The following is a 57,212-nucleotide window of genomic DNA, read 5'->3' on the forward strand; positions in this document are numbered from 1 at the left end:
CGACTGGCTGCACTGGTACAACTACCACCGACCCCACACCGGCATCCAAGGCCAAACACCCGCCAGCCGCGTCACCAACCTGCCCGGACAACACAGCTAGGCCCTGTCCGGGCGATCTTCGCGGGCCCGCGCCGCCCGGCACGGCACCTCGCCGCGTTGTCGGACCGCGCGAGTACGGCCGAGTACGAGCTGCGATCCTCCGCCTTGCGATGCACCGCACCAGACGACGCGGACTGATCCACGAAGATCCCCCGGACAGGACCTAGTTCTGTGACCGGAAAGGTTCACCGGGTCGCGTCCGCAACGCATCGCCCGCTGCCAGGGGAAGAACCTTCCGCTTGGCGGGAACCCAGGGCGTGCGGCGTCCGACTACTGGCGCGTGGGAGGCGGACGTACGCCGTTCCCCGCGCGGCAGCGAGCGACTGAGGGGTGTGTGATGGGCGGGCTGGATGTGCGCATGCGGGGGGTCGCCTGCCGGCACGGCCGGGTGGAGGCCGTCGCCGACGTGGATCTGGAGATCGCCGCCGGTGAACGCGTGGCGCTGACCGGGACCAACGGCTCGGGCAAGACCACCCTGCTGCGGGCCGTGCTCGGCCTGCACCGCCAGGTCTCGGGCTCGATCCTCGTCGGCGGGCGGAGCACCCGCTCCCCCGCCGAGTGGGCCTGGCGGCGCCGGGCCTGCGCCTGGATCCCCCAGAAACCGGCGGCCGGCCGTTTCCCCCTGCTCGGCGCCGAGCTGCTGGCGAGCAGCGCGGCCCCGGCGGACGCGGCCGAAGCCGCCGGCCGGCTCGGGGTCGGGGCGCTGACCCAGCGGCCCCTGCACACCCTCTCCGGAGGGCAGTTGCAGCGGATGTACCTGGCCCGCGCGATCGGCTGCGTCGCCGCCGGGGCCGAGGTGCTGCTGGCCGACGAGCCCACGGCGGCCCTCGACTTCGACGGGCAGGCGGAGGCCGCGGACGTCCTCACCTCCCTGCCGGTCACGCTGGTCGTGGTGACCCACGACCGCGCGCTGGCCGAACGGTGCGACCGGGTGCTGGAGATGGCCGCCGGGCGGCTGCGGGAGGTCCGGTGACCCTCGCCACCGCCGATCTCGGCACGCTCCTCCAACTGCTGCCCGTGCAGCGGGCCGGCCTGGCCCTGCTGCTCGCGGCCGTCGGCCTGCCCGTCATCGGGGTGGTCATCGTCGGGCTCGACATCATGCCGGTGCGGTTCGCGATGATGCACGTGGCGCTGCTGGGCATCGCGGTCGGGCTGCTCACCGGCCTCGACCCCATGCTGTGCGCGCTCGTCGCCTGCGCCCTCGCCGGTGCGGGCGTCGCCCCGCTCGCCCGCACCCCGGACGGACTGTCGGGGGCGATGGGCCTGCTGATGAGCCTCGCCATCGCCGCCGCGCTCCTGCTGCTCGCCGTGTCTGGGGTCAACGCCTCCGGGGCCTTCGCCCTGTTGTGGGGTTCGATCCTGTCCGTGGGCACCCCCGATCTGGCCGTCCTCGGCGTGCTCGCCGTTCTCGTACCGGGTCTGTTCTGGTGGCGGCGGCGCGAGATCGGCCTGCTGCTGTACGACCGTGAACTCGCCCAGTGCTCGGGCGTCCCCGTGCGGGTCCTGACCACGGCGCTGCTCGTCCTGGTCGCCATCGCCGTCGCCGGGGCGATCAAACTCACCGGGGCCCTGCTCGTCGACGCCCTGACCCTGCTGCCCGCACTCGCCGCGCGCCGGCTCGGCAGCTCGCTGAAGTCCATCACCCTGTGGGCGGTCGGCATCGGAGTGGCCGTGAACCTGACGGGGTTCCTCCTGGCCCTGTGGCTGGACTGGCCGCCCGGGCCGGTCCTCGTCCTGACGGCGGGGGCGGTCGTCCTCGCCGTCCATTTCATACCCGAACGGAGAATCAACTCATGGCGCGCAACCGCGTCCGTACCTCTTCCCTCGTCGCACTGAGCGCGGCGCTCCTGATGACCGCCGGCTGCGGCGGCGACGCGGACTCCGACTCCCCTGCCGGGAAGGGCGGTTCGAACCCGAAGGCCAAGCCCGTGGTGGTCGTGACCACCACCTGGGAGGGCGCGTTCGCGAAGGCCGCCGGCGCCGAGGACGTCAAGGTCATCGTGCCCCAGTCCGTCCACCACGCGCCTGACTACGATCCCAAGCCCTCGGACCTCGCCGCCGTCGCCCAGGCCGACTTCGTGCTCTACGCGCCGTTCGAGCCGTACGCCGCGAAGATCAAGGAAGCCGCCGGCTCGAAGGCGAAGCTGGTCGAGGTGAACCTCGACAACGACCCCGACAAGGTGAAGGCCGAGGTCGACCGGCTGGGCGGACTCTTCGGCACGGCGGACGCCGCCGCGCAGTGGAAGGCCGGTTTCGACACCGAGTACGCGCGGCTGAACAAGGACGTCCAGGCCGCCTGGCCCGGCGGGAAGAGCCCTTCGGCCGTCACCCAGGTCTTCACCGCCTGGTCGGCGAAGCTCGCGGGCGTCACCACGGTGGGCACGTACGGGCCCGAGGCCGTGACCCCGGCGCAGCTGGCCGAGCTCTCCGCCAAGAAGCCGGCCTTGGTGCTGGACAACGCGCACATGTCGACGGGGACCGTCCTGCCCGACGCGGGCGCCAAGCAGGTCAAGATCGTCAACTATCCGGGTGAGGACCTCGACCTGCTGGCGGTCTACCGCAACGCCGCGGCCGAGCTCAAGAAGGCCATGGGGACCTCCTGACCGACACCTCCTGAGCGACGGCGGGAAAGGGCCCGGCAGCCGGTGCTGCCGGGCCCTTCCGTCATCCGGCCTGGGCGAGGGGCGCGGGGCCCCTCGTACCGTCGCCGGTCTGCGGCGCGCTCCTAGCCAGGCGTTCCCGCAGGGCCGCCCGGTCGGGCTTGCCGGCGGCCGTCAGCGGCAGCTCGCCCACCACCAGGAGGCGCTCCGGGTGCTTGCGCCGCTCCAGGCCGCGCGCGGTCAGGTGTTCGCCGAGGGAGGCGAGCGTGGGCGCGACGGAACCCCGGGGCACGACGCAGGCGGCCAGCCGCTCGCCCATGAGCGGGTCGGGGACGCCGACGCAGACCACGTCCCGGACCCGCGGGTGCGAGCTGAGTTCGCGTTCGACTTCGGCGGGGCTGATGTTGGCGCCGCCGCGGATGACGATGTCCTTGAGCCGTCCTACGACGTGCAGGACGCTGTCGGCGTCGAGGTAGCCGAGGTCGCCGGTACGGACCCAGCCGTCGGGCGTGCGGTAGCGGGCGTCGAGGTCGGGGGCGCCCACGTAGCACAGCGGCGTCATGGGGCCCCGGGAGATGATCTCGCCGATGGCGCCGTCGGGCAGCGGTTCGTGCGTGTCGGGGTCGGCGATGCGGATCTCGGCGACCCGGGGGTCGGGGTGGCCCGCGACGACACCTGAGGCGTCGGTCGGGGGAACCGTGTTGCCCAGTCCCGTATGGCAGTTGACCCCGTCCGCCGAGCCGTAGAGGTTGACCACCGGGCAGCCGAACGCCTTCGCGGCGGCGGCCGCGGTGGTCTCGTCGAGCGGGGCGCCGCCGAGGACCAGGGCCGTGGGGGCGGGCAGCTGCTCGCCGGTCGCGTCGAGGCGTTCGAGCATCATCCGGACCATGGTCGGCACGCCCAGGACGTGGGTCGGCCGGTGCTCACGGACCGCCGCGACCGCGGCCTCGGGGGTGAAGTGGTCGAGCAGGACCAGGGTGCCGCCGTGCCGGGCGAGGGTGACGGCGGTCCCGTTGGATCCGAAGGCGGAGGCCAGCGGGACGAGGAACAGGCAGCGCGGCGGGGTGCCGTCGGGGATCAGGGAGGCGAGGAAGTTCCCGCGGCCGCCCGCGAGAGCGTTGTGCGAGTACGCGATCATCTTCGGCTCGGCCTCGGACCCGGACGAGACGAGGATGCGGGCGGCGCTGTCGGGGTCCGGCCGGGCCGGGACGAACCCGCTGGGGTCGGACCGCATCAGCCCGGCCCACGCGGTCGTTCCCTCCGGCGCGGTACCGGGGCCCACGGCGATGACGTGGCGCAGGGCGGGCAGGGCGCGGGAGAGCGCGTGCAGATCGGCCGCGTGGCGGAACTCGCGGTGTTCGACCGCGGCGATGACGGCGACGGCCTCGGCACGCCGCAGCAGGCACTCGGCCTCCAGCGTGCCCCGGCCGACGGGGAACGGGAGCGCGACGGCGCCGAGTGCGGCCAGCGCCAGGTCGGCGATGACGGCGTTGCGGTGGTTGGGCAGCTGTACGCCGACCACGTCGCCCGGGCGTATCCCGAGGTTTCTGAGGCCGGTGGCCAGACATCGCACCTTGCGGTCCAGGGCGGTGTAACAGAGTGCGCCCTTGGCGTCCAGGACGGCCGTGCGGTGCAGGTCCGCGATCTGGCGGGCCCGGAAGAGGCTGTAGAGGTCGAGGTCGGGACAGGTGCCGTCGACCACCCAGGAGCGGCGGAGTTCGGCGGGCAGCAGATCGTGCAGTTCGACGGTCACGCGAGGCTCCAGGGGTTCGGGACTGCGGGGGCGCCGTAGGCGTCGCGGCTGATCGAGCCGGCGAAACGCGGGTCGTCGTGCAGGTCGCAGAGGTCGGTGGTGACGGCGGTCGCGCCGAGGCCCTGGTCGCGCAGCCGGGTCAGGGCCTCGCGCGTGGAGAGCTCGCGCAGGTCGTACGCCGCCGCGGCCGCGGCGCTCCCGTCGGCGGGTGCGATCCAGCCGTCGGCCGTCGCCAGCGGATGCCGGAATCCGGCGGGCCGTCTGGGGTCCTCCCCGCGCGCCGCGCGCCGCAGGGCGGGTGCGGTCAGGGTGTCGGCGGCGCCGAGGAGCGAGGAGTCCACCCGTACGCCGTGCCCCGTACGCTCGCGCAGCAGCAGGCCGGCCAGCACCGCCTCGGCGCCGTGCAGTCCGCCGAGTACGTCGAGCAGGGTCATCAACGAGGGGGCCGGGGGCTCGTCTCCGGGCCGGACGGCCTCGCCCACGCCGGTCCGCGCCTGGACCATGAAGTCGGTGCCCATGGGGGCGTCCGAGAGCCGGTCGGCCCAGCCGCTGGTGTACGCGTAGACGAGCGCGGGATTGACGCGCCCGAGGTCGTCGGCGTCGAGGCCGAGCTCTTCGGCCTTGCCCGGCGCCCAGTTGTGCAGGAAGACGTCGGCCTGCGCGGCCATGTCGCGCAGCCGGCGGCGGTCGGCCTCGGCCTTGATGTCGATCTCGACGGCCCGCTTGCCCCGGTTGAGGGCGAGCCAGCGTGCGGAGACGCCGGAGCAGGCGGGGGGCATGCCGCGCAGGGGATCCCCGCCCGGCGGCTCGATCCGGATGACCTCGGCGCCCAGCAGGCCGAGCAGGTGCGCGGCCAGCGGGGCCTGGATGCGGCGGCCGGCCTCCAGCACGGTCAGCCCGGCCAGCGGCCGGGCCGGCGAGGGGGTTGGGGTGCCTGTGGGACGCGTGGCAGGCCGGCCGGCACCGGCTCCCCGTGGCTCCAGCGACCAGGGGGCGGCGCCGTCGGACTCCCCGGCGCGTTCGGCGAGGCTGCGCAGGACGCACACCTCGGCGCCGGAGAGCGCCGCCGCCTGCCGGATCCGCACGAGGGGATGGGCCAGGGTCACCGTGTGGAGGACGGCCGGAAGGGGGGCGCAGGCGGTGGCGTAGCGGAACTGGAAGGGCCGCCAGCCCGCCCGTATCGCGTCTGTGGGTGCCTCCAGCGCCCGCCAGAACGCCGCCCAGGCGCCCGGATCGAGGGTCTCCAGCTCGAAGAGCACACCTTCGGCCGAGGTGAAGGGTGGTCCGCCGGGGGCGAGTTCGGCGGCCTCGCCCTCGTCGGCCCCGGCCGCGGCGAGGTACTGGGACACGGCGAGCAGCCCGGCCCGGTCCGCGCCGGTGGTGACATGGGAGGCCCCGGCTCCGCGGGCCTGGCCGACCAGGCCCGCGAGCAGCCCCTGGACGGTGAGGACGGCGGTGGCCGTCGCCGCGTAGTCGGCGGCCAGGCCGCGCGGGCCGCCGTCGCGTCGGCCGTGGACGGCCATCATGCCGGTGGCGGCCTGCACGGTCGCCTCGTCGACGAGCCCGCTCCCGGGGTTCCCCCAGGTGGTGGTCGCGTGCGCGGGCGCGAACCCGCCTCCGGCGAGCGTGATCCGGTCCGGCATGTCCAGGTCGCCGGGGGTCTCGCTCCGCGCGCCGAGCAGCCGCAGGTGTTCGGCGACGACGTCCGTGATCTGCGGGGGCCCCGAGGTGTCGAAGCGCAGTGTGTCGAGCGGCCGGACCGTCTGCGTGGTTGCGGGGGACGCCATGCCTCTCCTCTCCCGGCGCGGCGGTGGCCGTCGCCCAGGTCGTACGGGATGCGGGAACCCGGGAGCGTGCGCACCCGACCAGTTCCACGGACAGACAGTCGGACAGCCGTTCCCATGGGTTCCCGGGAATGAGGAGGAATGCAGTGACGGATTCAGGCGCCGCGTACGACCGGCCCGCACGACCGGACGTCGATCGCGCGGAGTTGAGGGGACGGGTCGAACGGTTCGTCCGCGCGCGGGTGGTCCCGTACGAGGCGGTGCTCGACGCGGGCGGGCCGGCCGCCGCTTCGGCCCTGGCGGAACTGCGCGGCCGGGCCCGGGACGAGGGGCTGTGGGCGTTGCCCCTGCCGGCCGAACTGGGCGGCGGCGGACTGTCCTTCGCCGCGTACGCGGAGCTGGCGGAGGCCGAGGGGGCCAGCGACCACGGCCCGGCCGCGCTGGGTTCCGCTCCGCTGCTCGACGTCACCATGCTGGGCCGCCACGGCGGTGCCCGGGTCCGCGAGGAGTACCTCGAGCCGCTGGTCGCCGGGGAGTTGCGGAGCTGTTACGCCATGACCGAACCGGACGTCCCCGGCACCGACCCCTTCGGCACCACGACCCGCGCCGAGCGGCAGCCCGACGGAAGCTGGCTGGTCACCGGCCGCAAATGGTTCACCTCCGGCGCGGCGGGCGCCGATCTCGTGACCGTCATGGGCCGCACCGGCGGTCTGCCCGGCGACCGCGAGGGGCTCTCGCTGCTCCTCGTCCCCACCGGTTCCCCCGGCTTCCGTGTCGTCCGGGAACTCCCGGTGCTCGGCGCGACGGGCCAGTACGAGATCGAGCTCGACCGCGTCCGCGTACCCGCCGACCACCTCCTCGGCGCACCGGGCGGCGCACTGGCGATCGCGGGCGAACGACTCGCGCTCGGCCGCACCCTGCGCTGCCTGCGCTGGCTCGGCCAGGCCCAGCGCGCCTTCGACCTCATGTGCGAGCGGGCCGCCACCCGCCGCGGGTCCCGGGGGCCGCTCGCCGACCACGAACTGGTCCAGCAGCACGTCTTCGACGCCCTGCTCGCGCTGCGCACCACCCGGCCCCTGGTCCACGAGGCGGTGGCCAGGATCGCCGCCGGGCAGGACGCCCGCACCGAGGTGGGGCTCGCCAAGGTCGCCGCCGCCCGGATGCTCCAGCGGGTCGTGGACTCGGCCATCCAGGTCCACGGCGCCGCCGGACTCGGTCCGGACACCGCACTGCCCGCGCTGTTCCGCTCCGGACGCGCCGCCCGCATCCTCGACGGCCCGGACGAGCTCCACATCACCTCCGTGGCCCGCCGCGTCCTGCGCGACTACGGCGGCCGCGAACCCGCTACACGCGGGTGATGTCGACGAGCCCCTCCAGCGATGCCAGCCCGAGGGCCAGGAAGTGGTCGCCCCAGATGAGTTCGTGCCGGACCGCCAGCCCCTTGCCGCAGTCGTAGCAGCCGTCCAGCAGCATCCCCGCCGGACGGCCGGCAGCGGCGCCGTCGGTGACATGGGCTTCGGCGAGCCGCTTCAGGACGGCCCCGGCCCGGTACGCGCACTCCGTCGCCCAGGGGCCGGGCACGCGGGCGAGTTTCAGCAGGGCCACCGCGGTGATCGCCGCGGCCGAGGTGTCCGGCGGCCCGTCCGGCCGGGCGGCCTCGGCCGGCGGGACGAGCCGGCCGGTGAGCACGTCACCCTGCGCCAGCAGGTGCCGCGCCGCGCGCGCGAGCCGGTCGTCCGGCAGGTGCGCGGCGACCTCGGGGAGGAGCAGCGCGTCGGCGACCGCGAGGAGGAGCCAGGCCCGGCCGCGGCTCCAGCCCGGCCGGGGTTCCGCGCAGGGCCGCCAGCCCGTCCCGCCGGCGAACTCCCAGGCGGGGGCCCGTTCTTCCCCGGCGGGTCCGAGGCAGAGGCCGAGGTGGCGCCGGAGGTGACCGGCCGCGGCGGCGGCGCCTTGCGGTCCGGCGCCGGCCAGCAGGGGAACCATTCCGGGCACGGCGTCCGCCCGGGCCAGCAGGCGGGGCCCGCCCAGCGCACCGCCCCAGGGCACGATCCCGAGCGCGGGGTCGTACGCCGCCAGGCAGGCCCGGGCCGCGTGCGCCCGCAGGGCCGCCGCTTCGCCGTCGTCGGCTGCCGGAGCGGTCCCGTACCAGAGGATCAGGCCGCGGGTGGCGGTGTCCGCCTCGGCCCAGGGCCCGAGCCGCGCCGTGCACGCGGCGGCGGCCCGCCGGTCGGTTTCGGCGCCCGTGGAACGGGCCAGCAGCCACAGCAGCCCGGCCCAGAAGCCGCCGGTCCACGAGCCGCGGCCGGTGGTCGTCCACCGCCCGTCGCCGGGCTCGGCGTACAGCGGGAAGCGCGGGCCCACCTGCGCCGCGGTGACCGCGACCCGTTCGAGCACGGCCGCGAGTGCCCGGCCGGCCCAGGCCCCGGAGGTCACGCGGTCCGCTCCTGCCGGTCAGCCGTACGATCGCTGCCGTCCCGGGGGTCCCGGCGGTCCCGTACGCACCAGAGGAAGGCCACGGCGGCCGCCACCGCGAACTCCGCCGCGACCAGCACCCAGCCGGACCCGTACCGGCCGCTCTGCGCGAACAGGCCGAACAGCGGCGGCCCCACCGCGAACCCGGCGAAGAACCCGGCCGCCACCAGCGCCGAGTCCTGCCCCGCCCGCCCCGGTGCGGCACGCTGCATGACCAGCACCATGGACACGGCGTTGCCGGACACGGCGAACACCCCCACCGCCACGGCACCGGCCCACACCAGGGGGCTCGCCAGCAGCGCGGCCGCCAGCAGGGCGGCGGCGCAGAGCGCCCCCACGGCGAGCCAGCCGGGCAGCAGTTCGGCGCGCCCGGGGCGGGCCGCCTTCGACCACGCCACCCGGCCGCCGATCCCCGCCACGCCCAGCACGGCGACCAGGGCGGCGGCCTGGGTCGGACCCATCCCCAAGCGCTGGACCCCGTACAGGGCGAGGTAGGTGTTGACCGAGGCTATCCCGGCCCCCAGGAAGAGCGAGAAGACCGCGAGCCAGGCCACCATCCCGCGCGGAACGAACGGCGTACGGGCGGGGGTCGCGGGCGGCGGCGGGTCGGCGGGCAGGCCGCGCAGGGCCCACCCACCGGCCAGCAGCGCCGCGCCCGAGGCGGTCCACACCGCGCCCCGCCAGCCGATTCCGGCGGCAAGCGCCGCGAGCGGCAGCCCGGCAACGAACGCACCCAGCTGCACCCCGGACTGCTTCAGCCCGGTGACCGCGCCGCGCCGGGCGGGCGGTACGGCGGCCAACACGGCTTTGTTGGTGGCGGGGTTGGCCAGCGCCTGTGGAATCCCGCCCAGGGCGACCGCGCCCAGCAGCAGACCGGCGCCGGGCGCGGCACCGATCAGGGCGAGTGCGGCGGCCGAGACCAGCAGCAGGGCGACGAGTGAGCGCCGCGGACCGATCCGGTCGACGATCCGGCCGCCCGCCGGGGACAGTACGGCGGCCGTGCCGAACCCGATCGTGGTCGTCAGGCCCAGCACCGCCGGCGATATGCCGATGCCGTCCACGAGACGCGGGCCCAACGCCCCCAGCAGGAAGAGCTGGAGCATCGAGAACGCCATGGCGCAGGTGAGCAGTGCGGTCAGCCGGCGCTCGGCCCGGCTCCGCGGACCCGATGACGTGGCCGTCGCCGCCGCCGTCCCCTGTGACGCCACAGAAATCTCCCTTCCCCGGGTGCCGGAACACCTCGGCCGGCGGGAAGGCAGTCGGACGCGGCCGCGGGCCGGTTCCCGCTCTCCGGTGTGCCCTGCGCCACACCGGACGCACGGGCCAGGCGTGCCAAGGACCGGCTCGAGAACTTGTCAGGAACCGCGCACCCACGGGCGCGTTCCGCACGGCTGGTGCAAGGATGAACCCGCCATGACGTCACCAGGCCACTGTTCCCGAGCCGTTCGGGCTGCGATGTTCGCAGCCGTCTGCGTGCTGCTCGCGGCCATCGGCCACATCCTCATGTCCGGCTCGGCCGTGCCCTGGTGGGCGATGGCGGGCGGGTGCGTGGGGACCGGGGCCGTGGCGTGGGTCCTCGCGGGCCGCGAACGCGGGCTGCTCGCCGTGACCGCGGCGACCGTGGCCGTCCAGGGCGTGCTGCACTGCGGGTTCTCCCTGGCCCAGTCGTTGATCCGGCCCTCCTTGCCGACCGGGACCTCGTTCGCCCGCCAGTGGGCCGAGTACCTGACGTGCGGGGACGGCGCGGGAGCCGGGCTGTCCGCCCGCGAGGCCCTGAGGGTGGTCGACGCGGCCGGGATCGGCGCGCGCGTGTCCCAGCCACCGCCCGGTACCGCGCTGCCGGGCACCCACTCCCACCACGCCACGCACGACATGGCGGACCTGTCCTCCGGCGCGAGCGGCGCCCTACTGCCGGGCGGCGGCCACGACATGGGAGGCATGTCACCGGGCGGAATGCTCGCCGCCCACCTGCTCGCCGCCGTGCTGTGCGGGCTCTGGCTCGCCTACGGGGAGCAGGCCGCGTTCCGTGTCCTGCGCGCCCTGGCCGGATGGTTCCGGACACCCCTGCGCCTGCTCCTCGGCCTGCGCGCCACGACTCCGCACCGCCCGCGGATCCGCGTACGCCGTGAGCGGGGCGACCGGGCGCTGCGCCGGCTCCTGCTCGTCCACACCATCACCTCACGGGGTCCGCCCGCGGGAACCGCTGTCCTGTGACAGCTGGTTCCCCGAGCGCACGCTGACGGCTGCTGTTCCCCGTCGCGCCTCGGGCATCGGCCGTGCCCTCCGGCAGGCCGTATCCCTTCACCGGCCCCGCCGCGCGCGGCGCCGGACACCCCTTGCCCGTAAGGATCTTGTGGCGATGACTCCTGCCCTGCCCGCCCCGTACCGTCCCGCCGCCCGGCAGCCTGCCCGGCACACCCCCGGCTCCGACGCGGCCGTCACCCTGCTGGCGCTCGACGCCCGCGACGGCGACCCCGCGAAGGCCGACCGTTTCATCCGCGCCCTGCAGCGCGACGTGTGGCGCTACGTGGCCTACCTCAGCGCCGACCCCCAGTCCGCCGACGACCTCACCCAGGACGTGTTCGTCCGCGCGCTCGCCGCGCTCCCCCGTTTCGAAGGCCGCTCCTCCGCCCGCACCTGGCTGCTGTCCATCGCCCGCCGCACCGTCGTGGACAGCTTCCGGCACGCCGCCGCGCGCCCCCGGCTGTCGGACCGCGACGACTGGCAGACGGCCGCCGAGCAGGCGCAGACGTACGACGTCCCCGGCTTCGAGGACGGCGTCGCCCTGGCGGAACTCCTGGCGGCCATCCCGGCCGAGCGCCGGGAGGCCTTCGTGCTCACCCAGCTCCTCGGCCTGCCCTACGCCGAGGTGGCGCAGGCCGTCGGCTGTCCCGTCGGCACCGTCCGCTCCCGCGTGGCCCGCGCCCGTACCTCGCTCATCGCCCTCCTGACGGACACCGGGCCGCAGGCCGCCGAACCGGTCGGCCCGGCCCCGCTCCACGCCGGACGCGACGCCCGGCGGTCCCGGGCAGCGGGCCTCGTACCGTCAGCGGCCTGATCCCGGGCCGTGCACCGGGAGGGTGTGTGCACCGGGAGGGTGTGCCGCCCTCCCACCCGCTCCGCCGTCCGGGCCCGGGCGCGTCACCGGGCCCGGACGGCACGGGTGATGCCCCGTCAGCCGGCTCAAGCGGGCCGCGTACGCTGGGGGTTCCGCGGCACAAGGAAGGCTGATCGTGCAAACTCCCCTCTCATGGCTGGCCGGCAGGTACTCGCTCGACACGAGAGCCGTCAGGCTGGCCGCACTGGTGTCGGTGGTGGCGAGCATCGCCATCATCGTCACCGGTGGAATCGTGCGCGTGACCGGCTCCGGGCTCGGCTGTACCGACTGGCCCATGTGCACGGGAGAGACCCTGGCCCCGACGGCGGAGATGGGCCTGCACGGAGCGATCGAGTTCGGCAACAGGCTGCTCACCGGGGCACTGAGCGCGGTGGTGGGGTGGGTCATCATCACCGCCCGGCTCCAGAAGGAGCCGGTGCCCTCGGTGCTGCGCGGCGCCTGGGCGCAGTTCTGGATCGTCGTGCTGAACGCGATCGTCGGCGGGGTCACGGTGTGGATGCGCCTGAGCCCGTACGTCGTGGCCGCGCACTTCCTCGCGGCCACGCTGCTGCTCACCGCCGCCGTGTACACCTGGCACGCGGCGTGCGCCGACGCGGGCGCGGAGGGGGACGCGCCGGCCACGGGCGCCCCGCTGCCGCCCGCGCGCTGCAGGTCCCTTTCGGCGGCCCTCGTCGCGGTGACGGCCGTACTGGTCGTGGTGGGCACGATCGCCACGGGGTCCGGCCCGCACGCCGGCGACTCCTCGGACGTGCAGCGCATGCCCTTCGACTGGACGGTCGTGACCGTCGTCCACGGCGTGCTGGCCGCGGCGGTCCTGGCCTTGACCTGCTGTCTGCTGGCCGCCCTGCCCCGGGAGGGGTTCGGCGCCGCGCGCGGCAAGACGGTGCTCTTCCTCGTCGTGGTCCTGGCGCAGGGGGCGGTGGGCCTGGTGCAGTCGCTGACGGGTCTGCCCTCGCTCGCCGTCGTCCTCCACCTGCTGGGGTCGGCCCTCGTGTGGGTCGGCGTACTCCAGGTGCACCTCACGCTCAAGAGGCCGGATCCCGGCGCTGCGCTTCCGCTCGCGGGAGCGGCGCCGTACAGCGCGCCCGACGAGGCCGCGCGCACCTGATCGCGCGGACCGTGCGGCCCCGGCCGGGATCGGCCGGGGCCGCACGGGCTCAGTCGGACGTGGCGGGCGTGGCGGGCGTACGGGCGAAGTTGCGGGCCGTGGGAACCAGCGCCGCGGCGGCCGGTACGAGGAAACAGGCGGCGGCGCAGACGGCGAGGACCGGTGTGACGCCGAAGACGGTGACGGCCGGGGCGATCAGGGCCAGGCCGACCGGGGCCAGCCCGTAGGAGACCAGGAAGTCCAGCGAGGAGACCCGCGCCAGCTTGTCCGGGGCGACCTCGCGCTGCGTGGCCGTGAACCAGGGCACGTTGAACAGTTCGATCCCGATCCCGGCGACGGCGTACGCGACGACCACCGCGGCGGGGTGCACCGGCAGCATGAGGCTCAGCGGCGCGAAGCCGTATGCGGCGAGCCCGGCGAACGCGGCCCAGCCCTGGGCGCGGGGCCGCCAGCGGGCGATGACCAGGGCCCCGCCGAGCGCGCCGACCGTGTACGCGGTCATGGCCGCGGCCAGCACCCACTCCGTGCCGTAGCGGTCACGGCTGATCAGCGGCAGGGCGACGCTGGTCGCGGAGTAGCCGAGCGAGATGACCGCCGTCAGCGCGGCGAGGCCCGCGAGGAACCACGGGTGGCGGCGGGCTTCGCGTATGCCGTCCACGAACTCCGCCCGGAAGGAGGCCCGCGGGGCCGGACCGCCGGCGGCCGCGGAGGCCGGAGCCGGGGCCTTCCCGGTGCCCCGGCCCGGCACGAGCGCGGCGACGAGCCACAGCAGGCCGATGCCCATCAGCAGGGTCCAGATGTCGAGGAAGGCGGCGAGCAGCGCGGTCAGGGCGGGGCCGGCCAGCGTGGAGCTGCGGACGGCCAGGGTCATGGCGGCGTTGGCCTGCTGTCGGCGGTCGGGGGCGACGGTCTCGGCGGTGAGGGCCTGGAAGGCGGGGCGGCAGGCGCCCTGACCGGCCCCCGCCAGGGCGGCGGAGCAGGTCATGAGCAGGACGGACCGGCCCAGTCCGGCGGCGAGCAGCGGCGCGGCGGCCGCGGCGGCGAGCGCCGACCAGAGGACGACGGCCCGCCGGGAGTGGCGGTCGGCGAGGACCCCGCCCACGGCTACGGCGGCCAGGAACCCGATGGTCCGCGCGGCCAGGACCAGGCCGAGACCGGCCGGGCTGAGTTCCCGGTGGAGCACGGCGAGGCCAAGGACGAAGGGCAGCGCCCACGTGGCGAGGCCGGAAGCGGTGGTGCCCGACCACAGGCGCAGGAACGCCATGTCACGCAGGACGGAACGCGACGGGGGCGGATCGGTCTCGGTCGCGGTGGGCGCGGGTGCAGTCGCCACGGTGTGATGCTCCTCTTTGTCACGGATCAGCGCGGTCCGGCCCCGGAGGCGGGTCTCAACGACCTTCGCCAGCAGGACTGTTGGGCCCGGGCTTGTCGGCAGGTACCCCGGGGCGCGGCGTCGGCGAGCCGCCCCCCGGAATGGATTAATGAAAACGATAACCATTACAGTACCCTTCGAACGCGGCACTCCTGCCCGGTGCACGACAACGCCCACGCTCCTCCCAGACCGGAGAACCCATGCGCCACCCCGCCCGCTTCGGCATCGCCCTCACCGTCGTCCTCGCGACAGCGGGCTGCTCGGCAGCCAACGAGGGCTCCTCCTCGGCCGGCGAGCCCGCTGCCTCGAAGGCCGCCACGACGACGCTCACCAGCTGCGGACTGCAGCAGTCCTTCGACGGCCCGCCGCAGCGCGCCGTGGCCCTGGACCAGGCCTCGACCGAGATCCTGCTGGAGCTCGGCCTCCAGGACCGGATGGCCGGAACGGCCAACCTGAAGACGAAGATCCCGCCGCAGTACCAGGACTCCTACGCCAAGGTCCCGGTCCTCGCCCCGAAGATCGCCACCAGCGAGCAGCTGCGCGCCGCCACACCCGACTTCGTCGTCGCGGGATCCACCGACCTCTTCACCAAGGACCGCGCCGGCACCCGCGAGGAGCTGGGCGCGCTCAAGGTCCCCACCTTCGTCAGCGCCGTCGACTGCCCGACGCAGAACGAGCCCGGCAGGACCGCCTTCGACCTGCTCTTCGCCGACTACGAGAACCTCGGCAAGGTCTTCGGCGCCGAGGAGCGGGCCGGCAAGCTCGCCGCCGAGCAGCGCGCCGCCGTCGCGAAGGCCGGGGAGAACGCCGGGGAGAAGGCGGCGGAGGGAGCCGGGGAGAAGGCCGGCGGGAACGGCGCGCAGGCCAAGGACCAGCCGACCGTCGTCTACCTCTACTCCGTCTTCAACGGCATGCCGTACGTGGCGGGCGGTTCCGGCCTGCCCAGCGAGATGAGCCGGATCGTCGGCGCGAAGAACGCCTTCGACGACGTGAACGAGGACTGGCCGGAGGTCTCCTGGGAGGAAGTCGCCAAGCGCGACCCGGACTTCATCGTCATCGGGGACCTCTCCGAGCGCGGCCGCCCGGGCGACAGCGCCGCCGAGAAGCGCGCCGCGATGGCCGGGCACCCGGTCGTCTCCCAGCTGGCCGCAGTACGCGACAGCAGGATCATCGAGGTGCCGGGGATCGAACTGGACCCGTCCGTCCGGTCCGTGCACGCGCTCGGTCTGCTGGCGGCGGGGATGAAGGACCTCGGACATGCCCGCTGACCCGGATCCGGCGGCCCCCCGCCCCGGACCGGTGGACCTGCTGCACCCGGCGGCCCGCCGGGCGGCCGGGTGCGCCGGGCCGGCCGTGACCGTGGTGACCGGCGGGGCCCCTCCCCCACCGGCTCCCGCCGGCCGGTCCGGGCCCGCGCAGGCCGGGCTGTTCGTCCTGGCGGCGGCCGCACTGGCCGCCTCGGTGGCCGCCTCCGTACGGATCGGCACGGCGGACGTGGGATGGGCCGACCTCGCCAGGGTGCTCGGCACGAGGCTCGGCCTGGACGTCGAACCCCTGCCGCCGCTCGTCGACTCGCTCGTCTGGGACCTGCGGCTCCCGCGCGTCCTGATGGCGGCGCTGGTCGGCGCTTCGCTCGCGGTGTGCGGCACGGTGCTCCAGGCGGTCACCCGCAACGCGCTCGCGGACCCCTACCTGCTCGGCGTCTCCTCGGGAGCCTCGGCCGGCGCCGTCACCGTCGTCGTCCTCGGCGTCGGGGCGGGCACGCTCGGGATCACCGGCGGAGCGCTGGCCGGGGCGCTGCTCTCGTTCGCCCTGCTGATGCTGCTGCTGCGCAGGACCGGCCTGGACTCGGTCCGGATCGTCCTGACCGGTGTGGTCGTGGGCCAGCTCTTCACCGCGCTGACCTCGCTGGTCCTCATGGCCTCGGCGGACGCGGACACCACCCGGGCGGTCACGCACTGGCTGCTGGGCTCGATGGCCCCGGCCCGCTGGGACGCCGTCGCGGTCTGCGCGGCCGTCACGCCCCTCGGGCTGGCCGTCGCCTGGCTCCGCGCGGGCGCCCTCGACGGGCTCGCGTTCGGCGCCGACACCGCCGCTTCGCTGGGGATCGGCGTACGGCGCACCAGGCTGCTGCTGCTCGTGGTGACGGCCGTGCTGACCGCGGTGGCGGTGGCGACCGTCGGTGCCATCGGGTTCGTCGGGCTGATCGTGCCCCACGGGGTGCGGTTCCTGATCGGGCCGCTGCACCGGGTGCTGCTGCCCTACGCGGCCCTCTGCGGCGCGGTGTTCCTGGTGTGGACCGACGCGCTGGCCCGCGTGGCCTTCGCGCCCCGGGAGCTGCCGGTGGGTGTGATCACCGCCCTGCTCGGCGTACCGCTCTTCCTGCTCGTCCTGCGCAAGCGGGGTGAGCTGTGAGGATCACCGCCGAACGGCTGAGCTGGTCGGTGGCGGGCACGTCCGTCGTCCGCGAGGTCGGCCTCGACATCGCACCGGGCGAGACGGTCGGGCTGCTCGGCCCCAACGGATCGGGGAAGTCGAGCCTGTTGCGCTGCCTGGCGGGCCTGCGCGTCCCGGACGCGGGCACCGTCTCCTACGACGGCCGGTGCGTCCGGGGCTGGAGCGCCCGGCGCATCGCCCGCCATGTCGCCTTCGTCGAGCAGGACTCCGGCGCCGACAGCGATCTGAGCGTCGCCGACGTCGTGGGGCTGGGGCGGACCCCCTTCCGGGACCGCTGGCGCGGACCGGACGCCACCGACCGGGCCGTGGTCGCCGCCGCGCTGGACCGCCTCGGGCTCACCGCACTCGCCGGCCGGTCCTGGCGGGCCCTGTCGGGCGGCGAGCGGCAGCGCGCCCACCTCGCCCGGGCGCTGGCCCAGCAGCCGTACGGACTGCTCCTCGACGAACCCACCAACCACCTCGACGTCAAGCACCAGTTGGAGCTGATGGAACTGCTGGCCGGCACCGACCGGACGGTCCTGGTGGCGCTGCACGACCTGTCGCTGGCCGCCCGGTACTGCGACCGGCTGGTGCTGATGCACCACGGGCGGGCGGTGGCCACCGGCACCCCGGAGGCCGTCCTCACCTCCGAGCGGCTCGCCGAGGTCTTCGAGGTGGACGCCGAGCTCACCACCGACGCGCTGGGCCACCCCGCGGTCGCCTACCGCCGGCCCGTCCACGCCTCGCCCGCGCCGATCACCCTGTGACCCCTGAAATCCCCGTATCCCGTACGACAAGGAATCCTGCAATGACCACACCCACCACCGCCGTCGGGAACATAGGCGACGTACGGACCGTGGAGGCCCTGACGGCCTCCGTGCTGGCCGGCGAGCGCGGCCCGCTGCCCTCCACGCTCGTCGCGACCAGCGTGTTCTGGATCCACCACGGCACCCGGCTGGCCGGCGGCGACACCACCTACCTCAACCAGTACGTACTCGTCCGCCTCGGCGGCTCCTTCGGCGGCTGCGCCTTCGAAGCCGGCGAGATCGACCCGGCCGTCTGCCGGGACTCCTCCGGCACCCCGCTCGACGTCCTGCTGCGCGAGGCGCCCCGCCCGCTGCGGATGGCGGCGCTCGACGCCTACCTCGCCGAGGCGCACCCGCACCGCGCCGCCGCCGCGGCGGGGCATGCCGAGCCGGTCGTCCTGCCCGCCGGGACGCCGGAGGTCCGCGCGAAGGCCCGCGACGCGGCCATCGCCGGGCTGCTGAACATCGAGGAGGGCGCACGGGTCGGCCTCATCGGCGTCGTCAACCCGCTGGTCGCCGCGATCCGCGAGCGCGGCGGCGTACCGCTGCTCTGCGACTTCAACCTGAGGACCACCCAGTGGGGGGACCCGGTCACGACCGACATGCACGAGGTCCTGGACCGGGCGGAGGCCGTCGTCGCCACCGGAATGACCCTCAGCAACGGCTCGTTCGACACCGTCCTCGAGCGCTGCCGCACCCGGGGCGTCCCCCTGGTCGTCTACGCGCAGAGCGGCAGCGCCGTGGCCCGCGCCTTCCTGGGAGGGGGCGTGACCGCGCTCTCCGCCGAGCCGTTCCCCTTCTCCCAGTTCAGCGCCGACCCGACCACGCTGTACCGCTACCGGACGGTGGGCCGCGCGTGATCCCGGCCGCCCACCGGACCGTACCCGGTGCCGGTGCCCTCCCCGACGGGACCGGCACCGGGTACGCACCCTGCCACCACGGCGAGATCCTCCAGGGCGTCTTCCTCGACACCGCCGGACGCAGGTGCGCCGGCCTGGTCACCCTGCCCCTGGCCGGACTGGGCAGCCGCGCCGAGTTCGTACGCGATCCGGACTCCGGCGCGGAGCAGCTCGACGTCGTCCCCGCCGGCCGTACGAAGGCCCGCAGGGCGGCGGCCCTCGCCGTCGAGGAGTGCGCGCGGCGGCGCGGGGAGCCGCCCTGCGGCGGGGAGCTGCGGCTGACGGGGGAGGTCCCCGTGGGCCTCGGCATGGGCAGCTCGACCAGCGATGTCATCGCCGCCATCCGCGCGGTCGCGGGCTCCTACGCCCTGCTCCTGGAGCCGGAGACGATCGCCCGGCTGGCGGTGCGGGCCGAGCTGGCCTGCGATCCCCTGATGCTCGACGACCGCCCGGTGCTGTTCGCCCAGCGCGAGGGACGGGTCCTGGACGTCCTCGGCCCTGCCCTGCCGCCTCTGGTCGTGGTGGGCTGCGCCCTCGGCGGGGGCGCGCCCGTGGACACCCTCTCCCTGCCGGTACGGGTCCACGACGACAACGACGTGCGCGCCTACGAACGGCTGCGCACGCTCTTGCGCCGGGCCGTGGCCACCGGCGACGCGGAGCTGCTCGGCGAGGTGGCCACCGCCAGCGCCTGGCGCGGCCAACAGCTGCTACGCCACCCGGAGTTCGACACGCTCACCGACATCTCCCGGCGGGTGGGGGCGACCGGCGTACAGATCGCCCACAGCGGATCGGTCGCCGGTCTGATCTTCGATCCGGCCGCGCCCGGCACGAAGCACCGCGTACGCAGCTGCGTACGCGCCCTGGACAACAGCGGCATCCCCGCCACCCGGATCTTCACCACCTTCCCCACGACCAAGGAGCTCCGAAATGGACCAGCACATCGCGGAGTCGGTCGGCAGGCCTGACCTGATACGCCTCGACGACCGGCTCATCTGCCTCCGCTTCGAGACCATGAAGGTGGTCTCCGCCCTCGCGGCGGTGCGCCACCTGCTCGACACCGGCGCCGTCCGCCGCGGGGACACCCTGCTGGACAGCTCCAGCGGCATCTACGCCTACGCCCTCGCCCTGGCCTGCCACCGCTACGGCATGCGCTGCCACATCGTCGGCTCGACGACCGTCGACCACACCCTGCGCACCCAACTCGCCGTGCTGGGGGCGACGCTGGAGCAGATGGAGCCGTGCAGCGACCTGAAACTGGACCAGAAGCGCCGGGTCGAGCGGATCCACGAGATCCTCGCCGAGCACCCCGAGTACCACTGGATGCGGCAGTACCACGACGACATCCACTACCTCGGCTACCGGGCCGTCGCCGACCGCATCCGGCAGGCCACCGGGGGCGAGGCCCTCACCCTCGTCGGCGGTGTCGGCTCCGGAGCCTCGACGGGAGCCCTCGCACGCTACCTCCGGCAGGGGTCGTCGTCCGAGGTGGAACTCGTCGGGGTGCAGCCGTACGGCAGCGTCACCTTCGGCGCCGAGCACGTCGCCGACCCGGAGATCATCATCGCGGGGATCGGCAGCTCGATCCCGTTCGGGAACGTCGCGCACGAGCTGTACGACACGCTCCACTGGATCTCCTTCGACGCCGCGCTCGCCGGCAGCGTGGACCTGTTGCGCCGGCACGCCGTCTTCGCCGGGCTCTCCACCGGAGCCGGGTACCTCGCCGCCCGCTGGGAACGCGAGCGCGCCCCCGGGCGGACCGTCCTGTTCATCGCCGCGGACACCGGCCACCGGTACGTGGACACGGTCTACGCCCGCCACCGCGAGGCCGCCGACGTGGCGGACCTCGCCCCGCGGCCGGTGTCCGGCCAGTCCGAACTGGCCCTGCCCTGGTCCCGGATGCGCTGGAACCGCTCACCGGCACCGGCACCGGCGTCAGCACCGGGCAGACCGTAGGGCTCCTCCCCCGCGGAAAAAGCCCTGGCGGGGCGGGGCGGGGTCCCGCTAGGCTCCGCGACGATGATGACGACTCACCCCACTCACAGATCGGGGGTCCCGTCCGCGCAAGGTGAGTGCTGATGCTCACTCAGACCGCGATGGGGACTTCCCACCTTTCCCTCTGGCTGCGCGTGCGCGAGTTCGCCGTGCCGCCGTCCATGATCGAGACCGCCACCGCCCGCCGGCATGCCGGGGACTGGGGCGCGGCCTGTGCCGCCGCGGGCTTCGACGTCGAATTCAGTCCACGGACCGTGGCGCGCACCCACGGGCACGAACTCTCGGTCCGCGTCCGGGCCGATCTCCGCCATCTCGCTCCCGACCTGCTGCGCTGGCACATGCCGAGGGTCGCTCCGGACGGGCTGCTGCGCCCGGGACTGACGATCGCCCTGGCCCGGTACGACGGAGCGGGCCGTGACGGCGTACATCCGGTGCACCTCGTGGCCCGGACCGCGCCGGCCTGGGCGGATGCCGGCCAGCGGATCAGCCTCGCCCTCTGGGACGGGTCCCGCTCCGATCCCGCCGCCCGCCGCCATCCGCACCCCCGTCCCGACCGGCGCTTCCGCCTCGACCTGCACCGCCACCTGTGGGACGCGCGCAAGGCCGACGAGCTGCGGTCGCGGTCGGGGGCCGACCGGCCACCCGCGCCGGACGCGGACGTGCCGGATCCGCACGTACTGGATCCACACCTGCCGGGGACCGCGCCGCCGGGGCGGCTGCCCTGCGCCGTCGACCGCTGGGCGGCCGAGGCGCAGTTGCTCCTCCGGGCCGAGGGGAGGAGCACCGGTCCGGTGGCCGTGCGCCTGGGCGCCCGGAACAGGCTGCTGCTGGAGCCGTCCCCGGACGGGGACGGGGACTGCGGGCCGCCCGCCGTGCGGATCACGGCGGGCTCCGCGGACGCCCGCGACCCGGCGCTGCCGGTCCTGCCCGATGCCGCGACCTGGGTGCTGCCCGACCTGGAGCTGCTGCGCGCCGGTGCCCTCGGGGCGGACCGGCTGCACCCGCTGGTGGCTTCGGCCCTGCTGCCGGACCACGCGCCGGCCGGGCCCTCCCGCGGCCCGGCCGCGGCGGGGCGGCCGCACCTCGTCGAGTGCCGGGGAGCCACGCACCGGATCGCCCTGGTCGACGGGGTGCTCGCCCCGCTGGACCACGACCCCGGCGAACTGCGCCGCGAGGAACTGCTGGTCGCCCTGACCGGTACTCCGCTGCCCTGCCTCCAGGCGATCGACGTGGCACACCGCCGTCCGGACTGCCTCACCGGCGTACGCGAACGCCTCGACCACGGAGACATCGCCGGTGCGCTGGCCGTCGTCGAGGGCCTGCTGGGCCCGGACGCCGTACTGCGCGACGGCGTGCTGCGGGACGAGCTGGAAGCGGCCGCGCAACGCCGGCTCACCTACGGACTGTTCCGCGCGGGCCTGGCCGAACCGGGACCGGGCCGCATCCGCCCGGGCGCCCGCCGCTCCCGCGACGACCTCCGGCGCCCGCGCCACGCCACCTGCTGACCCGGGGCCCGGCCCCCGCGCCCTTTCCACTCACCACCCACCACGAACCCCCTAGGTGATCACTCATGCCCGCACGCACCCCGCTCGCCACTCCGCCCCCGCTCGGCACCCCTTCCCCGCTCGCCACCGCCTCCCAGCTCGACGTCGCCGACGCCCTGCTGGACCTGCTGCGCGACACCACGACCGAACCGCGCCCCGACCCCCAACTGGAGGCCCTGACACTGGCCGTGGCCGCCGACCTGCCCGTCCTCCTGTGGGGTGAGCCGGGCATCGGGAAGACCGCCTCCCTGACCCAGCTCGCGGAGTCCCTCGACCTCCCGCTGACCACCGTCATCGCCAGCGTGCACGAGCCGTCCGACTTCTCGGGACTGCCCGTCGTCGGTGACGACCCCGCGGAACAGGGCGTCCCGATGGCCCCGCCGGACTGGGCCGTGCGCCTCGTCCGGGCCGGCCGGGGACTGCTCTTCCTCGACGAGCTGTCCACCGCGCCGCCGGCGGTCCAGGCGGCCCTGCTGCGCCTCGTACTGGAACGCCGGATCGGCTCCCTGCAACTGCCGCCCGGGGTCCGCATCGTGGCCGCCGCCAACCCGCGGTCCTCGGCGGCCGACGGCTGGGAGCTGAGCCCGCCGCTGGCCAACCGGTTCGTCCACCTCCAGTGGATCCACGACCAGGAAGTGGTCGTACGCGGCCTCGGCGGGACGTGGCCCCGGGCGACCCTGCCCCGGCTCGACCCCGGGAAGCTGGCGCCGGCCGTGGACTTCGCCCGCCGCGCGGTGTGCGGGCTGCTCGCCGCCCGGCCCACGCTCGTGCACCGGCTGCCCAGCGGCGAAGCCCGCCGCGGCGGCGCCTGGCCGTCGCCCCGCAGCTGGGAGATGACCCTGCGTCTGATCGCCTTCGCCACCGCCGCGGGCTCCGCCCGGGACGTACTGTCCCTGCTGGTCAGGGGCACCGTAGGGGACGGCCCGGGGCTGGAACTGCTGGCCGGCCTGGACCGGATGGACCTCCCGGACCCGGAGGCGCTCCTCGCCGATCCGGCCGGGGCCGTCCTGCCCGAGCGCGGGGACCTGCGGCAGGCCGTGCTCGACGGTGTGGTGGCGGCGGTCCGCAAGCGCCCGGAGAAGTCCCGCTGGGACGCGGCATGGGCGCTGCTGGTCCGGGCGCTGGAGACGGGCGCCCCGGACCTGGTGGTCGTCCCTGCGACGACGCTGGCCACGCTGCGCCAGGAGGAATGGGACGTCCCGGCCTCCATCGAACGGCTCGCCGGTGCTGTGTCCCTGTCCCGGCGGGCGGACCAGGTGGCGGCCCGGACCGAGGCACGCGCCGCCGCGGTGGCCGTGAAGGCGGGCCGATGACCGGCGGCGCGCGGCTGGCCGGCAGCGCTCCGCGGGCGCTGGACCTCGACAAGCTGTACGCCGCCAGGCTGCACGCCGTACGGGTCCGGCCCTATCTGGCGACCGCGCTGTTCGCCCTGCACACCGTGGAGTCGCGGAGGGTGCCGACGATGGCCGTCGACCGGCACTGGCGCTGTTACGTCTCGCCGGCCTTCGTGGACCGGACCCCGGTGGAGGAACTGGCCGGGGTGTGGGTGCACGAGGTGTCGCACCTGCTCCGCGACCACCACGGGCGCGGTGACCGCGTCGCACGCCGGCAAGGGCTGACCGGCCGGGGCGACCGGCTGCGGATGAACATCGCCGCGGACTGCGAGATCAACGACGACATCTTCGGTGACGGGCTCACCAAGCCAGAAGGCGCCGTCGAGCCGAGGCTGTTGGACCTGGCGCCGGGAGAGCTGATGGAGGACTACCTGCGCCAGTTCCGGCTCGGCCCCCGGACGGCGGCCGTCGCCTGGCTGGACTGCGGCAGTGGCGCCGACGGGCTGGACCGGGAGTGGGACCTGGGTCCGGACGGCGCGCACGGCCTCAGCGAACAGGAGCGGGACGCGGTCCGGTTCCGGGTGGCGCAGGGCATCATCGGCCACCCCGGAACGGCCCCGAAGGGGTGGCGGCGGTGGGCGGAGGAGGCCTTCCATCCACCGCAGCCGTGGCGGGAGCTGCTGGGAGCGGCGCTGCGCTCGGCGGTCTCCGGCTCGGGCGCGGGCGACGACTACAGCTACGGCCGGCCCTCGCGGCGTTCGGCCGGTGTGCCCGGCGCGATCCTGCCGAGCCTGCGGCGCAGGCCTCCCCGGGTCTGCGTGGTCATCGACACCTCCGGTTCGGTCAGCGACGCCGAACTGGGCAGCGCCCTGCACGAGGTCGCCTCGATCTCCCGTGCGGTGGGCGGCCGGCGCGACCTGGTCTCCGTACTGTCGTGCGACGCGTCGGCGCAGGCCGTCCATCCGCTGTGCCGCGCCGAGGGCATCGAGCTGATCGGCGGCGGGGGTACGGATCTGCGCACCGGTTTCGCCGGGGCGCTGCGCGCGCGGCCCCGGCCGGACGTCGTCGTGGTCCTGACGGACGGCCAGACGCCCTGGCCGGACGCGCGCCCGCCGTGCCGCACGGTGGTGGGCCTCTTCCCCCGGCAGCGCCGGAACCTGTCGAACGAGGACGACCCCGACTACGTCCCGGACTCGCCACCCGCGTGGGCCCGCGTGGTCGAGATCGGCTGAGGCGCGTCGTCCGGCGGACACCGGGCCGCCCGGGCGGGTCACATGTTGGGGATGTCGTAGCCCGGATCGGGGTGCTGTCGCGGGTTCCACCACTCGGTGAGCCCCCACACCCCGAGCGCGAGCGCGGCCGCGGCCGCGAGGGCCCCGATCCAGGGGCGGCGGGTCCACCTCATGGTCAGCGTCCAGACGGAGAGCGGTACGAGGGCGCCGCCGAGCACGATGAGCGGCAGGTCGACGAAGACCACGCTCAGGTCGCGGGCATGGCCCTCGAATCCGCCGTCGATGCTGAAGGCGGCCCGCGGCACCCACACCATCGCCGCCACCGTGGCACCGAGGCCGGCGAGGATCCGTCCCCCCGCCTGTCTCCGGGCCCGGCCCGCGCTCTGTCCTGATGTTCTTCCGCTCATGCCCCTGAGGGACGCGGTCGCACGGGTGCGCGGTTCCCCCGGGCGGACGCTCCCTACCGGGAGGCTCCGCCGTTCGTGGGCGGGTATCCGGGCCTGGCCGGTATCGACGGGCGTACGCGCTTCGCGGTGGGCAGCGGCGGAAGGGAGGGTTCGTACAGCCAGGCCGAGAACAGGTCTTCCAGCGGCTCGGCCGCGTAGCGGGCGGCATGGGACATGAAGCCGGCCGTGGACACGACGCCGTGCCGGTGCACGGTGGCCCACTCGCGCAGCATGCGGAAGAACGCGTCGTCGCCCAGCGCGCAGCGCACCGCGTGCACGGCGAGGCCCCCGCGCTGGTAGAGGCGGTCGTCGAACATCAGCTTGCGGCCCGGGTCGACCAGCCGGAGGTCCTGCGGCTGCGAGGCCAGCAGCCGGTGGGCGGCGGCCGCCAGCTCGTGCGCGGTGCGGCCGCCGGAGCGCTCCGACCAGAGCCATTCGGCGTACTTCGCGAAGCCCTCGTTCAGCCAGATGTGCCGCCAGTCGGCGATGGTCACGCTGTTGCCGAACCACTGGTGCGCGAGCTCGTGGGCGATGAGCCGCTCCGAACCGCGTACGCCGTCGACGTGGTTGGCGCCGAACAGGGAGAGGCCCTGGGCTTCCACCGGGACGTCCAGCTCCTCGTCGGCGACGACCACCGCGTACTCGCCGAAGGGGTAGGGCCCGAACAGTTCCTCGAACAGCTGCATCATGGCGGGCTGCCGGGCGAAGTCGCGGGAGAACTGCGGCAGCAGGTGGGCCGGCACGTGGGCGCTCTGCGGTACGCCGCCGAGCCCGGGATCGCCGAGCAGCACCGTCTGGTACATGCCGATGGACAGGCCGACCAGGTAGCTGGAGGTCGGCGCGGACTGCTCGTACACCCAGGTGGTGGTGCTGGCCCTGGTGGTGCGGGTGAGCAGCCGGCCGCCGGCCACCACCGTGTACGGCGAAGGCGTGTTGACCGAGATGTGGTACGAGGCCTTGTCGGCGGGCCGGTCGTTGCAGGGGTACCAGGAGGGTGCGCCGACCGGCTGGCTGGCCACCAGCGCGCCGTCGGCCAGCTCCTCCCAGCCGATGCCGCCCCAGGGGCTGCGCACCGGCTTGGGGTTGCCCGCCCAGTGCACCTCCACGGTGAAGGCGGCGCCCGCGGGCAGCGGCTTGGGCGGCCGGATCCGGAGCTTGCCGCCGCGGTGGGCGTAGTGCGGGGCCCGGCCGTTCACCAGGACCCGGCCTATTTTGAACTCGGCGAGGTTCAGGTGGAACTCGGTGAGCGGCGCCCGCCCGGCGATCGCGCTGAGCCGGGCCGTCCCGGCCAGCCGGTTGGGGCCGGGACGGTACTCCAGAGCGAGTTCGTACCGGTGCACGCGGTAACGGGGGTCGCCGTTGGCCGGAAAGTACGGGTCCGATGCCGTTGTCTTCTGGCCGCTCACTGCCGCTTCCGCTCCCTGCGCTGTGCTCGTACGACGTGCTGGGGCGTGGACGGACCGGTCAGGACCGCCATGCCTCGATCGGATTGCCCAGCCAGCGGGTGTCGGCGGGGACGGACTCCCCGGCCATCACGAGGGAGGCGGGACCCAGGGTGCTGCGGGCTCCGACGGTACTCCCTGGCAGGACGATTCCGCCCGGGCCCAGGGTGGCGCCCTCGCGGAGGACCACAGTATCCGTTCTCAAGATCCGATCGTGGAAGAGGTGCGTCTGCAGTACGCAGCCCCGGTTCACGCTGACCGCGTCGCCCAGCACCACCAGGTCCGTCTCCGGCAGCCAGTAGCTCTCGCACCACACGCCCCGGCCGATCCGGGCGCCGAGCGCGCGCAGCCACAAGGACAGCAGCGGCGTACCGGGGACGGATCCGGCCAGCCACGGCACGGCCAGTACCTCGACGAAGGTGTCGGCCAGCTCGTTGCGCCACACGAAACCGCTCCACAGGGGGTGCTCCCCCGCCCGGTGCCGGCCCACCAGCAGCCACTTCGCGGCCACGGAGACCGCGCACGCGGCCAGACCGGCCGCGAGCAGCGTGACTCCGGACAGCAGCGCGGCTCCCGCGATGCCCAGGCCGCCCGTCGCGCTCAGCGCGCAGAGCGCCGCCACGGTCAGCACGGCCAGGGCGGCGGAGCAGAACACCGGGACGAGCCGGCACAGCTCCACCAGGCCGCGCGCCCACAGCAGGCGCGCGGGCGGGTGGTACGTCCGGCTCTGGTCGGAGCCGGCGGCCGAGCGGGGCAGCCGGACCGGCGGCAGGCCCAGGTAGGAGCTGCCCTTCTTGGCCTTCTTCGGGGTGGCGGACAGCACGCCGACCAGCCCGTCGTCCGGCACGCTGCGGCCCGGCGCGGTCATGCCGGAGTTGCCGAGGAAGGCCCGGCGGCCGATCTCGGAGTGGCCGATCCGCATCCAGCCGCCGCCGAGCTCGTAGGGGGCGGTCAGGGTGTCGTCGGCGAGGAACGCGCCTTCGCCGACGGTGGTGAGGCTCGGCAGCGCGAGGACGGTGGACACCTCCGCCCCGCGGCCGATCTTCATGCCGAGCAGCCGCAGCCACACCGGTGTGATCAGCGCCGCGTACAGCGGGAAGAGCGTCTCCCGGGACAGGTCCATCAGCTGGGTGACGGTCCAGGCCTGCCAGCCGATCCGGCTGTGCGTCGGATGGTTCCCGGTGCGCAGTCCGAGGCTCAGCAGCCGTACGGCGGCCAGCAGCAGCAGTGCGTACGCGAACCCGAAGGCGAGCGCCCCGGGCACCACGGCGAGCAGCGCTCCGCGCAGGGCCTCGGCGATCCCGGCGTCGGCGGGCACGAACCGGCTCAGCACGAGCAGGGCGGGCACGGTGGCCAGCACCGGCAGGGCGGTGAGGCAGAAGCCGGTCGCCCCGTACATGGCGCGCCAGTGGACGGCGCGCGGCGGGCGCTCCTTGGGCCAGTTCCGCTTGGCCTTGCCGACCTTCCCGGCGGGCGCCCCGGCCCAGCGCTGGCCGGTCGGGATCTGCCCGACCACGGCGGAGCCGGGGGCCACCTCGGCCCGCTTGCCGACCCGGGCGCCGGGGAAGAGCATGCTGCGGGTGCCGACCACCGCTCCGGCGCCGACCTTGACCGGGCCGATCACCAGCCGGTCCCCGTCGAGCCAGTGCCCGGAGAGGTCCACCTCGGACTCCACGGCGCAGCCGCGGCCGAGTTTGAGCATTCCGGTGACGGGCGGCAGCGCGTGCAGGTCCACCTCGGGGCCGATCTTGGCGCCGAGTGCCCGGGCGTAGCGCTCCAGCCAGGAGCCGGTGAGCTGCGTCGCGCCGGCGTACTCGGCCAGCCGCTCGGCCGTCCACAGCCTGAGGTGGACGCTTCCGCCGCGCAGGTAGCGTCCGGCCTTCACCCCGCGCAGCAGCAGGCGTGCGCCGCCGGCGGCGACGGCGAGCCGGCCCGGCGGGCTGAAGAGGAGGGCCGCGCCGGCGGCGACGAGCCACCAGGAGGCGGTCGGCGCCCACGGGTAGGGCCCGAACCAGTGCAGCATGTTGCCCAGCGCCAGCAGTGCCACGGTCCAGCGCAGGCCGACCAGGGTGAACAGCGGGACCAGCAGGAGCGACTGGACGATCTTGGAGCGGAGCGGGACCGGGACGACGGTCCGGGCCGCGCCGTCCTCCTGTACGGACTTCTCCAGGCGGCGGGCCAGCTTGCGCAGGGTGGGCTGCTGGTAGATGTCGAGGACGGCCGCGCTCGGGTAGCGGGTGCGCAGCCGGGTGGTGAGCTGGGCGGCGGCGAGGCTGCTGCCGCCGATGGCGAAGAAGTCGTCGGCGGCGCTGGTGACGGCCACGCCGAGGGTCTCGCCCCACTGTTCGGCGAGCCAGGCCTCGGTGCCGTACAGCTGCTCGGTGGGGCCGGTGGTCTCCAGCTCGGGCAGCGGCCAGGGCAGGGCGTCCCGGTCCACCTTGCCGGAGGTACGGGTGGGCAGTTCCGCGACCGGCGCGAGCAGCGGCACGAGGGCCGCGGGCAGCGCGGCGCGCAGCCGTGTCACGGCCGTCTCGTGGTCCCAGCCGTCCTGGGTGACGAGGTAGCCCACGAGCAGCTGGTTGCCGCTGCGCGCCGTGCGGACGGCGGCGGCCGCGCCGGCGACGCCGGGCAGGGCCTGGAGTGCGGCGTCTACCTCGCCGAGCTCGATCCGGCGGCCGCCGAGCTTGATCTGCTCGTCGCCGCGGCCGAGGAAGACCAGACCCTCCGGTTCCGCGCGGACGAGGTCACCGCTGCGGTAGGCGCGCTGCCAGCCGAGGGATTCCAGCGGGGCGTACTTCTCTGCGTCCTTGTCCGGGTCGAGGTAGCGGGCCAGGCCGACGCCGCCGATGACGAGCTGGCCGCTGCCGCCCATGGGAACCGGCTCGCCGGACTCGTCGACGACGGCCAGTTCCCAGCCGTTCAGCGGGAGGCCGATCCGGATCGGCTCCTCACCGGTCAGGAGGGAGGCGCAGGCGACGACGGTGGCCTCGGTGGGGCCGTAGGTGTTCCAGACCTCGCGGCCCTCGGTGACCAGGCGCTGGGTGAGCTCGGGCGGGCAGGCCTCGCCGCCGAAGATCAGCAGCCGGACCTCGCCCAGGTCCTCGGGCTCCCAGAGCGCGGCCAGGGTCGGCACGGTGGAGACCACGGAGATCTCCTGCTCCACCAGCCAGGGGCCGAGGTCGGCGCCGCTGCGGACCTGGGAGCGGGGCACGGGCACCAGGCAGGCGCCGTAGCGCCAGGCCAGCCACATCTCCTCGCAGGAGGCGTCGAAGGCGACGGACAGCCCGGCCATGACCCGGTCGCCGGGCGCGATCGGCTCCTCGGCGAGGAACAGCGCGGCCTCGGCGTCGACGAAGGCGGCGGCGCTGCGGTGGCTGACGGCGACGCCCTTGGGCTTGCCGGTGGAGCCGGAGGTGAAGATGATCCAGGCGTCGTGCTCGGGGCCGGGCCGGGCGGCGCCGCCTCCGCCGGCTGCGGCCGGGCCGGTGGTCCCGGTGACGTCGACGCGTCCTCCGGCGCCCAGCACCGCCCGGACCCCGGCCTCGCCGAAGACCAGCTCGGCCCGCTCGTCGGGGTCCTCGGCGTCGACCGGCACGTAGGCCGCGCCCGCGGCGAGCACGGCGAGGATGGCCGAGTACAGCTCGTTGGTCCCGGACGGGACGCGTACGCCGACCCGGTCGCCGAGCCCCACTCCGGCGGCCGCGAGGGCGCGCCGCCGGTGCTCGACCTCGGCGGCCAGCGCCCGGTAGGTCAGCCGGGCGGCGCCGTCGTCCAGGGCGAGTTCGTCGGGGTACGCCCGTACGGAGGCTTCGAAGACGTCGACGAGCGTGCGCGCGGGAGCGGCGGGCCCGGCGGAGAACCGGGCGGATTTGCCGGACTCGTCGTTGGTTGCCGCGTCGTCGAGCAGGGTGGTTTCACCGTGCTCAGGTGTTGCTGCCATCGGCCCTCGCGTCTCGTTCCGGAAACGTCCGGGTCGCCGGCGGAGCCCAGGTCTGCCCAGGTTGTTCCGGTCCGGCACCGAACAACCCGTCAGTCTAGTGCGGCATCAAGAATTTTCTTCTTGAAGCCTCCCGTGTGTGGCCTGGATGCGCGCCTCCCGCGCGGCGGCACGACCGGATCAGAGGTCGTCGTCGTCCAGGTCCAGGAAGGCCGCCAGGGAGGGCGCCGCACCCCCTTGGGCACCGGGAAGGGCCTGTTCCGCCCAGATGACCTTGCCCTCGGGCGTGTACCGGGTGCCCCAGTGCTCGCTGAGCTGCGCCACCAGGAACAGGCCCCGGCCTCCCTCGTCCGTCGTGGCGGCGTACCGCAGGTGCGGTGCGGTGCTGCTGCCGTCCCACACCTCGCAGGTCAGGGTGTGGTCGTGCAGCAGCCGTACGCGGACCGGCGCGCTGCCGTGCCGCAGGGCGTTGGTGATCAGCTCGCTGAGGATCAGTTCGGTGGCGAAGCCGAGTTCCGGCAGGCCCCACTCGTCGAGCTTCTTCGCCGCGAGGCTGCGCAGCGTGCCGACCGCGCTGGGCTCGAACGGCACCTCCCACTGCACGACCCGGTCCGGCCCGAGGGTCCGGGTGCGCGCGATGAGCAGGGCCACGTCGTCGGTCGGCCGCTCGGGCAGCAGGATGTCGAGCACGGCCCGGCAGCTCTCCTGCGGATCCCGGTCGGGGTGGCTCAGCGCCGCCCGCAGCAGTTCCAGTCCCTCGGTGATGTCCCGGGTCCGCTCCTCGACCAGGCCGTCGGTGTACAGGACGAGCTGGCTGCCTTCCCGCAGGTACAGCTCGGCGGTCTCGAACGGCATGCCGCCCAGCCCCAGCGGGGGCCCGGCCGGCAGCTCCACGATCTCCGTCGTGCCGTCGGGCGCGACCACCAGGGGCGGCAGGTGTCCCGCCCGCGCCATCGTGCAGCGCTGGGACACCGGGTCGTAGACGGCGTAGAGGCAGGTGGCGCCCAGTACGCCGCCGTTCGCGTCGTCGCCCTCGCCGTCGTGGTCGATGCGGTGGACGAGGTCGTCGAGGCGGGCGAGGATCTCGTCGGGCGGCAGGTCGAGGGTGGAGAAGTTGTGCACCGCCGTACGCAGCCGCCCCATGGTGGCCGCGGCGTGCAGGCCGTGCCCGACCACGTCTCCGACGACCAGTGCGACCCGGCTGCCCGGCAGCGGGATCACGTCGAACCAGTCGCCGCCCACCCCGGACTGTGCGGGCAGGTAGAAGTGCGCCACGTCCACGGCGCTCTGCTCGGGCAGGGCGCGCGGCAGCAGGCTGCGCTGGAGGGTCTCTGCGAGGGCGTGCTCCCGGGTGTAGCGGCGGGCGTTGTCCATGGCGACCGCCGCGCGGGCCACGAGCTCCTCGGCGAAGGACAGGTCGTCCTCGTCGAAGGGCTCCGGCTTCCGCGAGCGCCAGAAGTTGACCACCCCGAGCACGACCCCGCGGGCCGTCAGCGGGGCCGCGATGAGGGAGTGGATCCCGTAGTCGACGATGGCCTGGGCGCGCGGCGGGTCCTGGGCGTGCCAGCCCGGCGCTTCGGAGAGGTCGGGCACCAGCTCGGCCTCACCGGTGCCGTAGCCGCGGGCTTGCGGGGTGGACGGCAGGAAGTCGATCAGCCGGCCGCAGGGGTAGAGGGGGTGGTCCGAGCGGATCCCGCTGACCGCCGTACGCCGCATGTCGGCGGCCGGGCCCGGCTCGTCCCCGTCGAGCACCGAGTCGGCCAGGTCCACGGTCACGAAGTCGGCGAAGCGGGGGACGGCGACGGCGGCGAGCTCCTCGGCCGTGCGGACCACGTCGAGGGTGGTGCCGATGTCGCCGCCCGCGTCGTACAGCAGCTTCAGGCGCCTGCGGGCGGTCTCGGCCCGGCTGGTCAGGACCTGCATCTCGGTGGAGTCGCGGATGGTGACCACGGTGCCCGTCGGGCGGCCGCGGGGGCGGGTGAGCCGCTGGTTGACCACCAGCAGCCGGTCCCCGCTCTCCAGGACCTCGTCGGTGGCCACCCGGCCGGACAGCAGCAGGTCCGCCATCCGGCGCTCCAGGCCCGGCACGGCCCCGATGTGGCGTCCCTCGGCGTCGTCCGGCAGCCCGAGGAGCCGTTTGGCCTCGTCGTTCGCCAGCAGGAGCCGCCGTTCGCCGTCGGTGATCAGCACCCCTTCGCGGACGGCGTGGAGCACCGCGTCGTGGTGCTCGTACATGCGGGTCATCTCCTGCGTGCCGAGCCCGTGGGTCTGGCGCCGCAGCCGCCTGCTGATCAGCGCGGTGCCCACGGTGGCCAGGGCCAGACCGGTGGCGATGGCCAGGAGGATGACCGGGAGCTGGCGGTCGACGACACCGGACACGTTCTTCACCGTCAGTCCCGCCGACACCAGCGCGACGACGCGGCCGTCGGGCGCGGTGACCGGCACCACGGCCTGGATCTCCTTGCCGAGGGGGCCGTCCACGCTCTCGGTGTAGGTGCGCCCGGCGAGCGAGGGTTCGATCGTGCCGACGAACCGCTTGCCGATGCGGTCCGGCTGGGGATGGGTGTAGCGGATGCCGTCGGTGTCCATCACGACGATGAAGTCCACCCCGGCGGCCAGGCGCGTGGCCTCGGCCAGGGGTTGCAGGACGGCGGACGGGTCCGGGGTCTTCAGGGCGTCCTGGAGGCCCAGGGAGTGGGCGAAGGTCTGGGCGACGGAGACGGACCGGTTCCGTGCTTCCCGGTCGCTGTCGTGGCGTGACTGCAGGACCAGCGCCAGCAGCGCGGCGGCGGCGAGCAACACCACGATCGCCACCTGGAGGACGAATACCTGTCCGGCGACGCTCCTGAACCTGTTGCCTAGGGGTGACCGCACCGACGTGCCCGGCACGGGTGGCGAGGAAGGGTCACGCACCCAGTTGTAGCACTTCCGGGCGCCCGTGGCTGCGGAAATGCGCACGCCGCGTCCGTACGGTCACACCCCGGCGGCCGGCGGCTGCGCGGTCCCGGCGGGCTGCGGGCTCTGCGGGGTCTGCGGCGTCCCCGGGCTCTCGGGGGTCTCCGGGGTGCAGGTGACCTCGTCGCGCGGGGTGTAGTGCGTGGTGAACTCCTCGCGCTTGACCTCCTTGCCGCCCTTTACGAAGACACGGCCCACGGCCACGTCGAAGCCTTCGAGCGGGGTCTGGACCTCGCACTTCGGTCCGCTGCCCGTCCGCTTGCCGGGCGGCGTCACGTGGGTGCGCGGCCCCTGGGTCGCACGGATCTCGTCGTACTTCTTCGTGCCGAGGAGGGTGATGGTCAGCGAGGTGTCGGTGGATTCGGCCCGGACGTAGAGCGCGTGGCCGGTGTCGTTGACCCAGCGCAGGTCGAGGATGCCCCACGCGACGGTGGCTTCCCGGCCCTCGGGGTAGCGCTCGATGTAGAAGGAGTGGGCGCCGTGCTCGACGGTCTTGACCCCCGCGAAGAAGGCGGCGTTGTACATGGTGGTGGCGACCGCCGAGACGCCGCCGCCGGGCGATTTCACGTACTGGCCGTCGTTGATCATGATGCCGTCGACGAAGCCGTTCTCCGGGGTGCGCTCGCCGACGGTCCGGTTGAAGCTCCACTCCTTGCCCGGGAGGACCACCGAGCCGTTGATGAGCTCCACGGCCCGCCCGATGTTGGTGGTGCGGTACGGGGCTGCCGGGAACTCGACCGTGAAGGAGGAGAGCTTCTCCTTGATGCCCAGACGCTGCGCCTCGGCGCTCGTGAGCTCGGGCTGGACCTCCACGGTGGGGACCTCGGCGCTGCGGGCCGCGCCCGTGCGGGTCAGCAGGGGCAGCACGGCCCGGCCGAGCGCCTCCTGCGTGACCTGCCGTCCCGTGCGGCCGTGGTCCCCGACCACCACACGGCCGTCCGCGTCCACACCGAGCGCGGCGTCGCGCGGAGCCCGGGTGACCGCCTCGACCGGGCGGGCCACGGCGGGGTCGGCGAGCAGGCCCTTGGAGTCCAGGGCCGGCACGAGGCGGCCCTGGGCGTCGGGCTTCATCTCCAGGTGCCCGCCGAGCACGGCGGGGCCTATGGGTATGCGCCGGCCGGCGACGGTGAGCGTGACGGGGCCCGACATCGCGGGCTGGGCGAACTGCCGCAGGGCCCGTCCGGTCTCCTCGGCTCCGATCCGCGGCTGCGTGCGCTCGACCGGCATCACGACGGGGCCGGTGCCGGCCCGCAGGTAGGCGTCGCGGAGGGTGTTCAAGGCCTGGTCCGTGATCAGGGAGACGCCCGTGAGCGGGGTGACGGGCTTCGGCGTGCCCTTCTCGAAGGCGATCGATCCGTCGCGGACCTGCTGGCGGGTGCTCGCGCCGATGCGGTCGACCGCGGCGCGGGCGGTCGGCTCGTTCATCCGGGTCACCGGCTCGACCTCGCGCTCGCCGCCGGCGAAGAGCCCGCCGATGACGGTGCCGGGGCCGTATCCCGTGCGTGCGGCGCGCTCGACGGTCGCGGCGGTGTCGAGGGAGAGCCCGAGCGCGGCGGGATCGGCCTTCTCGACGCGGTCGCCGATCTTCATCGACACCGGCGCCGCGGCGGTGGGTCCGAGCTCCCGGTCCAGCGTCTGGCGGGCCTGGGCCCGGCTCATCCCGCCGATGTCCACGCCCCGCACCCGCGTCCCCGGGTCGATGTCGCCGCCGGTCACGAGTCCGGTGACGTAGAGGCCGCCCAGCCCGAGCACGGCGGCGCCGCCTGCCACCGGCAGTGCGATCCGCCAGTCACCCGTCCAGCTGCGCGCGCGTCCCATGTCTCTCCCTGGCGCCGACCGGCGGGCGGTGGCGCGGGCCGCGGCAGCGGCCCCTAGATGACGATTCCGGAACCGCAATGATTTCCTTGAATCGGACCATTTGGGGGCGAATGTAATGGTTCTCACGCAGACGCAGCTGCGCCCCGTGATCAAAAAAGAGCGCCCGGCCTGAACAGATGTTCAGGCCGGGCGCTCCGGTCAGCATTCCGGACCGGACGGGATCCGCCGAGGTCAGACCGCCGGGACCGGGTAGGTCGGGTACTCCACCCCGGACACGTGCTGGACGACACGGATGACCTGGCACGAGTAGCCGAACTCGTTGTCGTACCAGAGGTAGAGGATCGCGTTGTCGCCGTCGACCTTGGTCGCGCCCGCGTCGACGATCGAGGCGTGGCGCGAGCCGACGAAGTCCATGGAGACCGCGTCGGGGGCGGTGGTGAAGTCGATCTGGCGCTTCAGCGGCGAGTGCAGCGAGACGCCGCGGAGGTAGTCGAGGACCTCCTCGCGGGTGGTCTCGCGGCCCAGGCGCAGGCTCAGGATGGCGATCGAGACGTCCGGGACGGGGACGCGGATCGAGCTGCCGGTGATCGGCGCCTTGAGGTCGGGCAGCGCCTTGGCGACCGCGGAGGCCGCGCCGGTCTCCGTGATGACCATGTTGAGCGGCGCCGAACGGCCACGGCGGTCCGAGCTGTGGTAGTTGTCCAGCAGGTTCTGGTCGTTCGTGAACGAGTGGACGGTCTCCACGTGGCCGCGCAGCACCCCGTACTCGTCCGCCATCGCCTTGAGCGGCGGGACGATCGCGTTGGTGGTGCAGGAGGCGCAGGAAAGGATCTGCTCGTCCGGCTTGATCGTGTCGTGGTTGACGCCGTGCACGATGTTCGGGACGTCGCCCTTGCCGGGCGCGGTCAGGACGACCTTGTCGATACCGGGGCGCAGGTGCTTGGAGAGGCCCTCGCGGTCGCGCCACTTGCCGGTGTTGTCGATGAGGATGGCGTCCTTGATGCCGTACGCCGTGTAGTCGACCTCGGACGGGTCGTTGGCGTAGATCACCTTGATCTCGTTGCCGTTGGCGATGATGGTGCTCTTCGCCTCGTCGACGGTGATCGTGCCCTGGAACTGGCCGTGGATGGAGTCGCGGCGCAGCAGCGAGGCGCGCTTGACCAGGTCCTGGTCACCGCCCCCGCGGACGACGATGGCGCGCAGGCGCAGGCCGTTGCCGGAGCCGGCCTTCTCGATGAGGAGGCGGGCGACGAGGCGGCCGATGCGGCCGAAGCCGTAGAGGACGACGTCGCGGGACTCGCGGCGTTCGATCTTGTTGGCACCCGTGGCGCCGATGACGGCCTCGGCGGTGAACGCCTCCACCGACAGACCGCGGTCGTCGCTCTTGTACGTGGCGGCGAGCATGCCGATGTCGATCTGGGACGGGCCGAGGTCGAGCGTCGTGAGGGCCTGCAGGAACGGCAGGGTCTCGGTGACCGACAGCTCCTCGCCGTCGATCTGGCGGGCGAATCGGTGGGTCTTGAGGATGCTCACCACCGACTTGTTCACCAGGGAACGGCTGTGCAGGACGACCGTGACGTCCCGCTCCCGGTGCAGCTTCCCGATGATCGGGATCATCGACTCCGCGATCTCCTCGCGGTTCTTCCAGTTGGTGAACGAGTCGTCATTGACAGTCACAGGCTTATCTTTCGAGCTAGGCGGCGCTCACATGCTAACCCCCCGATACTTTGATCATTCAAAGGGTGCCCCCCAGCGCAACGCTTGGTGCGATTTACCCGGCCTTGTTCCCCCCGGCTTCGGCGCCGTTCCCCGCGGGCGCGGCGCCGGCGGGCACCTCGTAGATCCGTCCGTCGACACCGGCCCGGTAGAGCCTGCCCGCCGAGAACCCGCGGTCGCCCTGCCCGTAGGTGAGCTGCGTGGACAGGCGCAGCCCCGACTCCAGGGCGCACAGGCTCCCGCCCTCGGCCCGCCAGATCTGCCCCGAGGCGTGGGTGGCGATCAGCGGGCGCCCCCGGCCGTCGAGGGTGAGCCCGTCGGGGAGGGCGAGGGCGTCCGAGGCCCCGGCGGAGATCCAGCGCCGCGGGTGCGCGGGGTCGGCGACGGGGATCCGGTACAGCCCGGGGGCGACGGTGGTCTGCACGACGTAGACCTCGGAGCCGTCCGGGGACACGGCGATCCCGTTGGGCTGGGCCACCTTCGCCCAGGCGGGATCGACCCGCCCGTCGGGCGTGACGCGGCCGATGCTCCGGCCGCCCAGGGTGGTGGTGTAGACGGTGCCGTCGGGCGCGAGGGCGACGCCGTCGATGCCGCCGAGCCCCGAGGCGTACGTGGTGACCTCGCCGGAGTCCGGGTCCACCGCCAGGAGCTTCGACACGGGCAGGACGTCACCGGTGAGCGAGTGCACGAGGTCGTTGCCGGTGCCGACGAGGAGCCGGCCGTCGGGACGGACGGCGATCCCGCCGTTGGCGCCGATGTTCCCGGTGAGGGCGACGGGGGCGCTGCCGGGGGCGTCGATGCGGTAGACCCGGCCCGTGAAGTACGCGGTGGCGAACATCCGGCCGCGCCGGTCGACCGCGATCGACTCCACCCAGTCGGGCAGGTGCGCCACCTGGACCGGCGGCGCCGCCGTCCCGGCGGTGGCGCACGCGGGCGCCGCGTGGGCCGGGCCCGGCGCGAGCACCCCCGCGGCCGCCGCCACGGCCAGGACGGCCGCCGGGACGACGCCGCGGCGCGCCCCGCGCGAGGCGGTGCGGAACTTCGTGGTCAGCCTCATCGGTTCCCCCTCCGTGGCCGTCGACTCGGTGGCCGTCGACGGCATGCCGCGCCGGCGGTGGACCGGCACGCGCCGAGGCGGTCCACGATAGGGCCGGAGCCGTCCAGGGCCGCCGAGCGGCTGGAAAACGCGGGGAGTTGGCCGTATCCCGGCAGGCCTGACCCGCTCGGGCGGCGGCGGGCCCCCGGCGGCGGACCCCGGCGCCGGATCAGCTCTCGCAGGACTCCTCGAGGTAGGTGCGCGCCAGCGCGCCCGCGCGCGTGAACCAGTCCGCGAGCACGGCGGTCTGCTCCGGCGTGTAGAGCGCGAAGAGCTCCGCGAGGCGCGCGTAGTACGGCCCGTAGATCGCGGTCACACGCTCGACGGCGTCCGGGACGGCGACGACCCGCACCCGGCGCCCGTCGGCCGGGTCCGGTCGGCGGACCACGAAGCCGCCGCGCTCCAGGCGGTTGAGGATGCCGGTGACCGCTCCGGTCGTGACGTGCGCGCGTCCGGCCAGGTCACCGGCGGTGACGGGCGAGTCCCCGGCCTCCAGGACGTACGCGAAGCACACCAGGTCGGTGACGTTCAGGCCGAGGTTCCGGGCGAACTCCTGCTGACCGACGATGCTCGTCGCGATGAGGTGGTCCATCGCCTTGATGGCGTCCGCGGCGGTGGCGCCGGGCGTGACCTCCATTGAATTTCCCTTAGCTCATGAGATATCTTTCTTACTTGCTAAGACATCATAGGGCGGGCGCCGATCACGTGACCACACCGCGGCAGCCCGGCCCGGCGGGTACGAGGAGGCAGGCACATGAGCGCACACCCCTACGACGAGGGCCACACCGTCGCCGGATGGACCGGTACGGCCGTCGCCACGGTCGGCACCTCGGTCACCGCCGTGGGCGTCATCGGCTGGAGCCCGGGGATCTGGCTGGGGCTCGCCATATCGGCCGCGGCGCTGCTGGTCACGTGGGGCCTGCACCTCGCGGGCTGGGGCAAGCCGCCCGGCCGCCGGCCCGCCGCACAGTGGGGCATGAAGGTACGGGACGCCTCCGCGCGCCAGGGGCACGCGGACTGCCTCGGCTGCCGGCTGGCCGGGCGGCGACCCGCCCCGGCGCCCACCGGGCCCGCCGTCGCCGCCGCCCCCGCGGCGGCGGAAGCCACGGCCTGACCCGCGGCGCGCTACCGGTCCGCGGATCACCCGGGGTGCTCAGCGCGCCGCGCCCGTCCATCCGTGCTGTCCTCGTAGGGGGGAGAACCCGACAGAGCGGGGCACGGACGAGCGAGCCAAGGAGGAACCATGGACAGGAACCTGCGGGCCCGGGACATCATGACCAAGGGCGTGACGTGCGTCCGGGAGGACCAGTCCCTGCTGGACGCCTCGCGCATGATGCGCGACCTGAACGTCGGCTGTCTGCCCATCTGCGGCAGCGACGAGCGTCTCCAGGGCCTCATCACGGACCGCGACATCGTGGTCAAGTGCTGCGCCGAGGGCAAGGACCCGGCCCGGATGCTCGCCGGTGAACTCGCCGGCACCCTGCACTGGGTCGACGCCGAGTCCAACGCGCAGGAAGCGGTGGACACCATGGAGGTCCACCAGATCAAGCGGCTGCCCGTCATCGACGTGGCCGGCGGCCACCGCCTCGTCGGCATGATCACCGAGGCCAATCTGGCGAAGAACCTCTCCGACGAGGACATCGCCGAGTTCGCGGTCCGCATCTACGCCGCCAACTGACCGAGCGCGAGCGGCGGCCGCGGCAGGCCCGTCCCCGTACGGGGAGGAGCTGCCCGGCCGCCCGGCCCGTTCAGCGCTCCGACAGCTCCGACGGGGCCTCCTGGACCACCCAGCCGTTGCCGTCCGGGTCCGCGAAGGTCATGAACGAGTTCCAGGTGTCCCCCTTGCCGTCCTCCCAGCCCTTCTCCCCGACGTGCCGGACCGGGGAGACCTCCACGCCCCGGCCCAGCAGTTCCGCCCGGGCCGCCTCGATGTCCGTGACGCACAGCTGGAGCCCCTGGAGGGTGCCGGGCGCCATCGGCTTCGCACCGGGCGCCGCGGGCATGCCCTGGAGCATCGCGATCGAGCACCGCGAGCCCTCGGGGGTGAGCTGGATGATGCGCATGCCGGGGGCGACCTCGTCGTCGAGGTCGACCTTGAAACCGACCTTGCCGGCGTAGAACTCCTTCGCCCGGTCCATGTCGCTGACGGGGACCGGGATGACTTCGAGCGTCCAGTTCACGGAGGAACTCCTCACGAACGTCGGGGCTGGCCGCGCCGGGCCGTACCGGGCTGCACCAGAAGAGGATCAAGGAGACAATTACAGCAGGACAGCGGCCCCGGCGAGGCAGACCTGACGGCCTCGGACCCAGAAGTGGGGCGGTGTGATGCACGACGGCCTGTTCCGCGACGCCTCCGACGCCTCCGGCCTCTCCGGGGAACCAGGCGACGAGACGTCCGAGGCGTACGCCCTGCTGGACGTGCACGGTGTCGTGATCGGCCTGAGCCCCGGCGCGGAGAGCCTGCTCGGCCGCACCGCGGAGGAGGTCCGGGGACGGCGGGGGGCCGATCTGCTGTACACGCGCTCGGACGCCGCCGCACTCGTGGGGCGGTGCGAGCCCGGCGCGGTGGTCGATCTGGGGCGCGCGGTCCTGCGGCACAGCAGCGGACAGCCCGTCGAGGTGACGCTCCAGGTGCGTCCGATGGCCACCACCGGCGGTGACCAGCAGTGGCTGATCCTGGCGAGGGACTCCGCCGGCAGACGCCGGCACGAACTCGGCGAGGCCCTGCTGCGCGGGCTGTTCACCGAATCCCCGGTGGTCATCGACGTCTTCGACACGGAGCTGCGCTTCCTCGCCCAGAACGACGCGCAGCGCCGCACCGGGACCTTCGGCAGCCAGGAGTGCACGGGCCGCACGATGGCCGAGGTGGCGCCGCCCGGCCTGCTGGACCTGGAGGCCTTCGAAGCGCGGCAGCGGCACGTCCTGGAGACCGGGGAGGCCCTGATCGCCACCGAGGTCCGCGGCCGCACCCCCGACGACCCGGACCGCGAGCACGTCTGGTCCGAGTCGATCCTTCCCCTGCGCGGCCGCTCCGGGGAGGTGATCGCGCTGGCGCACGCGGTGGTCGACGCGACGGAACGGGACCGGGCCAAGGAGCGGCTGGCCCTGGTGAACGACGCGAGCACGCGCATCGGGACCACGCTCAACGTCCTGGCCACCGCGCAGGAGCTCGTGGACGTGGCCGTCCCGCGCTTCGCCGACCACGCCTACGTCAACCTGCTGGACCCGGTCTTCGGCGGTGAGGAGCCCTCGCACGGTCCGGCCTACGATCCGGTGCGCGGAGCCGTGCCGCAGCGCCGGGCCGCGAGTTCGGTCGCGCCGGGCGCGCGGAGCGAGGCGATGGTCCCCATGGGCGAGGTCGACCAGTTCGCCTCGGGGCCCGCGTCGCCCTTCGCGCTGTCGCTGGCGAGCGGTGAGCCCGCGCTGATGACGGGTGCGGAGCTGGTCGCCGAGTTCGCCTCGGCGGACCCGGGCCGGGCCGCCCTGGTGAGCGAGTACGGGGTCCACTCCTGGCTGCTGGTCCCGCTGTTCGCGCGGGGCGCGGCGCTGGGCACCGCGGTCTTCGTGCGCTCCGAGCGCGCGCACCCGTTCGAGGCCGACGACGTGCTGCTGGCCGAGGAGATCGTGGGACGCGCCGCCGTGTGCATCGACAACGCGAGCCGGTACACCCGGGAGCGCACGACGGCCCTGGCCCTCCAGCGCAGTCTGCTCCCCCAGCGGCTGCCGGAGCTCGGCGCGGTGGAAGCGGTGGGCCGGTACGTGCCGGCCAGCGGCCACTCCGTGCTGGGGGGTGCCTGGTTCGACGTCATCCCCCTGTCGGGCGCGCGGGTGGCACTGGTGGTGGGGGACGTGGTGGGGCACGGCCTGCACTCGGTGGTGACCATGGGCCGGCTGCGCACGGCGGTACGGACCCTCGCGGACCTCGATCTGCCGCCCGAGGACCTGCTGAGCCGGCTGAACGACCTGGTGGGCCGTTTGCAGGACGAGCACGGCCACGGGCTCACGGGCGGGGCGGCCGGGACGACCTGCGTGTACGCGGTGTTCGACCCGGTCTCACGGGTCTGCGTGCTGGCCCGCGCGGGGCATCCGGCACCGGCGCGCGTATCGGCCCGGGACGGCCGGGTCGAGGTCCTCGACCTGCCCGTCGGGTCCGCGCTCGGGCGGGGCGGGCTCCCCTTCGAGAACGGTGAACTGACGCTGGCCGACGGGGAGTTGCTCGTGCTGTACACCGACGGCCTGGTGCGCTCGCAGGACCAGCCGCTCGACGCGGGGCTCGACCGGCTGCGCACGGCGCTGAGCGGGCTGCGGCCCGACGGGAGCCTCGACGCCGTCTGCGACGAGGTGATGGGACGCCTGCTGCCGACCCGCCCGCACGACGACGCCGCCCTCCTGATGGCGCGGGTGCGCGGGCTGGATCCGGACCACCACGCCAGCTGGGAGCTGGCGTCCGAACCCGAGGTGGTGGGCCGGGCCCGGGGGCTCGCGACCCGGAAGCTCGCCGAATGGGGCCTGGAGGAGCTGGAGTTCACCACGGAACTGGTGGTCAGCGAGCTCGTCACCAACGCCGTCCGCTACGGCAGCCCGCCGATCCGGCTGCGGCTGATCCGCGACCGCGAACTGATCTGCGAGGTCTCCGACGGCAGCAGCACCTCCCCGCACGTCCGGCGGGCCCTGGAGACGGACGAGGGCGGCCGCGGCCTGTTCATGGTGGCGCAGCTGGCCCAGCTCTGGGGCACCCGCTACCACGCCCGCGGCAAGACCATCTGGGCCGAACAGCCCCTCCCCGACGGCGTGTCCTCCCTCCGCGGCACCCCGTAGGAGGCGGCTCGCCGATCAGGGCGGATCGCCAAGGCGCTCCCGCCCAGGGCCCAGGTCCTGTCCGGGCCCTCCCCCGCCGCCGCTCCGGCCTGGCTCGCGTGCGGCTCTTCGGCCCGCGTGCCACCGCCCGCGGCCTTCTCACCGAACCCCTGGTAGATCTTCCGTAAGCTCGTGCCGCTCAGTACGACCAATTGAGCTCACGCACAGCCGAGTCCGCGAAGGCCCGCCTTCTTCCGGACCCATACCTCCAGGGGAACAGCATGCTTCTGCCCGTCAACCGACGTCTGGCCCTCAGCGCCACCGCCCTGCTGGCCCTGGTGGCCACCGCCGCGCCGGTGACCGTCGCGCACGCCGCACCGGCCCGCCCGGCCGCGGCCGCCGAGGCCGCCGTACCGGCTCCCGACCTCGAGGCCCTGGCCCAGGCGCTGAAGAACACGACCGACGCCGGCGCTCCGGGCGCCATGGTGCGCCTCAGCGGCCCGAAGGGTGTCCTCACCAGGACCACGGGCGTACGCGACAGGGCCACGGGTGCGGCCATGGACACCAAGGCCCGCTTCCGGATCGGCAGCGTCAGCAAGACCTTCTCCTCCGTCGTGCTGCTCCAGCTGGTGGCCGAGAAGAAGATCGACCTGGACACCTCCGTCAACCACTACCTGCCCGGCCTGCTGCCCGACGACCGGATCACCGTGCGGCACCTGCTGACCCACCGCAGCGGGCTGGCGGACTACACGAACGCCATGTTCGCCCAGACCGTGCCCGGGTTCGAGGCCGTGCGGAACAAGGTGTTCACCTACCAGGAGCTCGTCGGGCTGTCGCTGAGCGAGCCGCGGACGACCGAGCCCGGCGTGGCGTACAAGTACTCGAACACCAACTTCGTCGTCGTCGGCATGCTCATCGAGAAGGCCACCGGCAACAAGGTGGCCAAGGAGTACGACCGCCGCATCATCAAGCGCCTGGGCCTGCGCAACACCTCGTACGTCCACCCCAGCACCACCATCAAGGGGCTGCACACGCGCGGCTACCTCCACCCGGACGAGGAGGGCGCGCCCCTCGTGGACTCCACCGAGCAGACGGTGTCGTGGGCCCAGTCCGCCGGGGCGGTCATCTCCAACGCGGCCGACCTGAACACCTTCACGTCCGCGCTCCTCGGCGGCCGGCTGCTGTCCCCGTCGATGCTGGACGCCATGATCACCATGACCCCGACCGACACCACGAACACCCGCTTCTACGGGCTGGGCCTGCGCCGCTACGACCTCTCCTGCGGCACCTCGGTCTACGGTCACACGGGCACCGTCCAGGGCTTCTACACCTACGCCTTCGCCACCCGGGACGGCCGCCGCAGCCTCGCCGCCATGGCGAACACCTCGAACAGGGGCACCGCGAACACGGCCCTCGGCGGCACCCTCGAAGCCGCGTTCTGCGGTAAGCAGCCCGCGAAGGCCACCGCCCGCGGCTTCGCGGTCACGGCTCCGGCCGAGGTGGACCTGCCGGAGCAAAACGCGCGCTGACACCCCGTACCGAGCTGCTGTCCGGTGCGGGCCCGCACCCCCGGTGGGGGTGCGGGCCCGCACCTTTCCCGGCGCCGGGCCGGGGCGTGCTACCAGGAGGACTTGGTGACTCCGGGGAGGAACCCGGCGTGGGCCTGCTCGCGCATGCGGACGCGGGAGAGGCCGAACTTGCGGAGGTGACCGCGGGGGCGGCCGTCCACACCGTCCCGGTTGCGCACGCGGGTCGCGCTGGCGTCGCGGGGCTGCCGGCGCAGCTCCGCCAGGGCGTCGCGGCGCTCGGCCTCGGTCGAGGACGGACGGCGCAGCACCTCCTTCAGCTCGGCGCGCCGGGCGGCGTACCGCGCGACGACCTCCTTGCGCCGCTCGTTCCGGGCGATCTTGCTCTTCTTCGCCATCAGACCTTCACCCCCCGGGCCCGGATCCGGGCCACGGCCGCCTCGACGCCGATGACGTCGACGGTCTTGATCGCCTTGGCGCTCAGGGTCAGGCGCACGTAGCGGCCCTCGCCGGGCAGCCAGTAGCGCTTGCGCTGGATGTTCGGGTCGAAGCGGCGGGAGGTGCGCCGGTGCGAGTGGGAGATGGTGTTGCCGAAGCCGGGCCGGGCACCGGTCAGTTGGCAGTGGGCGGACAAGGGTGTTACCTGCCTCTCGCTGAGCCGAGATCGTTATTGGGAATGATTTCCATTCCCACATACTAGCCTCATGGCCGCCCGGCCGCCGACCGTCCCGATCCGGCCGTCCGGCGGCGGGTTGCAGTCCCTCCGGCGCCGGGCCGGGCGCAAAGGGCCCGGTGAGGGTTACGGTCTTATGACCGTTTGCCGAAACCGGTACGTATTCCTCGTCGGGGAGGAACAGCTGGGATGAGCGACGCACCTCTGTACCTGGAACCGCGGCTGGCACCACGTCTGGCGTCCCTGCTGGACACGGCCGGCTTCCCGCACGCCCTCGTGGACGGGCTCGGATCGCCCCTGAACCTCGTACTGCCGCAGCAGTTCGCGCAGAACGTGGCGGAGTTCCGCTCCGTCCTGCGTCGCCACCACCTCGGCGGCCGGATCTACTACGCGCACAAGGCCAACCGCTCCAGCGCACTGGTCCGGCGGCTCAGCACCACCGACGCCGCCCTCGACGCCGCATCGCTCGGCGAGCTGCAGCACGCGCTCGCGTCGGGGTTCACCGGCGACCGGATCATGGTCACCGGGCCGAAGGACCCCGAGTTCCTCTGGCTCGCCGCGCGCTGCGGGGCCACCGTCAACGCCGACGGGGCCGCGGAACTGGCGGACGCGGCCGCCCTCGTCGGCGCGTACGGCCTGCCGCGGCTGCGCGTCCTGCTGCGCCTGTCCGAGTTCGAGGTCTCCGGCACCAGGGTGCTGTCGCGCCGCAGCCGATTCGGGACCTCCGTCAAGGCCCTGGACGGGCTGCTCGACGTGCTCGAACGGCACCGGGACGCGCTCGAACCGATCGGCGTGGGCTACCACCTCGACACCACGAGCCTGGACGAGAAGGCGACCGCTCTGGAGGGCTGTCTGCGGGCCACCGAGGAGTTACGGATCCGGGGGTTCCAGCCGTCCGTCATCGACGTCGGCGGCGGCTTCGGCGTCAACTACCTTGCCCACGCCGCCCAGTGGGAGCGGTACACCACCGAGCTCACCCACGCCGTGATGGGCCGCCGGCCACCGCTGACCTGGGGCGGGCACGGCTACGGCCTGCGCGTGGAGAACGGCACCCTCAAGGGGGCCCTGGGGCTGTACCCGGCGCACCGCCCCCTGGCCGGCGCCGCCTACCTCGACGAGCTGCTCTCCCTCCCGGCGCCCACCCTGGGACGCCCGCTGGGCACGCTGCTCCTGGAGAGCCTGTGCGACCTCTACGCGGAACCCGGCCGGGCCCTGACGGACCAGTGCGGGGTCACCCTCGGGCGGGTGCTGGAGGTACGGCCCCCCGAGGGCGGCGGCCACGGCCACCTCGTACGGCTCGCCCTGAACGCGGGGGACGTGGGCCTGGAGGACCACGGGGTCCTCGTGGACCCCGTACTCCTGCGCCGCGACCCCGCCGCGCCCGGCACAGGCACCGGCACCGGCGGGCCGGTCGGCGTCCACCTCCTGGGCAACCTCTGCCTGGAGGCCGACCTGATCACCCGCCGGACGGTGTTCCTGCCCGGGCTGCCGCGGCCGGGTGACCTGCTCGCCTTCGCCAACACGGCCGGCTACTGCATGGACTTCACCGCCACCGGCGCCCAGCAGCAGCCCACGGCCCGCAAGGCCGCCGTGGACGAGGAGAACGGCTCCTGGGGCTGGTGCCTCGACGAGCAGTACTGGCCGGTCACACGTACGGGGGGACGGTCCGCATGAGGTACGACAGCATCACCGAGGCCATCGGCAACACCCCGCTGGTCCGCATCGACCCGGCCGTGCACGGCCTGCGCCACATCGACCTGTACGCCAAGCTGGAGATGCTCAACCCCTTCGGCTCGCTGAAGGACCGGGCCGCCTGGAACATGGTGCGCGACGGTCTGCCCGGCGCCCGGGAGCGCGGCGAGACGGTGGTCGAGCTGTCCAGCGGGAACACCGCCAAGGCGCTCGCCCTCATCGCCGGGATGCACGGGCTGCCGTTCAAGAGCGTCACCAACCGGATGCGCGTTCCGGAGATCAAGGACCTGCTCCTGCTGCTGGGGGCCGAGATCGAGGAGCTGCCCGGCCGGAGCGAATGCCTGGACCCGACCGACACCGACGATCCGCTGACCCTCTTCCACCAGCAGCTCAACCGCCCGGGCGGCGCGCACCTCCACACGGACCAGTACTTCAACGCCCTCAACACCGAGGCGCACGCCACGGGCACCGGTCCGGAGATCGTTGCCGATCTGGACGGGCGCGCACCGGACTGGTTCATCGCCTGCGTGGGGACCGCCGGTTCGTCCACCGGGGTGGCCTCGGCGCTGCGCGCCCACGATCCGGACGTGCGGGTCGTCGGGCTGGTCGGGGAGAAGTCCGACTTCATCCCCGGTATCCGCACCATCGACGAGGTCCAGGAGGTCGGCATCTTCGATCCCGCGACCTACGACACGATCGAGTCGGTGAGCGCGGACGAGGCCCTCGACGGGATGCTGACGCTGCTGCGCCGCTGCGGGCTGCTGGCCGGGCCGACCGGCGGGGCGGCGTACTTCGGGGCCGTGCGCCACCTGCGGGCGCTGGACCACGAGAGCGCCGGGCCCGGGCGCAGGACGGCCGTCTTCATCGTCTGCGACCGGGTGGAGAGCTATCTCGGCTACGTGCGCCGGCGCCGCCCGGAGCTGCTCGGCCGGCCCGCGGTGCGCAACTCGGTGGCCACGCTCACCGAGGCCGAGGTCCGGTCGGCCTCCTCCATCGAGGTCGGCGAAGCCCGCAAGTGGCTGGAGGAGAGCCGTCCGCTGGTGGTCGACCTGCGCGGCCCGTTCGCGTACGCCGCGCTGCACATCGACGGCTCGGTGAACATCGTGGACGAGCTCTTCGACGAACTCGTCCGGGGCGGCCTGCCGTTCAGCAAGCGGCAGCCGGTGCTGCTGGCCTGCCCGGTCGGCGAGAAGTCCGCCCGGTACGCGGCCCTGCTGACGCGGATGGGCCATCCCGACGTACGAAGTCTCGCGGGCGGCATCGTCGCCTGGCGGGACGCCGGAGCACCGCTGGTGCGTGACTGACATGGCGGCGGACCCCACGGCGGACCTCGCGGAACTGGCGTCGTGGCAGCGCGGCCTGCGCGCCCAGTTCCCGATCGTGCTCGGCCATCCCGGTCTGGTGTACCTGGACAGCGCGGCGACCGCGCAGAAGCCGCAGGCCGTCCTGGACTCCGTACAGGACTACCTCGTCCGCTCGAACGCCAACGCGGGCCGGGGCTCGTACCCGTGGGCCAACACCACGACGGCCCTGGTGGAGGGCGCCCGCGACCGGATCAAGGAGTTCCTGGGCGATCCGCGGCCGGACCGGTCCTCGGTGCACTTCACCAGCGGGGCCACGGAAGGGCTGCGCACCCTCGCCCGGGACTGGCTGCCCGGCCTGCTGGGGGACGGGGACGAGATCGTCGTCCCGTTCGCCGACCATCAGGCGAACCTGTCGCCGTGGCTGGAGGCCCGGGACCTGCTGGCCCGCCAGGGGGTCCGCGTCCGGGTACGGGAGCTGCCCCGCCAGGAGGGTTCCGGGGACTACGACCCGCAGGCGCTCGAAGGGATCGCCGGACCGCGCACCCGCTTCGTCGCGGCCACCCACGTGCACCACGTGCACGGGGTCGACATGAACGTGCACCGCATCCGCCGGGTGGTCGGGCCGGACGTGCCCATCTGCCTGGACGCCGCGCAGAGCGTCGGCCACCTCCCGGTGTCCGTGGCCGGCCTCGACGTGGACTTCGTGGTCTTCTCCGGCCACAAGGCCATGGCCCTGCCCGGCACCGGCGCGGTCTGGGCCCGCGGGCAGCGCGGCCCCGCCTTCCGGCCAGGCGGCTGGAGCGGTACGCCGAACACGGTCGGGATCGTCTCCCTGGCGGCGGCCCTCGACTGGCTCGACGCGGCGGGCATCGAGCGCATCGAACGCTGGACGGTGGCGCTGACCTCCCTGCTGACCGACGGACTCGCACGGATGCCCGCGTACGAGGTCCTCGGCTGCCGGTCGAGCCTGGCGGCCGGGTCGGCGGTGCAGCGGCGGCGCAGCATCGTGACGTTCCGGCACCGCGGGATCGACGCCCAGGACCTCGGGTTCATCCTGTTCAGCCACGGGTTCATGGTGCGCTCCGACGGGCACTGCCAGGCCGGGGTGCCGGACAAGGAGGGGTCGGTACGGGTGAGTCTGCACGTGCACAACACACCCGAGGAGATGACTGAGTTGCTCACCACCCTCGCCAATCTGCAATGATTTCCATTATGGGCGTGAGTACGGCGACGGCGGCGCGGTGGGTGGAGCGCTGGGAGAGCCAGCAGCAGCGGTACGCGGTGGACCGGGAGGAGAGGTTCACGGTCATGGCCGATGTCGTCGAGCACGTGACGCTCGGGCAGCCCGCGCCGCTGGTGCTCGACCTGGGCAGCGGCCCGGGGGCGCTGGCCTCCCGGCTGGCCGCCCGGCTCCCGGCGGCCGAGGTGCTGGCCGTCGACGCCGATCCCCTCCTGCTGGAACTGGGCAGCTCCTACTACGGGCCGGCCCTGCGCTACGTGGAAGCCGTGATCGGCGGGCCCGGCTGGCTGGAGGCGCTCGCCCTGGACCGTCCGGTGGACGCGGCCGTGTCGGCGACGGCCCTGCACTACCTGGGCGAACGCACCCTGCGCCGGGTCTACCGGGAGCTGGCGGCGCGGCTGCGCCCCGGCGGCGTCCTCGTCAACGGCGACCACATCAGCCCGGACGCGACGGCGGTCTCCCGGCTCGCCCAGCACATCGGGCTCCGCCGCTCGCAACGCCACCTGGACAGTGCCGAGGACTGGGAGTCGTGGTGGGCAGAGGCGGCCGCGGACCCGGAGCTGGCGCCCCGCCTCGCGCGCTGCGAACCGCACCGGCATCCCGAGTGCGAGGGGAACGACCTGACCCTGTCGGGCCATCTCGCCCTCCTGCGCGAGGCCGGGTTCCGGCACGCCGGGACCGTCTGGCAGTTCGGGCACAGCCACGTCGTGGTCGCCGTCCGCTGAGCGGCCGCGGCGCAGGCCCCGGTTGGCGGGCACCTCGCGGGGTAGCCCTGGGTACGGACGGCGGCGGTCACGGGGAGCCGCCGGCCCGCGGGGCCCGGCCCCGCGCCCTGTCACGGAGTCCCGTCACGGGTCCCGTCATCGAGTCCAGGAGTCACGTGTGTCTGCCGCGTCGAGTTATGCGTCCGGGGTGTGTGAGGTGCCGCTGCTGGGCGACACGATCGGAGAGAACCTGGACCGCACGGTCCGCAGGTTCCCCCGCCGCGACGCCCTGATCGACCGCGCCACCGGACGCCGGTGGACGTACGCGGAGCTGGCCGCCGACGTGGACGCCCTCGCGCTCGGGCTGCTGGACCTCGGCATCGCCAAGGGGGACCGCGTCGGCATCTGGGCTCCCAACCGCGCCGAGTGGACCCTCGTGCAGTACGCCACCGCCAAGATCGGGGCGGTCCTCGTCACCGTCAACCCCGCATACCGTTCGCACGAACTCGCGTACGTGCTCCAGCAGTCCGGGATCCGGCTGCTGGTCGCGGCGGCGCGCTTCAAGAGCTCCGACTACGCGGCGATGATCGAGGAGGTGCGGCCGCGCTGCCCGGAGCTGGAGTTCGTGGCGCTGCTGGAAGGCCCCCTCTGGGCCTCCCTGCTGGAGCGGGGCCGGCGCGGTGACCCGGCCGACCTCGTACGGGCGCAGGCCGCGCTGAGTCCCGACGACCCCATCAACATCCAGTACACCTCGGGGACCACCGGCTTCCCCAAGGGCGCCACCCTCTCCCACCACAACATCCTCAACAACGGATATTTCGTGGGCGAGTTGTGCCACTACACGGAGCACGACCGGGTCTGCATCCCGGTGCCCTTCTACCACTGCTTCGGCATGGTGATGGGAAATCTCGCCTGCACCAGCCACGGCGCGGCCATGGTGATCCCCGCGCCGTCCTTCGACCCGGCGGCCACCCTGGCCGCCGTCGAGGCGGAGTCCTGCACCTCGCTCTACGGGGTGCCCACCATGTTCATCGCGGAGCTGGCCGAGCCCGGCTTCGCCGCGTACGACCTGTCCAGCCTGCGGACGGGCATCATGGCGGGCTCGCCCTGTCCCGTCGAGGTGATGAAGGAGGTCATCGACCGCATGGGGATGGCCGAGGTGTCCATCTGCTACGGGATGACGGAGACCTCGCCGGTGTCGACGCAGACCCGCGCGGACGACTCCGTCGAGCGCCGGGTGTCGACCGTGGGCCGCGTCGGGCCGCACCTGGAGGTCAAGGTGGTGGACCCGCACACCGGACGGACCGTTCCCCGGGGGGAGCCGGGCGAACTGTGCACCCGCGGCTACTCGGTCATGCTCGGCTACTGGGCCGAACCGGAGCGGACCGCCGAGGCGGTGGACGCGGCGCGCTGGATGCACACCGGCGACCTCGCGGTCATGGACGAAGAGGGCTACCTGAGCATCACGGGCCGCATCAAGGACATGGTGATCCGCGGCGGGGAGAACCTCTATCCGCGCGAGATCGAGGAGTTCCTCCACACCCACCCCGACGTCCTGGACGTGCAGGTCATCGGTGTTCCCGACCCGAAGTACGGGGAGGAGCTGATGGCGTGGGTCCGGATGCGCGAGGGCGCGGAGCCGCTCACGGCGGGTGCCGTCCGCGCGTACTGCGACGGACGGCTGGCCCACTTCAAGATCCCGCGCTACGTCCACGTCGTGGAGGAGTTCCCCATGACCGTCACCGGGAAGATCCGCAAGGTCGAGATGCGCGAGACGGCGGCCCGCCTGCTCGGCCTTCCGGGCTAGGGAGTGTCGTCAAAGTGGCGTCGGCCGCCCGCAGGGCGGTGCTGGTGGGGTCCGGTGCGTGCGATCGCAAGGCGGAGGAGGGAGTCGATGCGGAGCATCGGCGACCGACGACAACGCGGCGAGCGTGCGTGCCGGACCCCACCAGCCAGACGGCACTTCGACGACACGACCCAGGGACCTTCAGGGGCGCGGGGACAGCTCGGCCATGGCGCTCCAGCCCTGGCCGGGCACCTCGACGTGGATGATCTCCGGGGTCGTGGCGATGGCTCCGGCCAGCGTCTCCATCCCGGCCTTGAAGTGCGCGGACGCGACGTGCGCGGCGCCCGCCTCGGCGTCGGCGAAGGCTTCCAGGAGGGTGTACTTGTTCGGGTCGTCGACGCTGCGCGACCAGTCGTAGAAGAGGTTCCCCGGCTCGTTGCGGGTGGCCCGGGTGAAGTCGTCGACGAGCGCGAGCCAGTTGTCGCTGTGCTCCGGACGGACGTCGAACCTGACGGCTATGAAAATCATGGTTTCAGCCTGGCAGGCGGAGCCGGGGAGCCGCACCCCGGATCCGTCCGGATTCCGGCAGGGCCGGAAATCCCCGTCAGGGACGCGACGCCGCCGCCCGCGCGAGCGCGGTACGGATCTCGGCCGGGCGCCGCCGGAACTCCTCGGTGGGCAGCGACACCGACAGGGCGTGCACGGCGTCGTCCTCGCCCGCCCGCGGCCTCGGCAGGGCGACCGCCACGCAGGTGTACGCGGGATCGGCCTCCCCCAGCGAGACCGCGTAGCCCTGCCCGCGCACCCGGGCCAGCTCCGCCTCCAGGGCGTCGGCGCTGACGATGGTCGAACCGGTCAGGCGGGCCATCCCGTGCTCGGCGAGGTAGCGCCGCCGGAGCGGCCGGGGCAGCTCCGCGAGCAGCGCCTTGCCGTGCGCGGTGGCGTGCGCCCGGGTCTCGCGCCCCGGCCCGAAGGGGTTGGCGGTGTCCGTGACCGGGGCGGTGGTGTCGACGACGGTGATGAGGCCGCCCCGGTAGGCCGTGTAGTACGCCTCGGCGCCGGTGGCCCGGCGCAGCCGGGCCAGCAGGTCGGTCATCCGCCCGGCGGGCTCCAGATGGCGCAGGTAGTCCCGGTGCAGCCCGGGGATGCGCGGTCCCGGCACGTAGCCGCGCGCCGTGCGCAGGAGGTAGCCGCGCTCCGTGAGCGGGGCCAGCAGGTGGTACGCGGTGGACAGCGAGCAGCCCGCCTGCCGCGCCAGCGCCTTGGCGCTGACCGGACCCGCCGTGTCGGCCACGGCGTCGAGGATCGCCAGCGCGCGGTCGACGGACTGCGGACCGGTCTGCGGCATGGCGGCTTCCCCCCGGGGCGTACGGCACGAAGGAACACGAGCCTACGGGTCCCAGCGGGTGCCTCCGAAACAGCCTCCGAAACAGCGCCGCCGACGTGACTCCTGTCACTTCGAGTGACGGATGGGACATGACTCCCGGGGCACGGGGCACGCGCGGTTCTTGCGAGACCACCGCGGGACCACCGCGGTGCGGGAACCGGAGGTACAGCGCGTCGTGTCGGAAGAGAAGACCATTCACATCGCCGGAACCTGGCGGGCGGCCGTCTCGGGGGCGGTCAGGGATGTCCTGGACCCCGCGGACGCCGAGCCGTTCGCCGTGGTCGCCGAGGGCGGCGCGGCGGACACCGACGCGGCCGTCGGCGCCGCGCGGGCCGCCTTCGACGCCGGCCAGTGGCCGGGCACCCCGGTCGCCGAGCGCGCCGCGCTGCTGCGCCGTACGGCCGACCTGCTCCAGCGCGACCGCGAGCGCATCGGGCTCCTGGAGAGCCGGGACGCGGGCAAGGCGCTCGAAGAGGGCCGCATCGACGTGGACTGCGTCAGCGACGCCTTCCGCTACTTCGCCGACCTCGTGATCAACGAGGGCGCCGGGCGCGTCGTGGACGCCGGTTCCCCCGAGATCCACAGCGTGGTCGTCCACGAGCCGGTCGGGGTGTGCGCCCTGATCACGCCGTGGAACTTCCCGCTGCTCCAGGCCAGCTGGAAGATCGCCCCGGCTCTGGCGGCGGGCAACACCTTCGTGATCAAGCCGAGCGAGATCACCCCCCTGACCACGGTGGCGCTGATCGGGCTGCTGGTGGAGGCGGGTCTGCCCGCCGGGGTCGCCAATCTGGTGACCGGCCCCGGCGACCCGGTCGGCGCCCGCCTCGCCGAGCACCCCGACGTCGACCTGGTCTCCTTCACCGGCGGCCTCGCCAGCGGTACGAAGGTCATGCGCGCGGCGGCCGACACGGTCAAGAAGGTGGCCCTGGAACTCGGCGGGAAGAACCCCAATGTCGTCTTCGCCGACGCCTGCGCCACCGAGGCGGGTTTCGACACCGCCGTCGACCAGGCCCTCAACGCGGCCTTCCTGCACAGCGGCCAGGTGTGCTCGGCCGGTTCGCGGCTGATCGTCGAGGAGTCGCTGAGCGAGCGGTTCGTCGCCGAACTCGCCCGCCGCGCCGACCGGATCCGCCTCGGCCGCGGCACCGACCCGGGCGTGGAGTGCGGGCCGCTGGTCTCGGCCGCCCAGCTCGCGCGGACCGAGGCGTACGTCGCCTCCGCGCTCGAGGAGGGCGCCGTACTGCGCGCCGGGGGCCGGCGCCCGGAGGGGCCGGGGCACTTCTACCGACCGACCGTCCTCGACGGCTGCCACCGAGGGATGCGGGTCGTACGGGAGGAGGTCTTCGGGCCGGTCCTGACCGTGGAGACCTTCCGTACCGAGGCCGAGGCCGTCGCCCTGGCCAACGACACCGAGTACGGGCTGGCCGGCGGCGTGTGGACGGCGGACCAGGGCCGCGCCCGCCGGGTCGCCGGCCGGCTGCGCCACGGCACCGTCTGGATCAACGACTTCCACCCCTACCTGCCGCAGGCCGAGTGGGGCGGCTTCGGCAAGTCCGGCATCGGGCGCGAGCTCGGCCCGGCCGGCCTCGCCGAATACCGCGAGACGAAGCACGTCTACCAGAACCTCGCTCCGCGCCCCGTGCGCTGGTTCGCGGGCTGAAAGGGCACGAGAGATGACCACGACCACCACGCAGCACCACGAGCACGAACGCGAGGACGGGGACGAGCAGGCGTACGACTACGTCGTCGTCGGGGGCGGCACGGCCGGCTCGGTGATCGCCTCGCGCCTCACCGAGGACCCGGACGTCACCGTCGCCGTCATCGAGGGCGGACCGAGTGACGTGGACCGTCCCGACGTGCTCACCCTGCGCCGCTGGATGGGCCTGCTCGGCGGGGAGCTCGACTACGACTACCCCACCACCGAGCAGCCGCGCGGCAACTCGCACATCCGGCACAGCCGGGCCCGCGTCCTCGGCGGCTGTTCCTCGCACAACACCCTCATCGCCTTCAAGCCGCTGCCCTCCGACTGGGACGAGTGGTCGGACGCGGGCGCCGAAGGGTGGCACGCGGCCGCCATGGACCCGTACTTCGACCGGCTGCTGAACAACGTCGTGCCGGTCGGCGAGGCGGACCGCAACGCCATCGCCGCCGACTTCGTGGAGGCGGCGCAGGGCGCCCTGGGCGTGCCCCGCGTCGAGGGCTTCAACCGGAAGCCGTTCCACGAGGGCGTCGGGTTCTTCGACCTGGCCTACCACCCGGAGACCAACAAGCGTTCCTCGGCCTCGGTGGCCTACCTCCACCCGGTCATGGACGAGCGGCCCAACCTGCACCTGCTGCTGGAGACCTGGGCGTACCGGCTGGAGCTGGACGGCACCCGGGCCCGCGGGGTGAACGTGCGGGACAAGGACGGCAACCGGTCGCTGATCACCGCCCGCCGCGAGGTGCTGGTGTGCGCGGGCGCCGTCGACACCCCGCGGCTGCTGCTGCACTCCGGCATCGGCCCGCGCGCGGACCTGGAGGCCCTCGGCATCCCCCCGGTCCACGACCTGCCCGGGGTCGGCGAGAACCTGCTGGACCACCCGGAGTCGGTGATCGTCTGGGAGACGGACGGGCCGATCCCCGAGAACTCGGCGATGGACAGCGACGCGGGCCTGTTCGTCCGGCGCGACCCCGACTCCCCCGGTCCGGACCTGATGTTCCACTTCTACCAGATCCCCTTCACCGACAACCCGGAGCGGCTGGGCTACGAACGCCCCGCGCACGGCGTCTCGATGACCCCCAACATCCCCAAGCCGCGCAGCCGCGGCCGCCTCTACCTCACCAGCGCGGACCCCGAGGTCAAACCGGCCCTCGACTTCCGGTACTTCACGGACGAGGAGGACTACGACGGCCGGACGCTGGTGGACGGCATCAAGCTGGCGCGCGAGATCGCCGCGACCGAGCCGCTGGCCGGCTGGCTGCGGCGCGAGGTCTGCCCGGGCCCGGAGATCACCGGCGACGAGGAACTGAGCGCGTACGCCCGCTCGGTGGCCCACACCGTCTACCACCCCGCCGGGACCTGCAAGATGGGCGCCGCCGACGACGAGACCGCCGTGGTGGGCCCGGACCTGAAGATCCGCGGGCTCGACGGCATCCGGATCGCCGATGCCTCCGTCTTCCCCACGATGCCCGCGGTCAACCCGATGATCGGAGTACTCATGGTCGGCGAGAAAGCCGCCGAGCTGCTGGGCGGCGAGGCCCGGTGAACACCCCGCGGACGAACACCGGCGAGAGCGCTGCCCGCTCCGCCGACGGCTCTCCCGTCTTCTCGGTGAGGGGCCTGTGGAAGGTCTTCGGCCCCGAGGGCGAGGCCGCGAAGGTGCCGGGCTCCGCGCACGCGGAGCTGTCCGCCGCCGAACTGCGCGAGCGGACCGGCTGCACCGCCGCTGTCCGCGACGTCGCCTTCGACGTCCGCAAGGGCGAGGTCTTCGTGGTCATGGGCCTGTCCGGCTCCGGCAAGTCCACACTGGTGCGCTGCCTGACCCGGCTGATCGAGCCCACCGCCGGCTCCCTGTCCATCGACGGCGAGGACGTCCTCGCCATGGACGCGGGCCGGCTGCGCGCGCTGCGCCGCCACCGCGCCGCCATGGTCTTCCAGCACTTCGGTCTGCTGCCGCACCGCACCGTCCTCGACAACGTCGCCTACGGCCTGGAGATCCAGGGCGTGAACCGCGCCGACCGGCGCGCCAAGGCCGCCGAGATGGTGGCCAAGGTCGGCCTCGACGGACTGGAGAAGCGCAGGCCCGGGCAGCTCTCCGGCGGTCAGCAGCAGCGCGTGGGGCTCGCCCGCGCGCTCGCCGCCGACCCGGAAGTGCTCCTGTTCGACGAGCCGTTCAGCGCGCTCGACCCGCTGATCCGCCGCGAGATGCAGGAGGAGGTGGCCCGGCTCCACCACGAGGAGGGCCGCACGATGGTCTTCATCACCCACGACCTGGCCGAGGCCCTCCGTCTGGGCGACCGGATCGCGCTGATGCGCGACGGCCGGATCGTCCAGCTCGGCACCCCCGAGGAGATCGTGGGCTCGCCCGCCGACGACTACGTACGGGACTTCGTCCGCGACGTGCCGCGCGAGCAGGTGCTCACCGTGCGCGGCGCGATGCGTCCC

The 57,212-nt window shown here is 73.9% G+C and carries 46 protein-coding genes and 1 pseudogene (1 of these 47 running past the window's edge); 29 read left to right on the plus strand and 18 right to left on the minus strand.

Translation table 11 applies throughout. The features are described from left to right. From AB0D94_RS16150 to AB0D94_RS16165, 4 genes and pseudogenes are all read left to right on the plus strand, one after another. Positions 1-100, plus strand: a pseudogene (locus AB0D94_RS16150) (IS481 family transposase); the annotation flags it as partial. A 336-nt stretch (positions 101-436) separates the two neighbouring features. Beyond that, entirely contained in the window at positions 437-1,072 is a 636-nt protein-coding gene (locus tag AB0D94_RS16155) for an ABC transporter ATP-binding protein (protein ID WP_362051663.1), read from the plus strand. Further along, the gene (locus AB0D94_RS16160) at positions 1,069-1,935 is read left to right on the plus strand and encodes a metal ABC transporter permease (protein ID WP_362051664.1); all 867 of its coding nucleotides are present in this window, start codon (positions 1,069-1,071) and stop codon (positions 1,933-1,935) included. Before AB0D94_RS16155 ends, AB0D94_RS16160 begins: the two co-directional genes overlap by 4 nt. Beyond that, on the plus strand, positions 1,893-2,702 hold the full coding sequence (locus AB0D94_RS16165) for a zinc ABC transporter substrate-binding protein (protein WP_362051666.1): 810 nt from the start codon (positions 1,893-1,895) through the stop codon (positions 2,700-2,702). Before AB0D94_RS16160 ends, AB0D94_RS16165 begins: the two co-directional genes overlap by 43 nt. A 61-nt stretch (positions 2,703-2,763) precedes the next feature. Here AB0D94_RS16165 and AB0D94_RS16170 read toward each other — a convergent pair whose 3' ends face one another. Together AB0D94_RS16170 and AB0D94_RS16175 are read right to left on the minus strand one after the other, a co-directional pair. Next, positions 2,764-4,452, minus strand: coding sequence for a class I adenylate-forming enzyme family protein (locus AB0D94_RS16170; protein WP_362051668.1), 1,689 nt, complete (start codon positions 4,450-4,452; stop codon positions 2,764-2,766). Then, positions 4,449-6,239: a CoA transferase gene (locus tag AB0D94_RS16175; RefSeq protein WP_362051670.1), complete on the minus strand. Its 1,791-nt coding sequence runs from the start codon at positions 6,237-6,239 to the stop codon at positions 4,449-4,451. Before AB0D94_RS16175 ends, AB0D94_RS16170 begins: the two co-directional genes overlap by 4 nt. Positions 6,240-6,442: 203 nt before the next feature. On the opposite strand from AB0D94_RS16175, the gene AB0D94_RS16180 reads away from it, so the two are divergent. Further along, on the plus strand, positions 6,443-7,594 hold the full coding sequence (locus AB0D94_RS16180) for an acyl-CoA dehydrogenase family protein (protein ID WP_362051877.1): 1,152 nt from the start codon (positions 6,443-6,445) through the stop codon (positions 7,592-7,594). Here the strand turns inward: AB0D94_RS16180 and AB0D94_RS16185 are convergent. Further along, a complete protein-coding gene (locus AB0D94_RS16185; protein ID WP_362051672.1) occupies positions 7,581-8,669 on the minus strand; it encodes a sugar ABC transporter permease in 1,089 nt (362 codons plus the stop codon). The genes AB0D94_RS16180 and AB0D94_RS16185 overlap by 14 nt on opposite strands. After that, positions 8,666-9,823, minus strand: coding sequence for an MFS transporter (locus tag AB0D94_RS16190; RefSeq protein ID WP_362051879.1), 1,158 nt, complete (start codon positions 9,821-9,823; stop codon positions 8,666-8,668). The genes AB0D94_RS16185 and AB0D94_RS16190 overlap by 4 nt, the downstream gene beginning before the upstream one ends. Before the next feature lie 340 nt (positions 9,824-10,163). Here AB0D94_RS16190 and AB0D94_RS16195 point away from each other — a divergent pair, with 340 nt between their 5' ends. The 3 genes from AB0D94_RS16195 (at position 10,164) to AB0D94_RS16205 (ending at position 12,934) form a co-directional block, all read left to right on the plus strand. Further along, positions 10,164-10,922, plus strand: coding sequence for a hypothetical protein (locus tag AB0D94_RS16195; RefSeq protein WP_362051674.1), 759 nt, complete (start codon positions 10,164-10,166; stop codon positions 10,920-10,922). Between the two features lie 145 nt (positions 10,923-11,067). Then, a complete protein-coding gene (locus tag AB0D94_RS16200; RefSeq protein WP_362051676.1) occupies positions 11,068-11,766 on the plus strand; it encodes a sigma-70 family RNA polymerase sigma factor in 699 nt (232 codons plus the stop codon). Positions 11,767-11,941: 175 nt separating this feature from the next. Further along, the gene (locus tag AB0D94_RS16205) at positions 11,942-12,934 is read left to right on the plus strand and encodes a COX15/CtaA family protein (RefSeq protein WP_362051679.1); all 993 of its coding nucleotides are present in this window, start codon (positions 11,942-11,944) and stop codon (positions 12,932-12,934) included. A 49-nt stretch (positions 12,935-12,983) separates the two neighbouring features. Here AB0D94_RS16205 and AB0D94_RS16210 read toward each other — a convergent pair whose 3' ends face one another. Then, positions 12,984-14,198, minus strand: a complete 1,215-nt coding sequence (locus AB0D94_RS16210; RefSeq protein WP_362051881.1) for an MFS transporter — start codon at positions 14,196-14,198, stop codon at positions 12,984-12,986. Between the two features lie 308 nt (positions 14,199-14,506). Between AB0D94_RS16210 and AB0D94_RS16215 the strand changes: the two genes are divergently transcribed. From AB0D94_RS16215 to AB0D94_RS16255, 9 genes are all read left to right on the plus strand, one after another. Continuing rightward, positions 14,507-15,574, plus strand: coding sequence for an ABC transporter substrate-binding protein (locus AB0D94_RS16215; protein WP_362051682.1), 1,068 nt, complete (start codon positions 14,507-14,509; stop codon positions 15,572-15,574). Next, complete coding sequence (locus AB0D94_RS16220) at positions 15,564-16,721, plus strand: iron ABC transporter permease (RefSeq protein WP_362051685.1); 1,158 nt, start codon at positions 15,564-15,566, stop codon at positions 16,719-16,721. The genes AB0D94_RS16215 and AB0D94_RS16220 overlap by 11 nt, the downstream gene beginning before the upstream one ends. Further along, entirely contained in the window at positions 16,718-17,509 is a 792-nt protein-coding gene (locus AB0D94_RS16225; protein WP_362051687.1) for an ABC transporter ATP-binding protein, read from the plus strand. Before AB0D94_RS16220 ends, AB0D94_RS16225 begins: the two co-directional genes overlap by 4 nt. 41 nt (positions 17,510-17,550) lie before the next feature. Beyond that, positions 17,551-18,408 (plus strand): DUF364 domain-containing protein, encoded by an 858-nt coding sequence (locus AB0D94_RS16230; protein ID WP_362051690.1) that lies wholly within the window; start codon positions 17,551-17,553, stop codon positions 18,406-18,408. Continuing rightward, positions 18,405-19,412 carry a GHMP kinase gene (locus AB0D94_RS16235; protein WP_362051692.1) on the plus strand — a complete coding sequence of 336 codons (1,008 nt, stop codon included), beginning with the start codon at positions 18,405-18,407 and terminating at the stop codon, positions 19,410-19,412. Before AB0D94_RS16230 ends, AB0D94_RS16235 begins: the two co-directional genes overlap by 4 nt. Beyond that, positions 19,375-20,400, plus strand: coding sequence for a pyridoxal-phosphate dependent enzyme (locus AB0D94_RS16240; RefSeq protein ID WP_362051694.1), 1,026 nt, complete (start codon positions 19,375-19,377; stop codon positions 20,398-20,400). Before AB0D94_RS16235 ends, AB0D94_RS16240 begins: the two co-directional genes overlap by 38 nt. A gap of 122 nt (positions 20,401-20,522) precedes the next feature. Continuing rightward, complete coding sequence (locus tag AB0D94_RS16245; protein WP_362051696.1) at positions 20,523-21,944, plus strand: hypothetical protein; 1,422 nt, start codon at positions 20,523-20,525, stop codon at positions 21,942-21,944. A gap of 65 nt (positions 21,945-22,009) precedes the next feature. Beyond that, positions 22,010-23,296 (plus strand): AAA family ATPase, encoded by a 1,287-nt coding sequence (locus tag AB0D94_RS16250; protein WP_362051698.1) that lies wholly within the window; start codon positions 22,010-22,012, stop codon positions 23,294-23,296. Continuing rightward, positions 23,293-24,549 (plus strand): VWA-like domain-containing protein, encoded by a 1,257-nt coding sequence (locus tag AB0D94_RS16255; RefSeq protein WP_362051700.1) that lies wholly within the window; start codon positions 23,293-23,295, stop codon positions 24,547-24,549. Before AB0D94_RS16250 ends, AB0D94_RS16255 begins: the two co-directional genes overlap by 4 nt. Before the next feature lie 38 nt (positions 24,550-24,587). Here AB0D94_RS16255 and AB0D94_RS16260 read toward each other — a convergent pair whose 3' ends face one another. The 8 genes from AB0D94_RS16260 to AB0D94_RS16295 form a co-directional block, all read right to left on the minus strand. After that, positions 24,588-24,956, minus strand: coding sequence for a hypothetical protein (locus AB0D94_RS16260; RefSeq protein ID WP_362051702.1), 369 nt, complete (start codon positions 24,954-24,956; stop codon positions 24,588-24,590). Between the two features lie 53 nt (positions 24,957-25,009). After that, positions 25,010-26,401, minus strand: a complete 1,392-nt coding sequence (locus AB0D94_RS16265; RefSeq protein WP_362051704.1) for a M1 family metallopeptidase — start codon at positions 26,399-26,401, stop codon at positions 25,010-25,012. Between the two features lie 58 nt (positions 26,402-26,459). After that, positions 26,460-30,377, minus strand: coding sequence for a Pls/PosA family non-ribosomal peptide synthetase (locus AB0D94_RS16270; RefSeq protein WP_362051706.1), 3,918 nt, complete (start codon positions 30,375-30,377; stop codon positions 26,460-26,462). 177 nt (positions 30,378-30,554) lie between these two features. Continuing rightward, on the minus strand, positions 30,555-33,188 hold the full coding sequence (locus AB0D94_RS16275) for a SpoIIE family protein phosphatase (RefSeq protein ID WP_362051708.1): 2,634 nt from the start codon (positions 33,186-33,188) through the stop codon (positions 30,555-30,557). Positions 33,189-33,347: 159 nt separating this feature from the next. Next, positions 33,348-35,147 carry a VanW family protein gene (locus AB0D94_RS16280; RefSeq protein WP_362051710.1) on the minus strand — a complete coding sequence of 600 codons (1,800 nt, stop codon included), beginning with the start codon at positions 35,145-35,147 and terminating at the stop codon, positions 33,348-33,350. A 231-nt stretch (positions 35,148-35,378) separates the two neighbouring features. Then, positions 35,379-36,824 (minus strand): glyceraldehyde-3-phosphate dehydrogenase, encoded by a 1,446-nt coding sequence (locus AB0D94_RS16285; RefSeq protein ID WP_362051712.1) that lies wholly within the window; start codon positions 36,822-36,824, stop codon positions 35,379-35,381. Between the two features lie 94 nt (positions 36,825-36,918). Beyond that, positions 36,919-37,920 carry an SMP-30/gluconolactonase/LRE family protein gene (locus AB0D94_RS16290; RefSeq protein ID WP_362051714.1) on the minus strand — a complete coding sequence of 334 codons (1,002 nt, stop codon included), beginning with the start codon at positions 37,918-37,920 and terminating at the stop codon, positions 36,919-36,921. 208 nt (positions 37,921-38,128) lie between these two features. Then, positions 38,129-38,596 (minus strand): MarR family transcriptional regulator, encoded by a 468-nt coding sequence (locus AB0D94_RS16295; protein ID WP_362051717.1) that lies wholly within the window; start codon positions 38,594-38,596, stop codon positions 38,129-38,131. Between the two features lie 117 nt (positions 38,597-38,713). Between AB0D94_RS16295 and AB0D94_RS16300 the strand changes: the two genes are divergently transcribed. Next, on the plus strand, positions 38,714-39,073 hold the full coding sequence (locus AB0D94_RS16300) for an HGxxPAAW family protein (protein ID WP_362051719.1): 360 nt from the start codon (positions 38,714-38,716) through the stop codon (positions 39,071-39,073). 129 nt (positions 39,074-39,202) lie between these two features. Further along, positions 39,203-39,637: a CBS domain-containing protein gene (locus tag AB0D94_RS16305; protein ID WP_362051721.1), complete on the plus strand. Its 435-nt coding sequence runs from the start codon at positions 39,203-39,205 to the stop codon at positions 39,635-39,637. Between the two features lie 70 nt (positions 39,638-39,707). Here the strand turns inward: AB0D94_RS16305 and AB0D94_RS16310 are convergent, their stop codons facing one another. After that, on the minus strand, positions 39,708-40,139 hold the full coding sequence (locus AB0D94_RS16310) for a VOC family protein (RefSeq protein WP_362051723.1): 432 nt from the start codon (positions 40,137-40,139) through the stop codon (positions 39,708-39,710). A gap of 145 nt (positions 40,140-40,284) precedes the next feature. Here AB0D94_RS16310 and AB0D94_RS16315 point away from each other — a divergent pair, with 145 nt between their 5' ends. Together AB0D94_RS16315 and AB0D94_RS16320 are read left to right on the plus strand one after the other, a co-directional pair. Then, positions 40,285-42,777, plus strand: a complete 2,493-nt coding sequence (locus tag AB0D94_RS16315; RefSeq protein WP_362051725.1) for a SpoIIE family protein phosphatase — start codon at positions 40,285-40,287, stop codon at positions 42,775-42,777. Positions 42,778-43,037: 260 nt separating this feature from the next. Further along, positions 43,038-44,285, plus strand: a complete 1,248-nt coding sequence (locus AB0D94_RS16320) for a serine hydrolase domain-containing protein (RefSeq protein WP_362051727.1) — start codon at positions 43,038-43,040, stop codon at positions 44,283-44,285. A gap of 89 nt (positions 44,286-44,374) precedes the next feature. On the opposite strand, the gene rpsN is transcribed toward AB0D94_RS16320, so the two are convergent. Further along, entirely contained in the window at positions 44,375-44,680 is a 306-nt protein-coding gene (gene rpsN / locus AB0D94_RS16325) for a 30S ribosomal protein S14 (protein WP_362051729.1), read from the minus strand. Next, on the minus strand, positions 44,680-44,916 hold the full coding sequence (gene rpmB, locus AB0D94_RS16330; protein WP_362051732.1) for a 50S ribosomal protein L28: 237 nt from the start codon (positions 44,914-44,916) through the stop codon (positions 44,680-44,682). The genes rpsN and rpmB overlap by 1 nt, the downstream gene beginning before the upstream one ends. A gap of 228 nt (positions 44,917-45,144) precedes the next feature. Between rpmB and AB0D94_RS16335 the strand changes: the two genes are divergently transcribed. The 5 genes from AB0D94_RS16335 (at position 45,145) to AB0D94_RS16355 (ending at position 51,702) form a co-directional block, all read left to right on the plus strand. Next, complete coding sequence (locus tag AB0D94_RS16335) at positions 45,145-46,629, plus strand: Y4yA family PLP-dependent enzyme (RefSeq protein WP_362051734.1); 1,485 nt, start codon at positions 45,145-45,147, stop codon at positions 46,627-46,629. Beyond that, positions 46,626-47,951 carry a pyridoxal-phosphate dependent enzyme gene (locus tag AB0D94_RS16340; RefSeq protein ID WP_362051737.1) on the plus strand — a complete coding sequence of 442 codons (1,326 nt, stop codon included), beginning with the start codon at positions 46,626-46,628 and terminating at the stop codon, positions 47,949-47,951. The genes AB0D94_RS16335 and AB0D94_RS16340 overlap by 4 nt, the downstream gene beginning before the upstream one ends. Before the next feature lies 1 nt (position 47,952). Then, positions 47,953-49,155, plus strand: coding sequence for an aminotransferase class V-fold PLP-dependent enzyme (locus tag AB0D94_RS16345; RefSeq protein WP_362051883.1), 1,203 nt, complete (start codon positions 47,953-47,955; stop codon positions 49,153-49,155). A gap of 8 nt (positions 49,156-49,163) precedes the next feature. Beyond that, a complete protein-coding gene (locus AB0D94_RS16350) occupies positions 49,164-49,916 on the plus strand; it encodes a class I SAM-dependent methyltransferase (RefSeq protein WP_362051739.1) in 753 nt (250 codons plus the stop codon). A gap of 157 nt (positions 49,917-50,073) precedes the next feature. After that, the gene (locus AB0D94_RS16355) at positions 50,074-51,702 is read left to right on the plus strand and encodes an AMP-binding protein (RefSeq protein WP_362051741.1); all 1,629 of its coding nucleotides are present in this window, start codon (positions 50,074-50,076) and stop codon (positions 51,700-51,702) included. Positions 51,703-51,882: 180 nt separating this feature from the next. On the opposite strand, the gene AB0D94_RS16360 is transcribed toward AB0D94_RS16355, so the two are convergent. Next, entirely contained in the window at positions 51,883-52,209 is a 327-nt protein-coding gene (locus AB0D94_RS16360) for a putative quinol monooxygenase (RefSeq protein ID WP_362051743.1), read from the minus strand. Between the two features lie 76 nt (positions 52,210-52,285). Continuing rightward, a complete protein-coding gene (locus AB0D94_RS16365; protein ID WP_362051745.1) occupies positions 52,286-53,029 on the minus strand; it encodes an IclR family transcriptional regulator C-terminal domain-containing protein in 744 nt (247 codons plus the stop codon). 214 nt (positions 53,030-53,243) lie between these two features. Here AB0D94_RS16365 and AB0D94_RS16370 point away from each other — a divergent pair, with 214 nt between their 5' ends. The 3 genes in view from AB0D94_RS16370 to AB0D94_RS16380 are tightly spaced (at most 13 nt apart) and all read left to right on the plus strand, a layout consistent with a single transcriptional unit that may run on beyond the window. Beyond that, a complete protein-coding gene (locus AB0D94_RS16370; protein ID WP_362051746.1) occupies positions 53,244-54,728 on the plus strand; it encodes an aldehyde dehydrogenase family protein in 1,485 nt (494 codons plus the stop codon). 13 nt (positions 54,729-54,741) lie between these two features. Next, positions 54,742-56,313 (plus strand): GMC oxidoreductase, encoded by a 1,572-nt coding sequence (locus AB0D94_RS16375; protein ID WP_362051747.1) that lies wholly within the window; start codon positions 54,742-54,744, stop codon positions 56,311-56,313. Continuing rightward, a protein-coding gene (locus tag AB0D94_RS16380) for a glycine betaine/L-proline ABC transporter ATP-binding protein (RefSeq protein ID WP_362051749.1) crosses the window boundary here: on the plus strand, positions 56,310-57,212 show its 5' portion. Its footprint extends 201 nt past the window's final position; 903 of the gene's 1,104 nt are visible here — the first part of the coding sequence; the start codon lies at positions 56,310-56,312; the stop codon falls past the right edge of the window. Before AB0D94_RS16375 ends, AB0D94_RS16380 begins: the two co-directional genes overlap by 4 nt.

The organism is Streptomyces sp. NPDC048255 (genome assembly GCF_040652415.1).
Taxonomy (GTDB): Bacteria; Actinomycetota; Actinomycetes; order Streptomycetales; family Streptomycetaceae; genus Streptomyces.

Bases quoted from the DNA above. Each gene is read 5' to 3' on its own strand.
- AB0D94_RS16155 (WP_362051663.1), top strand. From the start codon at position 437: ATGGGCGGGCTGGATGTGCGCATGCGGGGGGTCGCCTGCCGGCACGGC.
- AB0D94_RS16165 (WP_362051666.1), top strand. From the start codon at position 1,893: ATGGCGCGCAACCGCGTCCGTACCTCTTCCCTCGTCGCACTGAGCGCG.
- AB0D94_RS16175 (WP_362051670.1), bottom strand. From the start codon at position 6,239: ATGGCGTCCCCCGCAACCACGCAGACGGTCCGGCCGCTCGACACACTG.
- AB0D94_RS16190 (WP_362051879.1), bottom strand. From the start codon at position 9,823: ATGGCGTTCTCGATGCTCCAGCTCTTCCTGCTGGGGGCGTTGGGCCCG.
- AB0D94_RS16195 (WP_362051674.1), top strand. From the start codon at position 10,164: ATGTTCGCAGCCGTCTGCGTGCTGCTCGCGGCCATCGGCCACATCCTC.
- AB0D94_RS16200 (WP_362051676.1), top strand. From the start codon at position 11,068: ATGACTCCTGCCCTGCCCGCCCCGTACCGTCCCGCCGCCCGGCAGCCT.
- AB0D94_RS16210 (WP_362051881.1), bottom strand. From the start codon at position 14,198: ATGGCGTTCCTGCGCCTGTGGTCGGGCACCACCGCTTCCGGCCTCGCC.
- AB0D94_RS16215 (WP_362051682.1), top strand. From the start codon at position 14,507: ATGCGCCACCCCGCCCGCTTCGGCATCGCCCTCACCGTCGTCCTCGCG.
- AB0D94_RS16220 (WP_362051685.1), top strand. From the start codon at position 15,564: ATGCCCGCTGACCCGGATCCGGCGGCCCCCCGCCCCGGACCGGTGGAC.
- AB0D94_RS16230 (WP_362051690.1), top strand. From the start codon at position 17,551: ATGACCACACCCACCACCGCCGTCGGGAACATAGGCGACGTACGGACC.
- AB0D94_RS16240 (WP_362051694.1), top strand. From the start codon at position 19,375: ATGGACCAGCACATCGCGGAGTCGGTCGGCAGGCCTGACCTGATACGC.
- AB0D94_RS16245 (WP_362051696.1), top strand. From the start codon at position 20,523: ATGCTCACTCAGACCGCGATGGGGACTTCCCACCTTTCCCTCTGGCTG.
- AB0D94_RS16250 (WP_362051698.1), top strand. From the start codon at position 22,010: ATGCCCGCACGCACCCCGCTCGCCACTCCGCCCCCGCTCGGCACCCCT.
- AB0D94_RS16255 (WP_362051700.1), top strand. From the start codon at position 23,293: ATGACCGGCGGCGCGCGGCTGGCCGGCAGCGCTCCGCGGGCGCTGGAC.
- AB0D94_RS16260 (WP_362051702.1), bottom strand. From the start codon at position 24,956: ATGAGCGGAAGAACATCAGGACAGAGCGCGGGCCGGGCCCGGAGACAG.
- AB0D94_RS16270 (WP_362051706.1), bottom strand. From the start codon at position 30,377: ATGGCAGCAACACCTGAGCACGGTGAAACCACCCTGCTCGACGACGCG.
- AB0D94_RS16280 (WP_362051710.1), bottom strand. From the start codon at position 35,147: ATGGGACGCGCGCGCAGCTGGACGGGTGACTGGCGGATCGCACTGCCG.
- AB0D94_RS16290 (WP_362051714.1), bottom strand. From the start codon at position 37,920: ATGAGGCTGACCACGAAGTTCCGCACCGCCTCGCGCGGGGCGCGCCGC.
- AB0D94_RS16295 (WP_362051717.1), bottom strand. From the start codon at position 38,596: ATGGAGGTCACGCCCGGCGCCACCGCCGCGGACGCCATCAAGGCGATG.
- AB0D94_RS16300 (WP_362051719.1), top strand. From the start codon at position 38,714: ATGAGCGCACACCCCTACGACGAGGGCCACACCGTCGCCGGATGGACC.
- AB0D94_RS16305 (WP_362051721.1), top strand. From the start codon at position 39,203: ATGGACAGGAACCTGCGGGCCCGGGACATCATGACCAAGGGCGTGACG.
- AB0D94_RS16315 (WP_362051725.1), top strand. From the start codon at position 40,285: ATGCACGACGGCCTGTTCCGCGACGCCTCCGACGCCTCCGGCCTCTCC.
- AB0D94_RS16320 (WP_362051727.1), top strand. From the start codon at position 43,038: ATGCTTCTGCCCGTCAACCGACGTCTGGCCCTCAGCGCCACCGCCCTG.
- rpsN (WP_362051729.1), bottom strand. From the start codon at position 44,680: ATGGCGAAGAAGAGCAAGATCGCCCGGAACGAGCGGCGCAAGGAGGTC.
- AB0D94_RS16335 (WP_362051734.1), top strand. From the start codon at position 45,145: ATGAGCGACGCACCTCTGTACCTGGAACCGCGGCTGGCACCACGTCTG.
- AB0D94_RS16340 (WP_362051737.1), top strand. From the start codon at position 46,626: ATGAGGTACGACAGCATCACCGAGGCCATCGGCAACACCCCGCTGGTC.
- AB0D94_RS16345 (WP_362051883.1), top strand. From the start codon at position 47,953: ATGGCGGCGGACCCCACGGCGGACCTCGCGGAACTGGCGTCGTGGCAG.
- AB0D94_RS16350 (WP_362051739.1), top strand. From the start codon at position 49,164: ATGGGCGTGAGTACGGCGACGGCGGCGCGGTGGGTGGAGCGCTGGGAG.
- AB0D94_RS16360 (WP_362051743.1), bottom strand. From the start codon at position 52,209: ATGATTTTCATAGCCGTCAGGTTCGACGTCCGTCCGGAGCACAGCGAC.
- AB0D94_RS16365 (WP_362051745.1), bottom strand. From the start codon at position 53,029: ATGCCGCAGACCGGTCCGCAGTCCGTCGACCGCGCGCTGGCGATCCTC.
- AB0D94_RS16375 (WP_362051747.1), top strand. From the start codon at position 54,742: ATGACCACGACCACCACGCAGCACCACGAGCACGAACGCGAGGACGGG.